Origin of the sequence: Anoxybacteroides tepidamans (assembly GCF_014201465.1) — a bacterium.
GTDB lineage: Bacteria > Bacillota > Bacilli > Bacillales > Anoxybacillaceae > Anoxybacteroides > Anoxybacteroides tepidamans.
The window spans coordinates 1-43,979 of sequence record NZ_JACHEP010000026.1; the positions used below are offsets into that span (position 1 = coordinate 1).

Annotated in this window: 44 protein-coding genes and 3 pseudogenes; 6 read left to right on the forward strand and 41 right to left on the reverse strand. The window is 39.9% G+C overall.

Annotation, left to right across the window (positions count from 1 at the left end; genetic code table 11):
- Positions 1 to 187, forward strand: a 187-nt coding sequence (locus HNQ34_RS17300; protein WP_221277455.1) for a hypothetical protein, incomplete at its 5' end; no start/stop codon positions are given.
- Between the two features lie 685 nt (positions 188 to 872).
- Here the strand turns inward: HNQ34_RS17300 and HNQ34_RS15105 are convergent.
- The 30 genes and pseudogenes from HNQ34_RS15105 to HNQ34_RS17960 all read right to left on the reverse strand — a co-directional run bounded on the left by HNQ34_RS15105 (position 873) and on the right by HNQ34_RS17960 (position 28,052).
- A complete protein-coding gene (locus HNQ34_RS15105) occupies positions 873 to 1,187 on the reverse strand; it encodes a YbjQ family protein (RefSeq protein ID WP_183256021.1) in 315 nt (104 codons plus the stop codon).
- 116 nt (positions 1,188 to 1,303) lie between these two features.
- The gene (locus HNQ34_RS15110; protein ID WP_183256023.1) at positions 1,304 to 2,221 is read right to left on the reverse strand and encodes an aldo/keto reductase; all 918 of its coding nucleotides are present in this window, start codon (positions 2,219 to 2,221) and stop codon (positions 1,304 to 1,306) included.
- Between the two features lie 90 nt (positions 2,222 to 2,311).
- On the reverse strand, positions 2,312 to 2,875 hold the full coding sequence (locus HNQ34_RS15115) for a Uma2 family endonuclease (RefSeq protein WP_183256025.1): 564 nt from the start codon (positions 2,873 to 2,875) through the stop codon (positions 2,312 to 2,314).
- A 358-nt stretch (positions 2,876 to 3,233) separates the two neighbouring features.
- Positions 3,234 to 3,860, reverse strand: a complete 627-nt coding sequence (locus HNQ34_RS15120) for an SdpI family protein (protein WP_183256027.1) — start codon at positions 3,858 to 3,860, stop codon at positions 3,234 to 3,236.
- Positions 3,860 to 4,135: an autorepressor SdpR family transcription factor gene (locus HNQ34_RS15125; RefSeq protein WP_183256029.1), complete on the reverse strand. Its 276-nt coding sequence runs from the start codon at positions 4,133 to 4,135 to the stop codon at positions 3,860 to 3,862. The genes HNQ34_RS15120 and HNQ34_RS15125 overlap by 1 nt, the downstream gene beginning before the upstream one ends.
- Positions 4,136 to 4,505: 370 nt before the next feature.
- Positions 4,506 to 6,035, reverse strand: a complete 1,530-nt coding sequence (gene ahpF, locus HNQ34_RS15130) for an alkyl hydroperoxide reductase subunit F (RefSeq protein WP_183256031.1) — start codon at positions 6,033 to 6,035, stop codon at positions 4,506 to 4,508.
- A gap of 12 nt (positions 6,036 to 6,047) precedes the next feature.
- Positions 6,048 to 6,611 (reverse strand): alkyl hydroperoxide reductase subunit C, encoded by a 564-nt coding sequence (gene ahpC, locus HNQ34_RS15135; protein WP_183256034.1) that lies wholly within the window; start codon positions 6,609 to 6,611, stop codon positions 6,048 to 6,050.
- Between the two features lie 145 nt (positions 6,612 to 6,756).
- Entirely contained in the window at positions 6,757 to 8,181 is a 1,425-nt protein-coding gene (locus HNQ34_RS15140) for a PH domain-containing protein (protein WP_183256036.1), read from the reverse strand.
- A complete protein-coding gene (locus HNQ34_RS15145) occupies positions 8,174 to 8,650 on the reverse strand; it encodes a PH domain-containing protein (protein WP_183256039.1) in 477 nt (158 codons plus the stop codon). The genes HNQ34_RS15140 and HNQ34_RS15145 overlap by 8 nt, the downstream gene beginning before the upstream one ends.
- Before the next feature lie 231 nt (positions 8,651 to 8,881).
- Positions 8,882 to 9,421 (reverse strand): YpiB family protein, encoded by a 540-nt coding sequence (locus tag HNQ34_RS15150; protein ID WP_183256041.1) that lies wholly within the window; start codon positions 9,419 to 9,421, stop codon positions 8,882 to 8,884.
- A 53-nt stretch (positions 9,422 to 9,474) separates the two neighbouring features.
- A pseudogene (locus tag HNQ34_RS17595) lies at positions 9,475 to 9,658 on the reverse strand (DUF4351 domain-containing protein); the annotation flags it as partial.
- 833 nt (positions 9,659 to 10,491) lie between these two features.
- Positions 10,492 to 10,791, reverse strand: a complete 300-nt coding sequence (locus tag HNQ34_RS15155; RefSeq protein WP_409978381.1) for a nucleotidyltransferase domain-containing protein — start codon at positions 10,789 to 10,791, stop codon at positions 10,492 to 10,494.
- Complete coding sequence (locus HNQ34_RS15160) at positions 10,772 to 11,227, reverse strand: HI0074 family nucleotidyltransferase substrate-binding subunit (RefSeq protein WP_183256045.1); 456 nt, start codon at positions 11,225 to 11,227, stop codon at positions 10,772 to 10,774. Before HNQ34_RS15160 ends, HNQ34_RS15155 begins: the two co-directional genes overlap by 20 nt.
- A gap of 246 nt (positions 11,228 to 11,473) precedes the next feature.
- Complete coding sequence (locus HNQ34_RS15165) at positions 11,474 to 11,641, reverse strand: hypothetical protein (protein ID WP_183256047.1); 168 nt, start codon at positions 11,639 to 11,641, stop codon at positions 11,474 to 11,476.
- 27 nt (positions 11,642 to 11,668) lie between these two features.
- Complete coding sequence (locus tag HNQ34_RS15170; RefSeq protein ID WP_183256049.1) at positions 11,669 to 14,023, reverse strand: pPIWI_RE module domain-containing protein; 2,355 nt, start codon at positions 14,021 to 14,023, stop codon at positions 11,669 to 11,671.
- Positions 13,995 to 17,246, reverse strand: coding sequence for a hypothetical protein (locus tag HNQ34_RS15175; RefSeq protein ID WP_183256051.1), 3,252 nt, complete (start codon positions 17,244 to 17,246; stop codon positions 13,995 to 13,997). Before HNQ34_RS15175 ends, HNQ34_RS15170 begins: the two co-directional genes overlap by 29 nt.
- The gene (locus HNQ34_RS15180; protein ID WP_183256053.1) at positions 17,230 to 18,357 is read right to left on the reverse strand and encodes a restriction endonuclease-related protein; all 1,128 of its coding nucleotides are present in this window, start codon (positions 18,355 to 18,357) and stop codon (positions 17,230 to 17,232) included. The genes HNQ34_RS15175 and HNQ34_RS15180 overlap by 17 nt, the downstream gene beginning before the upstream one ends.
- A 651-nt stretch (positions 18,358 to 19,008) precedes the next feature.
- Complete coding sequence (locus HNQ34_RS17605) at positions 19,009 to 19,197, reverse strand: HNH endonuclease family protein (RefSeq protein ID WP_312856138.1); 189 nt, start codon at positions 19,195 to 19,197, stop codon at positions 19,009 to 19,011.
- 126 nt (positions 19,198 to 19,323) lie between these two features.
- The gene (locus HNQ34_RS15190) at positions 19,324 to 19,614 is read right to left on the reverse strand and encodes a helix-turn-helix transcriptional regulator (protein WP_183256054.1); all 291 of its coding nucleotides are present in this window, start codon (positions 19,612 to 19,614) and stop codon (positions 19,324 to 19,326) included.
- The gene (locus tag HNQ34_RS15195; RefSeq protein WP_183256056.1) at positions 19,614 to 19,811 is read right to left on the reverse strand and encodes a hypothetical protein; all 198 of its coding nucleotides are present in this window, start codon (positions 19,809 to 19,811) and stop codon (positions 19,614 to 19,616) included. Before HNQ34_RS15195 ends, HNQ34_RS15190 begins: the two co-directional genes overlap by 1 nt.
- 70 nt (positions 19,812 to 19,881) lie before the next feature.
- On the reverse strand, positions 19,882 to 20,850 hold the full coding sequence (locus HNQ34_RS15200; RefSeq protein WP_183256058.1) for an Rpn family recombination-promoting nuclease/putative transposase: 969 nt from the start codon (positions 20,848 to 20,850) through the stop codon (positions 19,882 to 19,884).
- Between the two features lie 312 nt (positions 20,851 to 21,162).
- Positions 21,163 to 21,246: pseudogene (locus HNQ34_RS17870) on the reverse strand (hypothetical protein); the annotation flags it as partial.
- Between the two features lie 507 nt (positions 21,247 to 21,753).
- Positions 21,754 to 22,497 (reverse strand): HAD family hydrolase, encoded by a 744-nt coding sequence (locus tag HNQ34_RS15210; protein ID WP_183256060.1) that lies wholly within the window; start codon positions 22,495 to 22,497, stop codon positions 21,754 to 21,756.
- Between the two features lie 29 nt (positions 22,498 to 22,526).
- The gene (locus HNQ34_RS15215) at positions 22,527 to 23,438 is read right to left on the reverse strand and encodes a DMT family transporter (RefSeq protein WP_183256062.1); all 912 of its coding nucleotides are present in this window, start codon (positions 23,436 to 23,438) and stop codon (positions 22,527 to 22,529) included.
- Complete coding sequence (locus HNQ34_RS15220; RefSeq protein WP_183256064.1) at positions 23,426 to 23,824, reverse strand: NUDIX domain-containing protein; 399 nt, start codon at positions 23,822 to 23,824, stop codon at positions 23,426 to 23,428. Before HNQ34_RS15220 ends, HNQ34_RS15215 begins: the two co-directional genes overlap by 13 nt.
- A gap of 25 nt (positions 23,825 to 23,849) precedes the next feature.
- A complete protein-coding gene (locus HNQ34_RS15225; RefSeq protein WP_183256098.1) occupies positions 23,850 to 24,545 on the reverse strand; it encodes a Rossmann-fold NAD(P)-binding domain-containing protein in 696 nt (231 codons plus the stop codon).
- 76 nt (positions 24,546 to 24,621) lie between these two features.
- Entirely contained in the window at positions 24,622 to 24,807 is a 186-nt protein-coding gene (locus HNQ34_RS15230; protein ID WP_183256066.1) for a hypothetical protein, read from the reverse strand.
- 351 nt (positions 24,808 to 25,158) lie between these two features.
- On the reverse strand, positions 25,159 to 25,911 hold the full coding sequence (locus HNQ34_RS15235; RefSeq protein ID WP_183256068.1) for an HIRAN domain-containing protein: 753 nt from the start codon (positions 25,909 to 25,911) through the stop codon (positions 25,159 to 25,161).
- A complete protein-coding gene (locus tag HNQ34_RS15240; protein WP_183256070.1) occupies positions 25,908 to 26,765 on the reverse strand; it encodes a HipA domain-containing protein in 858 nt (285 codons plus the stop codon). Before HNQ34_RS15240 ends, HNQ34_RS15235 begins: the two co-directional genes overlap by 4 nt.
- Positions 26,766 to 27,087: 322 nt before the next feature.
- Positions 27,088 to 28,052 (reverse strand): annotated as a pseudogene (locus HNQ34_RS17960) (Rpn family recombination-promoting nuclease/putative transposase).
- 690 nt (positions 28,053 to 28,742) lie between these two features.
- On the opposite strand from HNQ34_RS17960, the gene HNQ34_RS15250 reads away from it, so the two are divergent.
- Both HNQ34_RS15250 and HNQ34_RS15255 read left to right on the forward strand, forming a co-directional pair.
- On the forward strand, positions 28,743 to 29,039 hold the full coding sequence (locus tag HNQ34_RS15250) for a hypothetical protein (protein WP_183256104.1): 297 nt from the start codon (positions 28,743 to 28,745) through the stop codon (positions 29,037 to 29,039).
- 3 nt (positions 29,040 to 29,042) lie between these two features.
- The gene (locus HNQ34_RS15255; protein ID WP_183256072.1) at positions 29,043 to 29,540 is read left to right on the forward strand and encodes a PIN domain-containing protein; all 498 of its coding nucleotides are present in this window, start codon (positions 29,043 to 29,045) and stop codon (positions 29,538 to 29,540) included.
- A 386-nt stretch (positions 29,541 to 29,926) separates the two neighbouring features.
- On the opposite strand, the gene HNQ34_RS15260 is transcribed toward HNQ34_RS15255, so the two are convergent.
- From HNQ34_RS15260 to HNQ34_RS15295, 8 genes are all read right to left on the reverse strand, one after another.
- Positions 29,927 to 30,622 carry a hypothetical protein gene (locus HNQ34_RS15260; RefSeq protein WP_183256074.1) on the reverse strand — a complete coding sequence of 232 codons (696 nt, stop codon included), beginning with the start codon at positions 30,620 to 30,622 and terminating at the stop codon, positions 29,927 to 29,929.
- Positions 30,623 to 30,658: 36 nt separating this feature from the next.
- Positions 30,659 to 31,174, reverse strand: a complete 516-nt coding sequence (locus HNQ34_RS15265; RefSeq protein ID WP_183256076.1) for a hypothetical protein — start codon at positions 31,172 to 31,174, stop codon at positions 30,659 to 30,661.
- Positions 31,175 to 31,448: 274 nt separating this feature from the next.
- Complete coding sequence (locus HNQ34_RS15270; protein WP_183256077.1) at positions 31,449 to 32,372, reverse strand: Rpn family recombination-promoting nuclease/putative transposase; 924 nt, start codon at positions 32,370 to 32,372, stop codon at positions 31,449 to 31,451.
- A 373-nt stretch (positions 32,373 to 32,745) separates the two neighbouring features.
- On the reverse strand, positions 32,746 to 33,372 hold the full coding sequence (locus tag HNQ34_RS15275) for a 4Fe-4S single cluster domain-containing protein (protein ID WP_183256080.1): 627 nt from the start codon (positions 33,370 to 33,372) through the stop codon (positions 32,746 to 32,748).
- A complete protein-coding gene (locus HNQ34_RS17830) occupies positions 33,372 to 34,076 on the reverse strand; it encodes a helix-hairpin-helix domain-containing protein (RefSeq protein WP_183256082.1) in 705 nt (234 codons plus the stop codon). Before HNQ34_RS17830 ends, HNQ34_RS15275 begins: the two co-directional genes overlap by 1 nt.
- Positions 34,077 to 34,080: 4 nt before the next feature.
- Positions 34,081 to 34,293, reverse strand: coding sequence for a DUF2997 domain-containing protein (locus HNQ34_RS15285; protein ID WP_183256084.1), 213 nt, complete (start codon positions 34,291 to 34,293; stop codon positions 34,081 to 34,083).
- Between the two features lie 10 nt (positions 34,294 to 34,303).
- Complete coding sequence (locus tag HNQ34_RS15290) at positions 34,304 to 34,750, reverse strand: DUF1257 domain-containing protein (RefSeq protein WP_183256086.1); 447 nt, start codon at positions 34,748 to 34,750, stop codon at positions 34,304 to 34,306.
- Between the two features lie 23 nt (positions 34,751 to 34,773).
- On the reverse strand, positions 34,774 to 36,417 hold the full coding sequence (locus HNQ34_RS15295; protein ID WP_246364246.1) for an AAA family ATPase: 1,644 nt from the start codon (positions 36,415 to 36,417) through the stop codon (positions 34,774 to 34,776).
- Positions 36,418 to 36,763: 346 nt separating this feature from the next.
- On the opposite strand from HNQ34_RS15295, the gene HNQ34_RS15300 reads away from it, so the two are divergent.
- A complete protein-coding gene (locus HNQ34_RS15300) occupies positions 36,764 to 37,168 on the forward strand; it encodes a hypothetical protein (RefSeq protein ID WP_183256088.1) in 405 nt (134 codons plus the stop codon).
- 708 nt (positions 37,169 to 37,876) lie between these two features.
- Here HNQ34_RS15300 and HNQ34_RS15305 read toward each other — a convergent pair.
- Positions 37,877 to 39,172 carry a hypothetical protein gene (locus tag HNQ34_RS15305; protein WP_183256090.1) on the reverse strand — a complete coding sequence of 432 codons (1,296 nt, stop codon included), beginning with the start codon at positions 39,170 to 39,172 and terminating at the stop codon, positions 37,877 to 37,879.
- A 22-nt stretch (positions 39,173 to 39,194) separates the two neighbouring features.
- The gene (locus tag HNQ34_RS15310; RefSeq protein WP_183256092.1) at positions 39,195 to 40,745 is read right to left on the reverse strand and encodes a hypothetical protein; all 1,551 of its coding nucleotides are present in this window, start codon (positions 40,743 to 40,745) and stop codon (positions 39,195 to 39,197) included.
- Between the two features lie 1,032 nt (positions 40,746 to 41,777).
- Between HNQ34_RS15310 and HNQ34_RS15315 the strand changes: the two genes are divergently transcribed.
- Positions 41,778 to 42,086 (forward strand): transposase, encoded by a 309-nt coding sequence (locus HNQ34_RS15315; RefSeq protein ID WP_246364248.1) that lies wholly within the window; start codon positions 41,778 to 41,780, stop codon positions 42,084 to 42,086.
- Positions 42,087 to 42,112: 26 nt separating this feature from the next.
- The gene (locus HNQ34_RS15320) at positions 42,113 to 42,946 is read left to right on the forward strand and encodes an IS3 family transposase (RefSeq protein WP_312856140.1); all 834 of its coding nucleotides are present in this window, start codon (positions 42,113 to 42,115) and stop codon (positions 42,944 to 42,946) included.
- Between the two features lie 329 nt (positions 42,947 to 43,275).
- Here HNQ34_RS15320 and HNQ34_RS15325 read toward each other — a convergent pair whose 3' ends face one another.
- Positions 43,276 to 43,737, reverse strand: a complete 462-nt coding sequence (locus HNQ34_RS15325; protein WP_183256096.1) for a GNAT family N-acetyltransferase — start codon at positions 43,735 to 43,737, stop codon at positions 43,276 to 43,278.
- Between the last annotated feature and the right edge of the window lie 242 nt (positions 43,738 to 43,979).

Below are 43,979 nucleotides of genomic sequence, written 5' to 3' on the forward strand. Positions count from 1 at the left end.
AATGGGCAAGGGCTGCTTTCCTATGCCCTTTTTTTCTGCCCTTGCCCTTACTGACCCTTTCTTTCCTTTGGCGAGTGTTGGTCAAGGGCGAATCCCTTTCCGCAATCTCCTTCATTTTCCTTCAAAAGGTAGCTCACAGGCATTTTTCATAGATTTTTTGACGCTACCCTCTTTGATTATCATATAACAATATACTTATATAAGCAAGTAAAAATAATTTGCCGATCGGTCCCCTCTTTCCTAAGTCCGATACACTTACTAGGCAAACCAATCATTCCTCAGCTTTATATAAGAAATGACGAGAGTAGTGTTGAGCGAAAAAAGAGAGCCGCTCATAGGATATAGTCGATGAATAAAACCTAATAGTTCCTTATATTTCGGTTTTTATAGGAAAAGGAAACATTTGTTTTTGCTAACATAAAATTGAGCCACTTCGCTCGTAAAAACGTGAGCCACTCCATTTCCAGCGAAAACACTGTCTTGATATGGAGTGAGAGGCATGATAGGCTTGTTGCCTATCGAAACACCTTGATGTGTCGCCTTTCGAGTGAAATCATGCCTCTAGAGGCTCCATGTCAAGACGCCCCAAATTTACCATTTGTCAATTTTTAAGTGGCTCACAAGGATGTAATCGGAGTGGCTCAAAATTCAATTAGCAAATACAACATTTCAAAAATGTATGTCTTGCTTAGGATTTTGTACCTCAAGCAAGTTGTCACTTCGTTTTTTTTCTAAGGATCATCGGAGCGTGACAGGCACTTAATGTAAACGAGAGCAATCATCTACGAGAAATCGGTAAAAATAAAAAAGAGCCGAACACTCCGGCTCTAATTCACGTTTCATTCGAATTCATCAAAAGCAACAAGCGGCTATTATTTTATTTTTACCGCCGTTCCGGTTGCGATGCACATCATCATGCCGTCTCTTAATGTTTCAAAATCAAGATCCACACCAATAACGGCGTTGGCTCCCATGTTTTTTGCTTTACTTACCATCTCTCGTATTGCCATTTCTCTCCCTTCTGCAAGTTTGCTTTCATACGTTCCGCTTCGTCCGCCAATAATATCGGTAATGCTGGCTAAAAAATCACGTACAACATTCGCACCCAATATCACTTCACCCGCAACGATTCCTAAATATTCTTCAATTTCTTTTCCTTCAACGTTATTTGTAGTTGTTACAATCATCTTGTTCGCCCTCCTCATGTCTTAAAAAAGTAACTTTATTACGATATTCTACAAAACATAAGAAAATACCTCTCGTTACTACTAGTTTTTCGCTTGTATCACAATTAGGCCAAATCTTACGGCAAGCGATTTCCTGCCGCACGATAAATCTCATACCATTCTGGCCGTGATAGCTGTACGTTGCTTGCTGCGCAAATCTCCTTTAAGCGAGCAATGTTCGTCGTTCCAATGATGACTTGCATGTTCGCCGGGTGCCGTAAAATCCAAGCGACCGCAATCGCTGACTTACTTACCCCTTTTTCCTCGGCTAGCCGTCCGAGTACCTCATTTACCTCCGGAAATTTCTCGTTGTCGATGAAAACCCCTTCAAAAAAGCCGTATTGAAACGGCGACCACGCCTGTAGCGTAATATTTTTGAGACGACAATACTCTAAAATGCTGCCGTCACGGTCGATCGCGCCATCAAATAACGTGTTGGCTTGAATGCCGCTTGTGACCATATTCGCATGCATCACGCTAAACTGCATTTGGTTAATAATAATCGGCTGTTGCACATAAGATTTCAATAGCTCAATTTGCATGCTGTTAAAATTACTGACACCAAAATGGCGAACTTTTCCGCTTGCTTGTAGCCGTTCAAATGCCTCCGCTACTTCCTCAGGCTCCATTAATGTATCTGGCCGGTGAAGAAGCAAGATGTCTAAATAGTCGGTTTGGAGCCGCCGTAAAATCCCATCTACCGAAGTTAAAATATGCTCTTTCGAAAGATCGTAATAGCCATCACGAATCGAACATTTGCTTTGGATTTGGATGCGTTCACGCAAATCAGGGCGAGAGGCGAGCACTTCACCAAACAACTCTTCGCAACGCCCTTTGCCATAAATATCCGCGTGGTCAAACATCGTAATTCCTGCTTCGAGCGCTTCGTCTACATAACGCGACAGTTCTGAAACCGACATATTCGCAATTCTCATGCACCCTAGCACAATTTCCGAAGCCATGAGCCCAGATTTCCCAATATTGACTTGTTCCATTCCTCCATCCTCCTTGTGAAACTAATCATTCTCCATGAAAGATTAAACATACACAAGATCTTTTCGATAAAACCCTTGTGTATGTCACAACTAACTAAAAATCTTTGTTACATCAAGCGAAAATGCGGGAAAAACAGATGAACATATGTTTCCTTTTTCCTTGATCACATCAATCTGGTCGTATTGACCTCGTTCGTTTAGCGCATAAACTTGTATGCTATTTAGCATCGGATTGACAATCCAATATTCTTTTACTCCATAGCGCATATAAATATTTAGCTTAAAAACTAAATCATGCGCTTGATTGGATGGACTTAAAATTTCTATGATCCATGTAGGCACACCAACATATTTCTGATCTTGCAACCCTTCTTTATCACAAATGACGCATAAATCAGGAATGACAATATGTTTTTCGTCAATCTCATCGCTGTACAACTCAACATCAAATGGGGCATGAAACACTTCACAATCTGTTCCTTCAAAAAAGTGAAAAAGTTTAACGTATATGCGTCCAGATATTCGCTGATGCTTTGTAGACGGTGAAGGAGTCATACATACAACCCCATTCATATATTCCAACCGTTTATCTGTTGCCTCTTTTAATTTATAATACTCCTCCAACGAGATCAAACGTTGCTTAGCGACGTTCACCAAATCACTCCTTTTTTACTCCATTATACTTTCCCTTTGGAATTGCTTCTATATAAATACAGCTGGGAAGTTTAACTTATGGCGGACGAAAAAGTAGACTCCCTATTTTTTCGACTGTCGGAGGTAAGTCTGTGACTGGCCTTCGTCACGCCTTCGCGTGACAGAGGACCGAACAACCAACCGCTTCACCGACAAATGCATTTGTCTGGAAGCGGTGTTGTTCGGTCATACGACAGTCGAAACATACCGATTACTCCATAAAAGGCGAAAACGTCAAATTGCATTTATATATAGCGAACTGTGTCCCGATTCACTCAACGGCACGCAAAATGAAAATAAATAACTAACGATCTCCTCTTCATTTACGCGAAAATACATACGACTGTATCATCATATAAATCGTGCCGACAAATACGATCATTATAAGGAGAACAAAGCGCCATACACTTTCTACAAATATTGTTAGCATAATCAGTACGCCCATGATGACAAATACTTTGCCGCCAAGGCGGTGCGTTTTTTGCCAAACCGTTTCGTTTTCTAACGTCCACGGGGTGCGAATGCCGATGAAATAGTTCGGTTTAATTTTTGGTAGATAGTTTCCAAGGACAATAAATAATACTCCTATTCCAATCGGAATAAATAGGTCAATTTGAACAGGAATCCCGACATTGTATGCAAGCGTACCGAGATGAAGCGTGAAAAAGAAAGTGACGAGCACGTTTAAAAAAAGACGATATACCCCTTGAAACTTCTCGTAATTTTCTTTTCTCGGATCTAATTTCGGGAGGGCGGCCAACAACACAACGATGCCTGTTAAAAAAAGTGGAAATAAAAGTGCTCCCCACCATTTGTTCGCAAAGCCGTCTGCTTCTCCGGCGGCGTTCCAATGAATCGCTACCTCGTTTGGCAAATACGGAATCGCCACGAAGCTCACAACATAACTACATACAATCAAACTGATGACGAACACGTTTTTCTTCATCATTGTTCACCTTCTTTTTGTAATATATCGTAAAACCAGCTCATTAAGTCTTGGAAAACGGTCGTATTTAATGAATAGTAAATATGCTGGCCGACGCGCCGGTCTTCAATTAAGTCCGCTTGCTTTAATATTTTTAAATGATGAGAGACGCTCGGCTTTTGCATCGCAAAATGATCAGCAATTTCCCCTGCTGTTAAGTCCCCTTTTTTTAATAGCGAAAGGATTTTTCTTCTGTTCGGATCGGCAATCGCTTTAAACGCCTCATTAAACGACATCACACGCTCACCAACTTTCCTTTAGATATTTAGACAAATTTCTAAATATCGATCAAAAAAATTAGATATTTAGATAAATTTCTAATTACATGATATTCCATAACGTGTTTGTATGTCAATCATTTTTCCACGACATAAGAAAAGAGCAGCAAACAAGGTGCCCTTTATAGCAGACTAAGCAATGCTTTACATAAGACAAAACGCATGGTAATGAAGGTAAAAGTCCCCCCTCCACTATGCGACTTTAGACAATACAAAGATACATTATCCGCACTTAAAATTCCGACAAATGCGATATGCTCGTCCTTACGCCCATCTTTCCAAAAAAAGAGAGCCATCATTGTGATGTGGCTCTCTGAACAATAAATATTTAATTTCGAATGAGATAGTCAAACGCCCCTAATGCTGCTGTAGCACCTGACCCCATTGAAATAATGATCTGCTTATAGGCACTATCCGTGCAGTCCCCTGCCGCAAAGACGCCTGGAACATTTGTCGCACCATGTTTATCGACAATAATTTCGCCGAAACGATTGCGTTCCACTGTTCCGTCTAACCAATCGGTATTTGGCACAAGACCGATTTGAACAAATACCCCTTGCAATTCAATATGATGCTCTTCTCCTGTTGCTCGGTCGATATACGTGATGCCATTGACTTTATCTGTACCCGTAATTTCTTTCGTTTGCGCATTTTTGATGACCGTCACGTTCGGCAAGCTATACAAGCGGTCTTGTAACACAGCGTCCGCTTTTAATTCTGGCGCAAATTCAAGAACGGTGACATGTTTGGCAATTCCTGCAAGGTCAATCGCTGCTTCGATACCAGAGTTACCGCCGCCAATGACCGCGACATGTTTTCCTTCAAACAACGGACCGTCACAATGCGGGCAGTAGGCGACGCCTTTGTTTTTGAACTCCGCTTCGCCCGGTACACCAAGGTTGCGCCAGCGCGCACCTGTGGCGAGTATGACCGCTTTGCTTTTTAAAACAGCGCCATTTTCAAGCTCCACTTCAATCAAGTCTTTCTTTTCTAACCGTTTCGCACGCTGCAAGTTCATAATGTCGACGTTGTAATGTTTCACATGTTCTTCAAGGCTTGCGGCAAGCTTTGGACCTTCTGTATATTTGACGCTAATGAAGTTTTCAATGCCTAACGTATCTAAAATTTGCCCGCCAAAGCGTTCGGCAACAATGCCTGTACGAATGCCTTTACGGGCCGCATAAATGGCGGCCGTTGCCCCCGCAGGTCCGCCGCCGACAACAAGCACATCAAACGGTTCTTTTTCAGCAAACGCAGAGGCATCTGGCGCACTTCCCAATTTTGCGAGAATTTCCTCAAGCGACATGCGACCGCTAGCGAACGGTTCGCCGTTTAGGAATACGGTCGGAACTGCCATAATGCCTTTGCTTTCTGCTTCGTCCTTAAAGGCAGCACCATCAATCATCGTATGCGAAATGCCAGGGTTTAGGATGCTCATCAAGTTCAACGCTTGAACAACATCAGGACAATTATGGCATGTCAAACTAACGTAAGATTCGAAACGATATGTGCCTTTAATGTTTTTAATTTGGTCAATGACCGCTTGATCGACTTTTGGCGGTCTTCCGCTTACTTGAAGCAACGCGAGCACTAATGAAGTAAATTCGTGCCCTAAAGGGACACCGGCGAATGTTACACCAGTATCTTCGCCGATACGATTAACACTAAAGCTTGGCGTTCTCTGCAGCTGCGTTTTCTCTACTTTAATTTTCGGTGACATTGTCGCTAATTCATCGACTAAAGCGAGCATGTCGCGGGAAACACGATCGTCTCCCGCGCTCACTTTTAGAACAATGTCATTTTCTATCAATTGTAGATATTGGGCTAATTGCGCTTTTATTTCTGCATCCAATATCATGGCGATATCCCCTTAAATTTTCCCTACAAGATCAAGGCTTGGTTTAAGCGTTTCAGCCCCTTCTTGCCATTTCGCTGGGCAAACTTCCCCTGGATGGTTGCGAACGTATTGTGCCGCTTTAATTTTGTTAATAAGCGTGCTTGCGTCACGGCCAATACCGTCAGCATTAATTTCAACAGCTTGGATGACGCCGTCTGGATCGATGATGAACGTACCGCGTTGCGCAAGGCCTGTTTCTTCATCAAGCACATCAAACATGCGAGATAGCTTTTGCGAAGGGTCGCCGATCATCACGTACTCGATTTTGCTGATGGCTGGAGACGTATCGTGCCATGCTTTATGTGTGAAGTGTGTGTCTGTTGAAACAGAATATACTTCAACACCAAGCTCTTTTAATGTCGCATATTGATTTTGTAGGTCTTCTAATTCTGTTGGGCATACGAATGTAAAGTCCGCTGGATAGAAGCAAACAACACTCCATTTTCCTTGGAAGTTTTGTTCCGTAACATCAATAAACTCCCCATTATGATACGCTTTTGCTTGGAATGGTTGTACTTGTTTTCCGATTAAAGACATTGCTCATCTACCTCCTGAAAATAGTGGTTTGTTAAATTATAATAATTTTAATTCGATATTTATTATCATATAGTAGTATCTATTTGTCAATACATATGATTTAATTTCTTTCGATCTTAGTTATGGAATGTGCAAAACTATTGTTTCACTGCATCCACGTATACACCGCTTCCGCTTCTTTTTCGTCAACGTCCGTGACTTTGGAAAACATTTTGGGCATAACAGCGACGGCAAGCGTACTAAGCTGCTTCCGTTTCTGAAGCCACGTTGCGGATGTTGCGACAGATTGGATGCGGTATTTTAGCATATAAATCGTTTGGATACGGAACATACCGCTTCGCAAAGCCAGTTGATTCGCCGAAATCGCCCATCCCGCCATTTGATAGCTTTTATAGCCAAGATAACTAACGATCGGCAATAAAAGCAGCAGTCCCATTCCCCATGGCCGTAAAACATAAGCGACCATACCTATCGGAATCGCAAACACGTACACAGGACGAAGCATATAGCGAACACGTGCCCGTTGAGGTAGCGCCTGAAATTCATGATGAATATGGTACTCTGGAAGGCAAGCAGCAATAACGGAAGCAGCTCGTTCCTTTTTCATAAACGGACAAAAGACGACACTCCCACTCTCTCCGCCGTCTAACGAACCTCCGGCATGAATGATATGCACAGAGACATAACCAAGCAAGCGTTGAACCACGTTTTCTTTTATTATAATCCCCTGTACTCGCTTCCTTGATACGGTGAGAAGTTGTTTTTCAAATAATCCCCGTGAAATAACAATCATGTCTTCTTGTTTTCGAACCGTAAAAAACGCGTAGCGCAGCAGATGACGCCCGACAGAAATAGCATAGGCCACTACGAACAAAACAAAAATTGCCACTACGCCAGACAATGTATTGCGGACAAACCCAAGCGCTTGCACCTTGCGATATAAAGCATCGTACGAAATAAAATCGTCCAACTGAGAAATAAAGGCGGCGATTGCTGCTAGTACGCCAAACACTCCGCCACTTGTGACCGATAATAAAAACACGTCGCGAAAACGAAGAGAGAAAACAATATCGTTTGGCTGTTCCGAACGATTAATTAATTCGATCGTTTCATCATGAACGACACCTTCTTTCACTTTTCGAATTTGTCGCGCGATTTGCTCTGCCTCTTTTTTTGTCACTGCCGTTAAAATCGCTTCTGCTTTCCCTAATTCATTGCCCGCCGTTTCGATGCGTACTTGAACCACTCCGACCAACCGCTGGAAAAAACCTGCCGAAATCGAAATCCCTTGAATGCGCTCAAAAGGAATGGAACGTTTTTTTCGAAGGAATACACCTTGTTCAATACATAACTCTCGTTCGTTTAGCTGGTACGTGAAACGAAGCCAAGTGAAAAATCCAATCAATGTCGTATACAAAAGAACAACGGTCGGAACCGCAATATTCCAGCCAAGCGAAACAGTACGGGCTTTCATCACTACTAGCACGAGCAGCGGAAACAACGTATCGATCAATTGTTTAGCAATATGGGAAATGATCGAAATCGGATGAAGCCTCTTTTTTTCAAACATCTCGATCGTCCACCTTGACAAATGCTGAAATCACATGGCGCAACTTCTCGGCTTCTTGTTCATCAAGCGCCGGAATTTCATGTACCGTTGCAGCTGTAAAAATAGTGATGGAAGCGAGTTTATACTTTTTTAACAACGGTCCTTGTTTTAAATCGACGTGTTGGACACGGCTCATTGGAATGAGCGTACGTTTGATGATCCATACCCCGTGCTCAATTTCAATTTCTTGTTCGCGTACATCGTAACGCCACCGTTGCCAACGCCAGCGCGGCCACAACAGAACAAACAAAAACAAATCGGCGAGAAACAAAACAGCGAGCAAAAAAACAACCCATTTTGGCCCATCGAATTTCATAAGCAAAAAACAAACGATGATATACACAAGTAGAAATATAGTGAACCGAATCAACGCGTATATTCGCCAAACCGATACCGCCCGCTCGGAGATCCTCTTCGAAAGCTGTGCCATACTTTTTACATCCTTTCACCAACTGCAATAATTTTCATCGACAAAAGTTCGTCTCACTCCTATATTTCTTTATTTTACCATAAATGACGGCTAAAACGTTCATGAACAAGCTTTGCTCGCCACCCAAGCATGAAAATATTCACACACGGATCGTTATTTTCACAGAAAACAGAGAGCCACGCTACGACTCTCTGTTTCTACAAATCTCGACAATCCTTGTGGGGCGACAACCTAATCATATTTTTTCAATTCCTCTGTTAACTTTTGAAACAGGGCGACATCTTTTCGATCAAGCGCTTGGTCAATTTGCATCTTCAAAATCGAAACTTCATGGCGCTTTAACGCTTCGTCCAACACTTGCTCGGCGGCTTTAGCCATTTTTTCATTGTATTCGTGCCTCCGGACATTTTCAAACGCCCGATGATCAATGAGCCTAAGATAAGAAAAATTTCTTGTCTTTCCAGGAAAATGGAGCGTCAAATAAAGCGGTTCATTCAGATGCAAAGCAAGGTCTCCTATAATCGTTGCCAAGCTGGTGCTTTTTTGACCGCGGCGATAAAATACGAGCCCTTCTTCCTCCGACATCATGGTCGAAATAATTAGCCACCGCGAGCTTTTTTGGTCTTTTTCAGTAAAATGGACAATTTCGAGCAGATGGTTATGTTGAAGCAAATAGTTCAACACAAATCGTGCATCTGGGTGCTTTAGACGGTAATTTTGCAAAAAGGAAGTTAAAAAATTGCGTTTTTCCAAACACGACACCCACTTCATCGCCACACCTCCTCATATAACTTATCCGTTAACAGCCGCAAAGCTTGCCATCATTGTTTCTCTCCGCCTGACAACTTCACATATGTTTCAAAAAAGCCGATTAACAGCCTCTGTTTAACTTCACCCAGCTCTAAACGAACATGAACAAAAATTGTTTTTCAGTTCGATCCGTTCACTTTCAGTATAACCCATTTTGCTCAGCAGCGCAGCAGCGATTGAGTTGTCGTTGCGAATGTATATAAATACAACTGGGAGGTTTAACTTATGGCTGACGAAAAAGTAGACTCCCTATTTTTTCGACTGACGAAGGCAAGTCACAGACTGGCCTTCGTCACGCCTTCGCGTGACAGAGGACCGAACAACACCGCTTCACAGACAAATGCATTTGTCTGGAAGCGGTGTTGTTCGGTCACCCGACAGTCGAAACATACCGATTACTCCATAAAAGACGAAAACGTTAAAGTTCCAAATTGCATTTATATAGTTGCTCCATTTTGTTTGCGTAGTTCGACGGTGAAAAAGCGAAAATCAAGGATCGCGCCAAACGGCGATTGAAGCGTAAACGTAGAAGGTTTGTCGCAGAGGGTGTCGTAGCTAAAAACAGCGATCGGAACGATTAAACAAACGTTCGTGGTTCACGGCCATCGAATCACCTCACATACGAAATTTCGGATAGTTGATCAAGCTCCATTCGCACAATCATGCGTAAAAATTGCTTTTTTAATTCCACTCGTTCACTTTCAGTATACCCCAAAATGTCCTTGACGCACCCAGTCACTAATATTAAGTCTAGAAATCAGGTCTGCAATATCTACATCTTCTTTGCCAATAATTTTTTTCTAAAATTTCTTTTTTATCAAACGAATCCACAGCATTTATTGTAGGGATCAATTGTAAAAGATCTTTTTTCTCGTTAAATACAGATATTTTTCTCTTCTATATTTCTTCAAGAGTATGCAACTCTCTTGTGTTATTATCCCCCTTTTGACGCTTATCACCATGCCAAAGACCCTGCCATTGGCGATCAAAATAGCGGGCGCTGGATGCTGATCCATCTGCCCGCTGAGCATTTATTCATTTCTCTCATAAATCACCATTCCATCGCGTTCGATTTGCCGCTCGATTTCTTGATTCAACGAATCGCAAAATAGCACATCGCACGAATAAACGCCGACAATGTCGTCGATATCACTGATCACTTTTCCTTTTTGCTTTCCCTTATAATCAATGCATAAATCAATATCGGAATGATGCCGCGCCGTATCTTTTGCGCGCGAGCCAAATAAAATTACTTTTTGAATCTCTTTCTCGCTTTGAAAATACGCGATTAGGCGCTCAAAGACATTTTTGTTAATTCCATGCGTCATGATCGATCACTTCTTCTTTAATTTTTTGCAACAACACTTCGATTTGCTGAACGTATTCATCAACAATTTTTTGCTTGATTTGTTCATAATCCTCTTCATTATATATATGAGCCGTTGCATTGCGCGAGCTTAATATATCGTTCCATATATCGATATTTTCAATCCATCCTTGCTTGAAAGCTTGCCGATAGCACGCTCTTGGGCTATGCAACTCCAATCCAGACGCCTTGAAAATCTTCGACAACAGCTTCCAAAGCTGATCTTCAAGAATCTCGTATTTTTTGACAATCGAATCTCTATACACTTCCCTCATCAATTTATCTTCGGTTGTGGCTTGTTGGGAAGCTGAAATAACGTTTTTTAAATGCAGCAATAGGCGAAACGCATATTGGTATGACAAAACGATCGATTCTTTATATTTGTCGAATAAGTCGCTCATGGATGCATCTCCTTCCAAATTTTTAACTTTCTCCGTCCACTTCTAGTGCCTTTTAAAAATTGCTCCATTAATTCATATATCGTTTCGTCTCTGACGCTTTCGGGGAGAAGTCCGTCTTGAAGAAGCAAGAGAATCGCTTCCATATGTTCATAAACAACATCTTCTTTTTCCTCGGACCTGCCGCCGTACATATTAAATTACTTAATAATACCGATTGCTTCCGCAAATTTCTTCCGATATTCGCGGTCATGTTTTTGTGCCGTTTCTTTGGCAGTCAAGCACCCTTTGCATTCTAAAAAAATCCAGCGCCCGTTCTTGAACACGTTTGTCCGATTGAATCAAGTTCAGCGCAAGCTCCAACAGTTCATCGTGGGAAAGCCGCTGAACCATTTTTTGTATATTTATGCACATCATTCCTTACGATCTTCCTGTTTTTTCGTTCTACAACACCATCTTAGCATATTCTTTCGCCTTTTGTGCAAGGTGTAGTGGCAACGGCATTAACGTGTCCATGTCATCGTATTGCAAGCTCGTTTGATTTCGCAGCTCATACGTGAGTAGAGCGAGTGTTTCCGGTGATTGTCCCTCTGCACAAATCGGGATGGTCAATTCTACGGCGGTCGATCGTGGCAAATTTTTGTTCGGTTGTTGAAGCTTTGTTTTTTTCGGATTGATTCCTTGTCCCACACCCTTTGGCTTTGAGCCGATATTAAAAAAGACGCGGTCATTGAACTGGAATACGCCCGTTGGAAACGAGCTTGCGATTTCCGTCATTTCACTGTATTCGTCGATGCTGTCAAACACCGTCCACTCCGGTGTTTCCCCTCCTTCTTCATCACGCAGGCGGACGATACTCACATTGCGAAATAGAGCAAACGGATGGACAGACGTATGAATGTGTTTATTTTGAAACCATTTCGTTGAGCCGCGGATGTTTTGCGCTTCGGCAAACAGTACGATGTGATCCGCCTGTACTTGCTGCAATGCGCCGCAAAGGAATGTATTCACCTCTTGCTCAGGCAGACGGTCGCTTTCTTTCGCCAGCATAAGCAGCCCTTCATGATACGGCATCCATCCTTTATGGGGAAGCGCCATTTTGATTTCGTTCGCATCGACTTGCACCATGATTGGATAATCGATTTGCTTTTGGCTCGTGCGTTTATTTCGCTGAATATTGTACAAGCCTATAAACGCCGTATTCTCATGCCGTTCCAACACCGCTTGTCCCCTTCGCGAAACAACGCCTGCTTGCCTAAACAAGTCTTCCACCGCTCTTTTAAAACGGTTTTCCGATGTAGTGTCATCTTCTGCCGGATCAATAGGGCGAATAAATTGCGTCCATTTGTTGTGATTGACGAACATATGCCTAATAAAATCTTTTGGGTCGATGCTATGGCGAAATTCGTCTTTATCCTTTAATTCAAAGAAGCAAAACGCTGGAGAAGCGTCGTTGTTCAACATTTTCCCGATGCGTTGGACTAAAAGCTTCTTTCCATTCGCCTCGTTGCTCTCGATATCCAACGACTCCGTAATGGCGCGTTCTTTTACAATAATTTTAGAGGATCCGTATGCATAAACGTTTTGTTCGTTCGGCGCTTCAATATCTAACGATTGAAACAATGTTTCTTTCACTTTCGCAAGCCATTCGGCATCGGAGTACCATATTTCAATCGTCATAGCAGGCGGTAGCTTTAATTGTGTTTTTTTTCTATTTTTTGAAGATGATTGAATTCTTTGGCAAACAGGAAACGGATCAACGTTGGATAACTGTTGGGCGATTGCCTTGGCAATCTCGATCCGCTCCTGAAAACCTGCCCCCGCACCGATTGGATGAGTCCCCCATAGATGAGTACCGTATGGTATAAATGTGTTAAATTCGTGGTTCTTTTCCCCTTCCAAATGGAGGCGTGGATTGTCAAACACCGCTTCAATCTCAGGCAGCAGCCTTCCATATCCCATTTCTTGCAACACATCGTTTGCTTGATGTTTCCACCTCAAATGCCCATTTCGTTTTTTCACCGATGCTTTGACCATCGGGGCCACATCAGCGATTCCGCTAATCCACGGGTACGTTCCTTGTAAATATACAGTAGCGCCTGTCTCTCGCAAAGAAGCTTTATGAGCCATCCAACGCACGGCGCTGACATAAATATAGAGGTAAGGAACCGATTCGAACGGGATGGTTTGCATTTTGAATGTCACTTTATATGAAAAATATTCGCGTTTTTTTCGAATCGTTACTTGTTCCGGTGGCCAGCTGATCCACTCGGCGCCTTGCGATAGAGGAACGCATACGTCAACAAAATGCAAATGCTTGCCCAAAGATGGGATGAACAGATTCTTATTAAGTTTTACAGAAATGATTTTCGGCACATATTGATAAGCAAAACCGTCGCTCAAGTCGGCTGTTCCTTGCTCATTAATGACGATATTCGCCACTCTTTCTTCCTCTTTCATCTCCATGCCACTTAGCACATCAGGAGGAAGGGGTTTGTGAAAATGAACAATATACCATGACTCGATGATATGCTTTAATAAATCAAGATCAACTGGATGACGAGAAAAGAGCCACGGCTCATTTGGATTAAAAAAAGCTCGGTTATTGACAAACAATAAATCCATCAATAACATTTGCATGGTGTCATGCAGCGAAACAACTGGCACTTTGTAATGCTTATGTTGCTCTATGAAATGCTTCCATACATACGGAACATAAACGCTGTATCCTTTAATTACATGGCTTTCTTTCATTGGAACGGCAAGTACTTTAATGAAGTTGCGCTGTTTCTTTCGCATTTTCGTCCACTAAAACTCCTTTCACATTTTTCAACCCTTGAATGATGGGTTCATACAATTTTTGCAAAATAAAAGAATCGTCTTGACAAGCAAATCCTTCTACTTCATCTTTCCAAGTCAAAATCAAGCTCGTTGCACAAGTGTCACGATTGGCGATTACGGTTTCAGGCGCAAAGCTTGCATCACATAACACGATTTTCGCTGGAACATTTCCGCGAATGAGACGGCCTGTAAGCTGCCATACAGGAACGAACAAATCCATCGTTAAATGCCTTCGCTCGGTCATATCCAAATACCGAAATCCTCTCTCGTTTAAAAGCATGCTTTTTTGGATCGCGTAAGCCGTCTTTCGCTGATGCAATATGGCTTCTCTAATGGTGTCATGCTTTTCACCTAGATGTAGAATTTGCTCTATCGTATAAGCGTTGAGTCGACTCACAATCCTTGACATATCAAAAGGTCTTGGATAAGGACGTACAAGAAACATAGCCGTATGAAAAGCGGCGACCTTCTTCGAATCAACCGTGCATAAAATATTGTGCCCGCGCTCTAACGCCAACAGCGGAACGACTAAAACAGATCCGTTCGATTTGACAAACGATGCGACTTTTTGTCTCGGCCATGCGCCTTCATCAAGTGATGCCCCATATTTCTTAGTTAAATAGTAAATGTCCTTTCGTTCAAACATGTTTCTCATCTCTTGACCAACAAGCTCTGCCTCTTCGTACGAACCAACCACCATAAGTAAACGCTTCCTACCGTCGCTTGCGCTTTCAAGTTCCTGATCAACAATTCCTGTTCGTTTGAGAGCTGCTACCGCTTCTTGAAGAGCTTGATTACGTTTATCTCCTTCTTTCCCAGAAACGCTAATTGGTTCGTTGTTTTGATTGTAAAGCGGCGCAAATACGACCTCCACTTTCGGAGGCTCTTCCCCTTCCTTTTCCATGAAGTAATGAACCGGCAATTGAATCTCGTACTTGGCGGAAAGTGGCGCTCTGCTTGTGCCTGATAACAAGATGACGGCCGCTCCCTTTTTTCCGTCTAGTGGCTCAAAAAAGCGATCGAGATGCGTAAGTATATACCGACCAACGCCGATGATTCGGGTGAACTTTAAAATTCCTCCTTTTGCATAAGCCTGTTCCTCGCTTTCATAGCGAAAACCCATTCCAATGCCGGTCGGCGAAATTGGCATAAGCCCTTCATAATCTTTCGGAGGACCTTGAAAGACCGATGCCATTTGTTCGATATCAATATGTTCAAATTCCGCTGAAATCACATCGAAACGCCGCACTAAATAAAACAAACATTTTTCAAGAAGAAGAATCGTTAAGGCAAACCGCAATTTTTTCTCTAACAAATATTTTCGATTTTGAAGTGTTAAGTTAAAACGTTTGCTTGTCAGTTCCAACCATTCCTTAATTAAAGCGGATGACTCTTCATCATCTTGGATCAGCTGGTTTGTAATTGACTTTAGCAATCGTAAAGAAGTGCTTTTTGACAATTTTCCACTTTCTTCGTCGTCTTGATAGAAACGAAGGAAATCATTTAACTCTCCCCAAAGCTTCTGAAACGCTGTGCTCACTTGATGCTGTTCATCATCGTTCTTTATATTCAACAAAGAAAGCGTAAATTGCAGCAACAATTTATAAGCAGTGAAATACTGTTTTCCAACAAAAGTGTAAATACCCCGTTCTTGTTGCAGCTGCGAATAGGCAAGATAAACGGCTGACATCGCATTTTGCAACGTGCGATTCCACTTGTCAATTTGCGGGTTTTTTAAAGCGAGCTTCGATTTATACAGTTCTTCATTCATTTTTCTATGAAGCCGCTCTAACCAGCTTGTCGGTGACCCAGCCACCTCTTCCTCAGGCGCAAAGATTTGATCCAACTGCGACTGCACCCGATCGGCCTCATCGACAAGAATCAAATGAGAACGACGGTACACATACTCCAACATCCTCATGCGAATGCCTGAAAGCGCTGGGGGAAATTCGCTATAAACAAGTCCTTGTATCGTCGCCACGAAAATCGTCGCATCCGATAAATCATGATAAGCATAATGATATGGGCATTCGAAAAAGTATGGGCAAATAACCGAGCGATTGTTTTGTTTGAGATGAAAGCACGGTGGTGGTCCATCCACGTCATGCTCTTGCATTTCTTGTATCATGCAAATGTCACATAAATAGCGCATCGCATGTTTTTGAAAGTTTTGAAGCGACGTGAACGATTCATCGATCGCTTGCATATAGTCATGAATATGCTGTTTTCGTTGGCGATAGCTGATGATTGGCACCGCTTTTATGCCGAGCGATTGAAAGTAATCGACCTTTGTTAAGACAGTGGCTACATCTCCAACAACAAGAGTCGTCACTTTGTTTTGGGTGTGTAAATAAAACGCCAATACATCCATCATCGTTGATTTGCCCGAAGAAAGCGTCCCAGCCCAATGCTGCGTCCCAGCAAGATACAATACATCTGTACGCGAATGTGATTGGATGCATTCGTGAAACACGAGCGGCTCAATTCGTTCTCGAAAGCGATGTTTGGCCTCCCCGAAAATCTCCCTTTCAAGCTCGTCAAGACTTCCTGCTGCTTCCAATAAATCTTTTTTTGTAATGAAAAACTCCTCTTTCGGCGTATAGTTTGTATCAAGCTTCTTTGTTTGTGATGATTGGATGTATGTAGGAATTTGAAATGAAAATTCTCGATGCATGTCTTTAAACTTCGTGTTAACATCGTGTGTTGCTATTTCTTTCGTCGCAGAAACATGTGGGATCACACCTGTAAGCAATTGTTCGTAAATCGCTGTACGGTCCGAATATTGAGTTAAGTTGTTCCATATGAGCTTTCCATCTTTATGAGAGAGATGGAGAAAGGTGTTCGGCACTTGCAAATGAAAATATTGTTCATACAAATGCGTGACGATGCCTTTTGATTTCCATGACGGCAACAGCACTTTCAAGTTGCTCCAAATTCTTTTTTGCCGATCGGAAAAACGTTGAAACAACGGCAAGTAAGTTCCTGAATACAAATAGGAAAGCTGTTCAACCGTCCACATTTTTTCAGGCAATAATTGCAATAAGCCATATGCAGCCGCTTCCCCTTTCACGATAATCCGCGCAACAGCACACGCTTCATCTTGTGGAAGTGACGTTTGTTCAAGACGCGTCTTTACTTCTTCTATTAAAGTGGAAAAATATTTTTCAAATCCTACTCGCACTCTCTGACACCTCCTGTTCCATGATTCTTTTTATATAACGAACAAAATCTTTGTCGGTCATGATCGTATATTCTTGTCGGCATAACACTTTTAATTTTTCGACATATTTTGTTCCACGGTAACTCGGTACGATTAAAAATGCACGATCATATTTCGTTGTTTCGGAAAACGGTTTGACATGGAATGCCAATTGATGCGGCGTCGCCCAATCTTTGACATCGATCGCCCAATTTTCTCCTTGTTGAAATTTGATCGCGATGTCGTACTCATCTTTGTCAGGATATAGCTCAAGCGCAAACGGTCCGCCATTCCTTCTCATTTTGTCAAGCTGATTATACAAATCGATTTCACTCACTCCCGGATCAACGATATAACGTCTAATGCCGCGCTTTACTCGCAATAAGCTGTTGCTATCTTCAAGAAAGCGGATATTTCCTTCCCAATTTCTCGTTAGTTTTTGGCATTTGTCGGTATCACATTGGTAACGACCATATACATCTTGATGTAACGTCCAGCCGCATCGTGGACAAATAGGAACGACAGACGTTAGCGGGATTCGTTCATAAAATAAATTGCACAGTTGCTGAAAAGAACAAGAGGGGAATTGTTTCACTTTCTTTAAAATCTTCGTATCCGCAACGCGAACAACCGGATGTTGAATCAAAAAGGTGCGTAAATGGCGATATTCCTCTTCACTCATTTTCCTTTTCATCTCTATAAACTCCGCCGTATCCTGCTCCAATACCGGATTCACGCCCTCCTGCGCAACCATGATACAAAAATCAGTAACCGAAATATCATATAAAACAGGCTCGGTGAAATCTTCTTCTAATGAAAATAATTCTGTAAATCGAGGATACGGCCAAGTTGTTAAAGGCGTACCTAGCCATTTCATTTGTCGATCCAGTGTAAGCGGAAATAAATCACCCGGAGCGACTCCATACTTTAACCCGATAAGATGCAAACGAGCCGAGGCTTTTTTCCAAGCAGAAGGCAACTCTTCCAATGTCCCTTCTTTATATTGCCGATCAAAATCTTGAATACCGCGCGCCAACAACGCCACCGTTTTTAATACTTGCTGTTGGTAGCTTTCTTCTTCCAACGGATGCAACAAATCCACCTCCACTTGACTATAATGATGCATGTATAAAAACACGAACAAAAAAGGCATCTCAGAAATTTCGTTGTCTGAGATGCCGGAGTGATGTAGTTATTGTTATTATAATTTATTTTTGGTTTTGGACAAGGGGGTTATGTTATAAACACAGGTGCGTTAAAATCTGATAACAAAAGCATCATTTTGTAATAACCTTCCAATCATCAGTTGTTAACTCTATTGTTTCGATCGCTTGTACACAAAAACGCTGTATACTTTGAGCACTTAAGTTCACCTCAATATACGCCCCATTTTTTAACTGACGTATAGCGCGAAACTTTTTGGGATCTCTTCCTAACCAATCTCGGGAACTGAACCATGATTTGTTCAAATTTTTCTGGCTCCAAATCTGCAATCGTATTCCTTGTATTTTTCCAAAACATCTCTCCATGAATGTACTTCAAATTGCTGACCTAATATAGTTCTTTTGGATTTGTTTCTGTCACTCTAACGTCATCATCTGTTCTTTCATTATCCAAAGTACGGCTAAATTTTCAAACATAGTTCAGCTAAATGCTTGGCTCTCTGTTCTATATCTTCTTTTTTCCGAAAATTACCTTTTCAAAGTATTTATTTATTTCAAGATGGCTTGCTTTTAATTTTTCTTTATTTTATGTCAAAATCATCATTTGATAATTCTGGGTTATATCCTGTCAGTGTATGATTTCTGAGCGTGTGCAAATACAAATTATGCACCAATTGCCATTCTTCCCCTAGATATTCCTGCCATGATTGTGTGAGTGTCTGCGGCATTATGTGTTCAATAGTCAAATCGGGGCATAACAGGCATCGCATCAAGTTGAGCGCTAGCGCTCAACTTGCACCACAGGTAATACAAAATACAAACAACAATCTTTTGTTTTAAAACAGTGCATTTTTCTATAGACTTATCCAAATTTATTTCAAATTTATTTAATGGATTTAAACCATAATTGTAGCTGAATGTTCGTCTTTTGTCTTCTTATCAACAATTGTTATTTCTAAATCTAAAGCACGCGCAAGCTTAAGAAGAGTTGATAATTCTGGTACATCTTTTCCATTTTCGATCCTAGATATTGTTTTTTGAGCCACTCCTGTCATTCTTGAAAGATCACGTTGAGACAACTTTTTCCGATCACGTGCAGCTATTAATTTACCTACGATCTCCAATAGGAAGTACTCTTCTGGATCTTGCTGCATTAACTCTTTACGGAGATCGTCAAAAGATTTCATCATAAAATTCTCCTCGTATGATACACGAGTTCGTTTCCTTTCGATTGCAACAACTCGCGAGTGGCATTCTCATCGGGAACTGTACCAACAACAGCTACTTCTTCAACAATCTCTTTGTCTCCATGTAAACGAGATTTCAATATGTGTAGCTTTACAAACTGATTTGGATACAATGTACGCACTTCCTGCCATTTCATTGTTATCACCTCGAAGAAAGAATGATAGCCGATGAACTCTTTAACAAACGGGATCGCAGAAACCCTTTCGTTATTGATTTTTCACTCTTCCTTTCACTTCTTCTTCCGTCAAGTCAAGCATGTTTGCAATCTCGGCAATGCTCATCCCTTTTTCGATCATTTTCCTAATCATTTCCCGCTCTTTTTGCTTCATGCCTTCTTTCAGTCCCTCTGCCCGTCCTTGTTCCAATCCTCTTTTCAAACCTTCTTTCAAACCTTCTTTCAAACCTTCTTCTCGTCCTTCTTCCCGACTTCCGCGAATGTTCGATAATTGATCAAGCAGCCATTTCAGCCGCATTTCGTATGCATAGCGGTTTTCTGGGTCAACGCTTAAACTTTGCCACTCTTCCAATGCTTCTAAAATTTCTTGTTCTGTCATCGCGACTCCCTCCAATTCGCGAACCATTTCTTCATCCACCTTTTTTGTCCGACTATCTACAGCCGATAGCATCGTCAGCCATGGCCATTCGGGCAATTGTTTTACATCCCGACGGTATTTCTTCCATTTTACCATAAATTGTGACAAATCAAGCACATGAAATTCAAGGTGATGGCTCCAAAGGAACTGTTCTTCATCTTCACGAATGTGAAAAACGGTGTGGAAGCGGTCGGTTTCGTGTGGAAAGAGCGGATAGTTGAGGATGGCGATCATAATCGTTGGAGGAAGTGTTTCGTACCGTTCTCCTTTTGATAGCGAAGACGAAAATAGCCGCGCCCAGTAATACAATAGCCGTTCCGGCATGCCGTATTGCGGGATAATTTGAATCTCGACATGAATGCGCTCGCCAAGATTCGTACGGACAATGACATCTAACCGCCCTGTTTTTCCGTCTTCTGTTTCTTTCGTTAGCTCAGTATTTTCAAACTGCACATCGACGATTCGCTCGTCCCCTGTCCGATGCAAAAGCGCGTTTAAAAACGCCATCGTAATCGACTTTCGGCTCGGATGGCCAAACAGCTGCTTAAACATAAAATCCATTTTCAAATCGAGGTATTGCATGAGGATCATCCTTTCGTGGAATGTAGAGGGACAACTTGATTAAAACCTGGAAATATGGGAAATGCAAATGGGGAAAATGGATTTTCTAGCGTTCTTTTTTTGCGATAAAAAGCGAAAAAGTCAGGGAAATTGGCTTTTTTAATGAGGGGAAAATGAATTTTGCGTTTATTTGTTTGGCAAGGGAACAGATTTTGAGGAGCACACATGCAAAACAGAGAGCCACGCTATGACTCTCTGTTTCTACAAATCTCGACAATCCTCGGGGAGTGACATAACTAAGAGCCGAAATATCGGTCCGATTCTACAGGTAAATTAGTAAACACCCTTGGAAAGACAGTTAACACCAATCGTATCAATGAACATACCGGGAAGTGCGATAAACATAGCAGCTTTTAAACGTTCATTTTTTGTTAAACCTTTAAGTTTGTATAGCGGATAGGTTTAGAAAAATGGCGGGAACAACAAACAGATAGGACAGAAGAAGTAAAGCATTTTCTGGGTTGAAGAAAAAATGTCCAAGAAATCGAAAAATGAGCGTGGCTCCTAACCAAACAAGAAAGCCCCAAATTAAAAAATACATGAATGACACCTCTATTTCTGCTTTTTAAATTATTACGGTTATCACCAAAAGATGCACTTGACTTTTGCATCAACATGTGATGGAGGTCTCTAACGCATACGAAAAGTAAGCTTTGGGTATTTTCGGTATCCATCCTCCCACCGTTTGATCAATGTTGTCAATTTCTTTCATTGGGTTTGTTTCTTTCTGCTTGTTATGCGCACTACTTCAATCCATTCATTTATATTAATAAACGTCTGCCTAACTTCTTGGTGTAAACAACATCACAAAAACCAATGATATCTTGAGGATGAATGATGACGCCATAACTAAGGGAACGTGGATCATTCTAGCGATCTACACTCTGCATTTTGCAAGGATACCCATCTGTCTTTCAACGTCATTATATTTTCTGTTACAAAGAGCGGCTTATGCTCACTCGGCTGCTTATTACACTTTGGATTAATCCAAATAGCAGACATCCCCGCATTGATAGCACCGACTACATCGTTGTTCCAAGAATCGCCTACGAATACAGCTTGTGCATGTTCCATTCCATATTGTAAGAGTGGCAGATGAAAAGCTTCTAATTGCGGCTTCTCAAACCCTGTCTCTTCTGAAATAAAAATTTCTTCCTCTGTAAATACCTCATACAGACATAACTTCTCGAGTTTGGATCGTTGTTCACTAGCTTTTCCGTTTGTGATGATACCTATTTTATAGGTTTTCTTTAGCTCCCTCAGAAATACATTAACCTCCTCATCTGGCTTCAGCAAATGAATGAGATAGCTAAAGAACTCACGGAAGTAAATATCCGCCTCCTCCATGCTAATATGTTGGTCAAAATGTTTCAGTGCATAAATGAGACGCTGCTGTCTAACTTCATCCAAGGAAATGTGCCCCTCATGATGCAACTTCCAAAAATAATGGTCATAGTGCTGGTAATAGGTGAAAAATTCATCAAACGGCAGATGCTTCGTGAGACTAAATCGATAAAAAGTTTCCTTGGTTGCTCGTTCCCAATAAAATTCAAACGGAAATAAAGTATTATCCAAGTCAAAAAGTATGATCTTTATATCTTGTAACATGCTCTCCTCCTCTATCTCAATAATAATATTTACGAGCTAACTTTCGTCGCAGAAGGTATGATTGACCGTGACTGTTCAAACTTGAGCCATAAAATAGCAATGACCATAATGATTAACCCTAAAATTCGCACCACATTTGGAAATGGACCCCATATTAACCATGTTAACAGCATTGCCACCGGCAACTCGGACGTTGTTAATGTAGCCATTATAACAGTGCTTACATTTTTTGCTGCATAGGATAGAAGCTCAAAAGCTATAATTTGTCCGAGTATTGCTGTAATAAACCCGAACGACACAGCACTTGTCGTAAAAAGACGTAATTTTTCATACTGTGCTAAACAGAAAACTAAAGCGATAGCCGTCGCAATAAGGAAGATAAATACCCTCGTAAACGGATAGTTCGTTATTTTTTGCAAACTAAATAAATTCGTTGCAAAAGATATTCCTGCTACAAATCCAAAAAATAAACCTAGAACTGTTACGTGGCCTAACGTTCCACCAATCAGCAAGAGAGTCCCTATCCATAGTAGTACAATGGCTACGATATGCTTGACTGCCACCCGCTCTTTGTTAAACAAAACGCCAAACAAAAACAGAATCCAAGGGTATTGGAATAATCCTAATGATGCGATACTTGGATCTGTTATTTGAATAGCGGAATAATAAAACAGTCCCGTTGACACCATAGTAATACCCGCTATCCAATTATACGGGTTTTTGATTAACGGCATATATGATTGTGTATTGCTTTTTTGATTGTTAACGAACAGGAACCTGCCAATAAAATAGATCATCGCAAACACGAATTGATAGGCAAGTAAATCTAACGTTGTTAATCCCATATTGTTTGCTACTTTAACGACATTGGAATTCACTCCAAACACAATACCTGCGATAAGAGCTGCCCACGCCCCGAGAGCAGGATTTACTGTGTGCATACTCGTATCACCTCCCGTAAGGCAGGCAGTGTACACTTAGTAATGCCGGTACCTAAATTTTCCGCCTCCTGTGTTTCAATTGGAATCCACTTATACGCACCAATTTCGTTATTTGGTACCGGTTCTCCTCTTACTTTTACTACATACACCGTTAAAAACATAGATTCCTTTCCAAACATGGAGGTCGTTTCAAAATTCCCCAAAAGTGTACTCGATACGAGTTCCAACTGAAGTTCTTCTTTTAGTTCCCTAGCTAATGCTTCTAAATCTGTTTCTCCCTCTTTTGGCTTGCCTCCGGGTAGGATGTAATGGTCAGGAAATTTCTTCTTACTAACTACTAATAGCTGATGATCTTTTACGATTGCCGCCCCAATTTTTTGAATCATGGTTCCTGCCGCTCCTTAACTCGATCTATGATACAACAGGTTCTTTATATTTAAATCTGTTGACAATATCCTTAGTTTCTGTCATAAATCTTACATGTTCATGGCAAATTGGAAGTTTATCTTTCATATATTCCTCTACCATTTGGTCAGTTGGTTCAGTAAATGCATCCCCAAACACAGACACTCCTTCTAGTGATTTGGAAGACAAGCCAATTGTCAATAATGCATATTTCACATCATCTTGGCTACCGAAATGATAAATAGGACACTCATATATAATGCCATACTCTGCTTCAAATTCTCTCAAAATCTCAATTGCTACACTTTTCTGTTCTGCTAAATCCTTTTGATAGCCCACACATCCATCTACAAGGCGTTTAATCCCGTTTTGTACACAATACACAGTAGCAGCTGCGTGAATAGCTAATTTATCCCCTAATAATACTAGGTTAACTCCCCAGCGTTTAAAATCTTCCTCCAGTCTTGCAATGGCAATACTTCTAAATAATCCGTATGTAGGTAATACTGTACGACCAACAATCTGTTCTGGGAAGAGGCTTTTTAATTCCTGTACCCGAAATTCGGACAACTCACTCTTAATGCCAATGCCACTGTTACATGTTAATAAATGAACTTCTCTTCCTTGTAACGCTTCTAGACATGCTACTAATGATGAATCGCGACCTCCAGTAAATAGCACAGCTACTTTTTCTTTATTCATTAAAATCGCTCCCTTACACTTTTTCATAGAAGAATTGACACTATCTCTTCTATCCCAAATTATACCTATCATTCCTTTATTTTTCAACGCCAACATGGTGTCGGAATCCCGCCATTTTTGGCGGAGTACCGACGTCAAGTGTCGGAATCACCGACACAACATGACGGGCTAAAAGAAAAACGCCTTCATCAATCAATCTAATGAGGACATCGGTAGCAGCATGTGAAACTTTGAAATAAGACCAAGCGTGTTGACTAACCAATTTTTCCGCCTCAGTCGGCAAAGCGTAAACGTCAAATAGATCCCACCTTTTGGAAGATCGGAGCTTGAGGTATTATTTAGTTAGCTGATTAAAAGCAATACATGTAACAGGGAGTGTGGTTGACCAAGGAAGCATTTGATCCAATAGTAGAGAAGTATAGGAGAAAAGGAGCATTAATTAAGTACGAAAAAGAATAAAAATCCACAGCTTCGAAAAGCTGTGGATTCATTCGATTTCGCAAAGCTTTAGGTGGGGTGGCACTCCCACATCTCCAACAAGGGCGATCGCTGCCTGTTCCATCCACTGAAAGCTTTACGTTATTTCTGTCTACTACACCGAAAGCATAAACATCTACGTGATGACCAGCTCCAGATCATGTAACATATCTTGCTGAACCTGCTTCATCTTTGGTGTCAGCGTCCCACATACACAAATGTTTACTTTTAACTGTGGATTTGCCTTCGGGTGAATAAATTGAATGTTAGCTTTATATACCCCACCACCTTCTTCAATAAGCCGAAACATAAATTCGCTATAAAAAGCAGGGATATATCCTAATTTTTCTCCTTGTTTCGTCAATACCACAACCGCTTTTGGATCTTGTTCATTTTTCGGCTCTCGTTGAAATTTCACATCGTCCCCAACCTGCAACTGATCAATCACTCGTTCCCCTTCATAGTATCTCCATCCGGCAATGTAAAAGTCGAAGTCAAACTCATTTCCGTATACATAAATGGGTGCTACAAACTCATATGGGTCAGTCGCAAGCCTTCCACCAGTAGCACGCAATAAATCCATATCTGTATAGTCATTTGATAAGCCGTGTGCCTTTAAAATTTCTTGGAAATCTGGACGGCGGCAATCAGGCAAACGTCGTTCGAAAGGACCAAATAATCGATCGGATACATAAATTTTATCAATATCTGGAAAAGCTAGATGCAGGCGATATCCGTTTTTTAATGCTTCGATGACTCCTCTTCTCTGTGCATGTTTCTCATAATAAAACATATATTTTCCTTCATGATGCACTAAATTGCCCACATGATATCGCTGACGAGTACGTTCGTTTTGCCAAATAAGCCAAAGTACAAAAGGGCGAATCATTTTCCTTCCACCTCCATATACCAGTTGATTAACCATTCTTTCCGATATCGTAATAATTGTGATACCCACTGTTTGTAAGTTTCATTCATACAATCGTCTGGAATCTCATCCAAAACAACAGCAATTTTTCTTTCATCTATGTGGCTAATTCGCTCCATCATCTCTTTTATTTCCTGAGGATATAGCCGATAAATGAAACTTAATAGCTCCTTATACTTCGGTTTCTTTTTATTCGGCAATCCAATTAAAGAATGGCTACGATTTGTAAAGGCATCAAACATTTTTTGATCTTGAAACATTTTTATAATGCGCTCTTCATTTAGTTGATAGCCTAACGATGCCCCGTTATCATACACCGGGGCAAGTTGATAACTTGATTCCTCTACAATAACTCCCCAGTTATCGCAATGGCGATCTTGGTTAGCAATAAATGCGTCAAATATAGGAATTTGAACAAATGCTCTGTCAAGCTCAAATGGAGATAGTACTTTTATTATATTCGAAAAATCGTAATAATTTAAGTTATACCGATCAAAATCGTCAGCAATCGTAAAAAATAGATCACCGCCCTCGTAAAACTCTGCATTAGCAGCAACGAAATTTTCCAGCAAACAACCTGTTAAACCATTATAACTTGCTAAATGCGCCTTCATTGTGTTAATCCCTATGAATTCTCCTATTTTTGAGGCAACAACTTCTGCCCAAGCTTCTCCCGTATTTTCTTTAGGAATTTTGAACAAATATCGTTTCTGGTTATGTGGACTAACTAACCAAAACTTTTGTCTTGTTCCAGATGCTTGCCTTTTATCATCTTTTTCCCAATGACTAACGTCTAGTATATTCACAAACACCATTCCTTATTTGTTAGTTCAGCGGCTAAAGAAATGATAGAATAGCAATATTCTTACCATTTCCCCTGAACTTCTTCTGTCAAATCAAATATATTGGCAATTTCGGCAACGTTTAGAATTTCCTACTTTTTTCCTTCATACCCCTTCTTTCACTCCTTCATCCAATTAAAATAGGGGAATAAGAGAGACGCAAATAGAGAAGAATGAATTTTGCTTTTACTTGTTGGTGAGGGAATGGATTTTGACGAGCGCACATGCGAAAACAGGGAGTCACATCATGGATATATATGTAAATTTCGGATATTTTCAGGGGGAGGTACCTCGACTAGGAAGATTCCACCATTCCCCTAACATCTTCTTCATCTCTGTCTAGGATATGAGCAATTTGTGCAATGCTCATCCCTTTTTCGATCATTTTCCTAATCATTTCCCGCTCTTTTTGCTTTATGCCTTCTTTCAGTCCCTCTGCCCGTCCTTGTTCCAATCCTCTTTTCAAACCTTCTTTCAAACCTTCTTCTCGTCCTTCTTCCCGACTTCCGCGAATGTTCGATAATTGATCAAGCAGCCATTTCAACCGCATTTCGTACGCATAGCGGTTTTCTGGGTCGACGCTTAAACTTTGCCACTCTTCCAATGCTTCTAAAATTTCTTGTTCCGTCATCGCGATTCCCTCCAATTCGCGAACTATCTCTTCATCAATCTTTTTCGTCCGACTGTCCACCGCCGACAACATCGTTAGCCATGGCCATTCGGGTGATTGTTTTACATCCCGGCGGTATTTCTTCCATTTTACCATAAATTGTGACAAATCAAGCACATGAAATTCAAGATGATGGCTCCAAAGAAACTGTTCTTCATCTTCACGAATGTGAAAAACGGTGTGGAAGCGGTCGGTTTCGTGTGGAAAGAGCGGATAGTTGAGGATGGCGATCTAATCGTTGGAGGAAGTGTTTCGTACCGTTCTCCTTTTGATAGCGAAGACGAAAATAGCCGCGCCCAGTAATACAATAGCCGTTCCGGCATGCCGTATTGCGGGATAATTTGAATCTCGACATGAATGCGCTCGCCAAGATTCGTGCGAACAATGACGTCTAGCCGTCCTGTTTTTCCGTCTTCTGTTTCTTTCGTTAGCTCAGTATTTTCAAACTGCACATCGACGATTCGCTCGTCCCCTGTCCGATGCAAAAGCGCGTTTAAAAACGCCATCGTAATCGACTTTCGGCTCGGTTGGCCAAACATCTGCTTGAACATAAAATCTATTTTCAAATCGAGGTATTGCATGAGGATCATCCTTTCGTGGAATATAGAGGGACAATTTGATTAAAACCGGTTCATCACCACAAAATGTACTTGACAAGCGATAGGTTCTCCTGAACAATGATGTGCAAAAATCATTGATTTACTGATTTTTCCTCACAAGCGTAAGTGGGGCATGTTATGAAAAAATCAAGCACAACTTTTGGTGAAGATCCTAAAACCGGAAAATAAGAAATGCAAATGGGGAAAATTCCATTTTCATGCACATTTCCTACAATAAAAAGCAAAGAGAGCCGGGGGAAATTGGCTTTTAATGACGGGAAAATGAATTTTGCGTTTATTTGTTTGGCAAGGGAACAGATTTTGAGGAGCACACATGCAAAACAGAGAGCCACGCTTGACTCTCTGTTAAATAATTCTCGGTGTGGGACAGGTACCACGACCTAACATCCAGCTGATCACTTGCCACGTTATATCATATCAGCTTGTATGGAGAAGAAAACGGAAACAAAACATCCATGAGCAAGTTTTGCTCACCACCCACGCATGAAAATAACCGCTCATGGATCCGTTATTTTCACAGAAAAAATCGGAAATTCTTTATTGCAACCTATGGAGAAGAAACTCGTGAAAAAAGGGAATATATTTTAAAAGGTATAATCGATATGACTTCTTGAAACATGATATAATATGTATAAAACCTCAACCAAGGTGGGGATGCAAATGAGAACTAACAAAAAAAGGAACCGTGGCGCATATCATATAACAACAGGAACAGCAAAACGCCCAATTTTAAAGAGAATAGTGCGTCAAAACCGTCATCATTACCGAATTGGAGCATCTGTTCTAACAGAAGAGCAAATGAAGGAGGTCATTCAAGTGCGACCTGAAAAGAAGAAGCTAACCAAGGAAGAAAAGAAAGCGTTACACAAACGTCTGGCTGGTAGTGCAAAGTTATTTAGCAAAGAAGGCGTGTTGGAATCATTAAGAATTGCAAATAGAGAAGAGTGGGAGGATTAAGCATTGTCAACCAAAGTACTAATCGATACAAATATATACGCAGCACATGAAATGGGTTACCCTGATGCAGTGGAGTTCATTGAACAGCTGATTGAAGATGAGGCAGAGATTATTATGACTACCTTGATTGAGATGGAAATCATGTCTCATTTCGAAATCGAAACAGATCCTGATATAAGAGAAAATAGAAAAGGATATATTCAAATGGCTGATCAAATCTATGACGTCACTAGAGAAGATACGGAGCTAGCAGCTGACATAAGAAGAAAAGCAAGAGCCGATCGTACACGCAAAAAGAGTATTAAAGCACCAGACGCTCTTGTTGCAGCTGCGGCTCTTATACATAATGCCATATTAATTAGTAATAACGATAAAGACTTTCATTGGATTCGAGATAACTATACTTATAAAGATCGAAAGTTAGATTATGTGAATCCTATAATAGATAAGAAAGCTTACGGCGAATTTGTCAAAACCTATACCGAAAGCAGATGGTTTTAGAAGGAACATCAGCATTTTTATTCGAACGCATTGCGTGAAAACCCAATTAACGACATTCTTGACCGCATCACCAAAATATTTTCAAAATACGTCTTCTGCAACAAGATATTTCCCAATCCGATTACTGCAATATGAAAGCGCAAAATACACTTCTTCCTTCGACAGCGAGAACAAAAACATCCGTACCTAATCGTATAGCAGGCGTTCCTAAGGAAACGATTTAAATTTCAAAATGTTGTGAAGCATTTCGCACAATAAAAAGCAAAGAGAGCCGAAGATCGCAGCATACATGCAAAAACAGAGAGCCACGCTATGACTCTCTGTTTCTACAAATCTCGACAATCCTCGGGGAGTGACAGTGGCACCGCATCAGCCTCTTTCCTCCCTTACTGATTTAACTCTGAATAATCGGCGCGTAAATAAATTTTATAATCACTAATCTTTAAGTTGTATTCTTTCAAAAGTTTAATAACTAAGTTTCGGAATCCGTTACTGTTCATCAGCGTTTCAATATACATTTTCCCTTTAATACTCACTGGTTCCCTCATGCCATCCGAACTAACAGAAAAATATTTTCTTTTCTTACCATTCATTTTGTCTAAATGTTCAAAACTCAAAAACTTTTCCTCATCCTTTTCCATCAATATCTCACAAGTTTTAATTAGCATCTCTTTCCATGTGCTCACTTCGATACGTGGATTATCATTCATTTTAAACGCGCATGGTCGGCGATGAGTATAATCTTCATATAAAGTATGTTCCACATTGGAATCCACTAGATAATCGGAATAATTCGGCAACACCCGTCTTTCCATTTCACTTTCTTTCACCGTAACATCCAAGTCTAATTCTTCGATAATTTGCGCAATCCTCTCTTCAATTGGAACAATTTGATCGATTAGACGGTTAAGTTCATTCCATTTTGTCAAGTTTCTTTGCTGGAATGCTGTATGGCTTTTCTTCAATATTTCCGTTAACGTATCAGCGATTGTTTCCTTTAGCAATTCTAAGCTATCCATTAAATCAATTGCTTTATTTGGGACTTCTTCTTTAATGAGCGAAATAAGTTCTTTTACGTTCATTTCTATGCCTCCGTTTGCTAAAAATCGGTACTATCTTTATAGAGTTTTCAACCGATTTCTCTCAATTCTAATCGTATTGTCTTTGCCATCAAGCATATCAGCACGTTTGCTTCCATAAATGCGAAAACGTGGAGAGCCTTTCACTGCTTTCACCGATAAACGTGGTGTTCCACGGGATTGCTTTTTATTTACATCCACGCATGCAACAAATTCATCCCAGTACACAATAGCAATAATTTGATTGTAGTCGATTACTTGCTTCTGACCGCAAATAAAAGCAAAAATTAGCGTTTTATCTGAATTACCTTGATGAACATTTATAATTTCTTGCATTTCGTTGTCACTAAATGTGAAAGACCATGTGAAATCTTCGGAGCCAGATGGGGTAGTATGATACTTCGTGTAAATAATATAACTCGCTTTATTTGTCGTAACCGTATATATTTGCCGACTGTCGTTTTCTTTTTCAAACAACGCTGGTGCTAATCCACCATTTACTAGTGCAGAAAGCAACGCACCATAATAATAATCCGCTTTGCAAATCGTCGTCACTCCAATCCCCTCCCCTAAAATTGAGCACATTCCCCGATTCAATTGTACTGAAAGAAAATGGAGAATACTGTCGAATATTGTAGAAACCAACAGGAAAGTTTGATCATTTTTTGCTAAATAAGAGTCGGTTTTTCCTTCTTACTGACACACACGCATACATGATTAAAGAGAGCCGGATGGCTCCCTTGGTTATATAAGGTCATGTTCATGTTTAAAAAAGGGGGAACAAGCGTGCAAAATCCACGAGTTTCTTTGGATTTTGACAAGCAAGATATCACTTCAGCTTCTCAATCTCTTCCCAAGACAACTCCGTCAGTTCATGAATCGTCTGTACGTCGTACCCTTTTTCCAGCATCTTTTTCGCGATCTGGCGTTTTTCTTGCTGCAGGCCTTGTTGCAATCCTTGTTGTAATCCTTTTTCCAATCCTTCTTTCAACCCTTCTTCCCGACTTCCGCGAATGTTCGATAATTGATCAAGCAGCCATTTGAGCCGCATTTCGTATGCATAGCGGTTTTCTGGGTCGACGCTCAAACTTTGCCACTCTTCTAACGCTTCTAAAATTTCTTGTTCTGTCATCGCGACTCCCTCCAATTCGCGAACCATTTCTTCATCCACCTTTTTTGTCCGACAATCTACAGCCGATAGCATCGTTAGCCATGGCCATTCGGGCAATTGTTTTACATCCCGACGGTATTTCTTCCATTTTACCATAAATTGTGACAAATCAAGCACATGAAATTCAAGGTGATGGCTCCAAAGAAACTGTTCTTCGTCTTCACGAATGTGAAAAACGGTGTGGAAGCGGTCTGTTTCGTGTGGAAAGAGCGGATAGTTGAGGATGGCGATCATAATCGTTGGAGGGAGTGTTTCGTACCGTTCTCCTTTTGATAGCGAAGACGAAAATAGCCGCGCCCAGTAATACAATAGTCGTTCCGGCATGCCGTATTGCGGGATGATTTGAATCTCGACATGAATGCGCTCCCCAAGATTCGTACGGACAATGACATCTAATCGCCCTGTTTTCCCGTCTTCTGTTTCTTTCGTCAGTTCGGTGTTTTCAAACTGCACATCGACGATTCGGTCATCTTCTTTCCGATGCAACAACGCGTTTAAAAACGCCATCGTAATCGACTTGCGACTCGGTTGACCAAACATCTGCTTGAACATAAAATCCATTTTCAAATCGAGGTATTGCATGAGGATCATCCTTTCGTGGAATGTAGGAGAGTACAACTTGATTAAAATAGAGGAATAAGGGAAATGCAAATGGGGAAAATGGATTTTCTAGCGTTCTTTTTTTGCGATAAAAAGCAAAAAAGTCAGGGAAATTGGCTTTTTAATGGGGAAAATGAATTTTGCGTTTATTTGTTTGGCAAGGGAACAGATTTTGAGGAGCACACATGCAAAACAGAGAGCCACGCTTGACTCTCTGTTTCTACAAATCTCGACAATCCTCGGGGCGTGACAGGCACCACGACAATGTTCCTGCTTTGGAAAAGGAAAAAACAGAGAGGAGGGCTCTCTGTTTTTGTGAAACTTGGGTAATATTCGGGGCGTAAACAGGCACACATCATCTTTTCTTTTCGACCTTATATTCTTTCTCTAACAAAATTTCCTTTAATGAGTCAAGCGTGACCATGCCATTCACGGAAACTGACCCGTCTATATTTAACCGAACCTCAATTTTATTTGGAATCTCCAATAATTGTTCCTTTAAGTATTCATACCTTGGTGTTAAGAAATGATATCTTTGATTTGAAGAACCTACCCATGGTCGACTTACATCCAATTTTTCTTTCATAAATGGACCGTCGATAAGTAAATCAGTCATTTGCAAAAGTTCCATATAATGCGGATTGTTTAACGATATAATATCTTCGTATAGATACCCGGTAAAAGTCATCACGGATAAACCGATTTCCCTCACCATCGCAGCTAACCTTGCTAAAGGCAGAGCTTGATCAAACGGTTCTCCCCCGAGAAACGTAACGCCTTCAATGCCATTTTCCCTCTTGCTTTTTTCGATTTCAACAAACAACGCTTGAATCTCTTTTTCCTCCCCATTGTTGTGGTTCCATGTCCAAGGGACCGCACACCCATCACAACGGATTGAACATCCTTGCACCCAGAGGCAAGCCCTTTTCCCTGGGCCTTCTACCATTGTCAATGGTAAAAAGCGATGAATCATGAGCTTCATTAAAAGTCGACTACCCTTCCTTCATGTTTATTTTGTTTCGGTGGCACCTCAGCTTCAGGGAATTTAATAAACGGCTTTATTTTTTCGATTACATGCGGTTTTAGTTGTAAACAATTCGAAAAATGCTCCAAAGATTGAAAACCGCCTTCCTTTTCGCGAACAGCAACTACTTTTTTAGCTAATAGCCCCCCAATAGCAGGAATAGAGGCAATTTCTTCTTCTGTTGCTGTATTGATGTCAACTAATCGATCCGTGACAGGTTCTTCCATGTCCCGGTTTACGTGCTCTGCATTTTTTGCAGTTTCGTTCATCAATGTATCAACTTTATACTCTTCTTTAATCAATGTTTTCAATTGCTCAAGTTCGCTTGCTTTTGATAGAGACCTTGCTTCAAGACGAAGCAAATACTCGGCTCTCATGTTGAAAACATGGATGATTGATACAACCCAAGAAAAGAAAAGGGCTATAAATGACAAATCATTCAACCAATGGTTTTCATCAACTATTTCGTCCACAATCCAAAACAAAATAAACGGAATCGAATAGAGCACCCCGGCAATAAACCATTTTCTTTGTTTTACTCTATAGGAGGCGTAAAAGAAAGAAATATAGTTAAAAAATCCAAACGGGAAAAAAGTCCAAAGCATCCAAAAGGAATTCATCATTTCCCACTTTCTTCCCTTGTTCGTAATCTGTTTTCTCACACTCTCACTCCCCCTTAATGATTTGTTGTTGTGTCCGATTGATTAAAACATTTGTTTCAAAATACTCATGCGTAAATTCGGAATCGACCGTTTCAGCTTCAAGTAACTCTTCTAATACGTGAATATAGTCAAGACATTGCTTGCCTTTAATCCCTACTGTCTCAGCGAAAATCTTTCCATCTTCTGTGATTTTGATAATAACTTTTTTCTCGCCCATATCGATCACCTTATGAATTTACTCTTAAAGTCAGCACAATCGTTCGATCTTGCTGTATTTCTTCTGCTTCTAAAATAAACCCTTTTTCTCTCGCTCTCTCGATAACTTTTTTATATGTTTCTTGTTGAAGGACATATTTGTATTCACTCGTAAGATTTTCAATAAAAACGGTTGCGTCCTCCACTTTTACCTCTTCAGGAAAAATGGCTTCAAAAACTCCATCCTCATTTTTTTCAAAAAAGATTTTCGTTGTTGCTATTTCCGTTTCATAGTTATCGTTTGTCAACACGTTTACATGGCACCCGTATTGCTCTAATGCCTTTTGCAACAACGTTTCATCCTTCATGACCGTTATAAGCTTGAAACTTCGATCTATTCCCATATTCTTTCCAAGCATAGAACTGATAGATTGCGTAACTGCAATTCCGATTGGAATTAACACAAGCTCAATACTCATCTCACTCACCTTTAAAATTTATTTTAGAAATCTATTGTTCTCCCTCCACGCAATCGGCGTATATCATCATGGTTATTTGAATCGTTTGCTACATACTCCTCTAAATCTTCTCGAGGGGTAGCTGTTACAGCTCGAACGTTCGCCCATTCACGAATCTTCTGAATTTGTTCTGCCTGCGTAACAGAGAGAGGAACAATTTTTTTACATGCTTTTTCAAAATCCTCGAATGTCACACTTCGATCTTCGGAAAACGCTTCAAACAATCCATCGATGACGATTTGTTCAATTTCTGCCCCAATAAACCCTTCTGTTAAATTAGCGAGTTTATTTAAAATTTCCTCAGAAACAGTAAAAGTACCTATCGCTTTGGGGTCTTTTAATCTTTTATTTAAATGAACCCGGAAAATCTCAATCCGCTCTCGATAGGTTGGAAGATCAACGAAAAACACTTCGTCAAACCGTCCCTTCCGCAAAAACTCCGGCGGTAAACCAGCAATGTTATTCGCGGTCGCAACAACAAACACTGGCTTCGTTTTTTCCTGCATCCATGTTAAAAAATGTCCAAAAACCCGTGACGTTGTGCCGCTATCACCAGCAGATTGTACCCCGCTAAACCCTTTTTCAATCTCATCAATCCAAAGAATAGAAGGTGCTATCGCTTCAGCTGTTTTGATGGCTTTCCTCATATTTTCCTCGCTACTGCCAACAACTCCACTGAAAATTTTCCCTATATCTAACCGAAGCAATGGAAGTTGCCACATCGCACTAATTGCTTTACTGATTAAGCTTTTTCCGCATCCAGGAACACCGGTAATTAATACTCCTTTTGGAGAAGGAAGACCGTACCGTTGAGCTGATTCGAGCCACGATTTATTTCGCTTCTTCAGCCATCTTTTTAAATTTTCTAACCCACCCACATCATCCATATTGAAGTCGCTATGTATAAACTCTAAAATTCCTGTTTTTTTGATAATTTGTTCTTTTTCTTTTAAAATCACTTCCACATCATTGATATCAAGCCGACCGTCCTCTACCATTGCCCTCGCAAAGGCATTTTCTGCTTCCGAAAGAGTCAGACCTAACGCTGCCTTAGCCAATTTTTCTTTTTCATTATCTTTTAAGTTGATCGTAATCCGCCCGTTTTGCTTATTCACATCAATCATTTCTTCTAAAATGCGCATAATCTCTTCGAAAGTAGGAAGCTCGAAATCGATAATAGTAACATCTTTTTGAAGTTCTAGTGGAAGCAGAAGAATCGGAGAAACAAAAACAACATTTTTCGGATAGGCACTTTGTTTAATATTTATAGCCATATCTCTTAATTTCCTGATAATTTGAAAATCTGGACACCTATTTTGTTCGCCAAAATAAATATGAAAATCGTGAAGCACAAAAATGGCTGGCTCTTCATAATTTTCTATAAACTCCAACGCTTTCATTGGATTTTTTGTGTCATGAAATAATTTCTCATTGGTCGCGAGCCCTGTCGTCAACTTCCATGTAATCACTTCCCTAGACGTTTTGATTAACGAAATATCAGAAGCAATGGAACGAATAAATGAGAGGACTCTTTCTTCCTCCCATGTAGAAATATACAGAAATGGGAAACGAGCCCGGAACAAATTGGCGATCATTTTTTTCATATTTATATTCTGATAGCTTGCCAACGGAATCCCCCCTTCAATTATATAAAAATAGGTTTATTGGTATGCCCTTAACACCTAACAACCCATTACCCTGCATTTTCCTTTATAACCAAAGTGCAAATCGTTGTCCATCAGGTGTAACAGTTGAACGTAACTCAGAAAGAAGTAAAATCGTTTTTATGTCCCATATTCTTCGTTCATGTTTCCATATTACCAATTTTATCATTTAACGACAACAAAATAATGGCTTGTCATGACAAACGTAATCACGCCAGTTTTGTTTGCGTAATTCAACGGTCAGAAATCGGAATTTTTTCAAGCTTTTCTGCAAAAATGGTGACATTCCTGCTGCCGATGGAGTGGTAGTATGAAAGTACAAACAGCAATCGATACTTTAGAAAAAGTGCTGGCGATTTTAAAGCAGTATGAATCGGTCACCGTTGACGAGATGTTGACAGATTTATCCGTAAGACTCTCGAGCGCCCGTACGAACAAACCAGCGCAGCAACCGAAGGTAGACGACATACCAGATTACACAGCTGTTATCCAAAAAATAAAAACGATGAACAAAGAAGAAGCCATTTCATTTTTATCCCGCTTCAAAAAAGACGATATTATCGCCATCGGGCGGCAAATGAATATTAAATTGAAAGGGAAAGACCAGAAGAAAATTTTGATCGAGACGATTATTAACCATTATGGTTTTATCCATTTACATACGCAGAGGGGGAAAAAAGAAACAGCGCATGAAACGCTTCTCAAAACAAAATGAAGGCTGTGTATAAACACGAACGAGGATGTTTTATCAGCATTTTTTCGAATAGCCGCGAGGAAACCTCTCGCAATAAAAAAGCATATCCAAATGGCTGATCAAATTGATGACGTCACTAGGGAAGATACGGAGCTAGCAGCTGACATGAGAAGAAAAGCGAGAGCGGATCATACACGCTAAAGCACTAGGCGCTCTTGTTGCAGCTGCGGCTCTTATACAGCGACACAACCCGATTAACGACATTCGTGACTCCATCACCAAAATGTGTTCAAAATATGCTTCTTCCTTCAACAGCGAGAACAAAAACAGCCAAACCTAATCGTATAGCAGGCGTTCCTAAGGGAACAATTTGAATTTCAAAATGTGAAGGCACATTTCCTACAATAAAAAGCAAAGAGAGTCAAAGATCGCGGAGAAGTACACGCGCTATGACTCTCTATTTCTGCAAATCTCGCCAATCCTCGAGGAGTGACAGTGCACCGTATCCAGCTAGGCATCCATCCTAGCACCTAGATACACGCCTGAAGTATGCCCAAATGCCTCTGAGCCCTTTGGTATCAAGGGATTAGAGGCATTTTGTTTGCCTAGCCACTGTCGAACTCGGGTTACGGTTGCGAATACAAAAAGAAGCGACACGATGTCGCCTCTTTTTTGACTTGCCATAACACACCACAAAAATACGCCGTCTTTAGGCTGAGTAGTTACATTTCATAACATCTTTTCTCTCAGTTTTATAAATCTATCATTTGTAAACTCTAACTCAGATTGATAATTGCGAGGATGAACACCTATTTTCGGTATCGTTTTTATTATCTCCTTATACCCGTCTAATATATATATCCGACCAGTTTGGATATCGCGTAGTATTTTCTCCAACTCTTTTCTTTTATATGTAATATACTGTATGTCTTCGTGCTGCATTGTGGCTAGATTTTGAAACAATATTTCATTTGCACAACTTTTCCCTAACACTTCTTTAAGTCTACAAAGCTTATGATGTCTAATTTCGATTTTTTCATCCACTTTTTTCAATATCGGTTCTGATAGATAGAAGACTGAGTCTTTTAGTTCTTTTTCTTCCTTTCTTGACAGCGCTTTTTTAATAAAATTTGATGCATAACGGCTTTGAGAACCAAAAAGTATGGCACCTATGCCTGCTGACAAAATTCCATACTGTGGACCAAATAATGCAACACCAAGGGTTGTTCCTATCATTTTTCCTAAACCTGCAAATGCAATCTTTGCGGTAGAATCAACTAAAATATTTATAACAGCTTGCTCAATTGTAAGATCATTTCTCCATACTCTCTTTACATTTGAAGCAGTATAAATAATAAACGTAATATAAGGAATCTCAAAATCAGTTAAATCGGCTGCGTGAGAAAGCGTCTGCTTTGTTGCATTGATAACCTCTTCATGTGAAACGGAAGTAACATATACCTGAGGATTCCCTCCAAAATATTTACCTAGTTCCTCATTAACATAAACAGGAATATTAGGATATCTCTCTAAATGCTCTCGTACTCCTTGTGGATTAATTAAATTTTTTACTTGAAATGGTTCCCCATCCACAAGAAGATCATAACCAGCTTGATTAGAAGTAGCAGGAAATTCGACATCATGCCCCCGTGCTTGAAGTTCGCTTCCTATCATTCGCTCTGCTACATACCCTTGTAGTTGTGCCATATCTCCAGTTAGTGAAGTAGTATCAACTGTTTTGGCGAATTCACTTAAGGAAAAAAGATGGGATAAGTCTTCTTCCCTAGCAAAATCAATCCCTTCTACTGCCATGTGATCCAGCATGATGAAATCATAGAAAAACTCACCGACACTAATGGTAGAAATAGCTACTGTCTCTTGAATTTGTTTTTTTCCTCCAAATAATAGATTACGTACACGCTGTTCTTTGGATGCCACTGTTGGAACAACCGAACACGATAATGCCTCTTCATAGTTTTTTTGTCTCCATAAATTCCAAAATTGCTCGTTTTTTATACCCTTCATAATCGTTCATCTCTTCTTTCTGCTAGTTTAATACGATATGTTCTAATCCATATGTTTCGATTTCCTTGTTTTTTATTTTTTTTTGAATTTCACGTTCCTTTATTTGTAAATCAGATAATTCTTTATTTTTTTCAGACAACTGAATTTGCAAAGTGGAAATTTGCTGGAGTAATTCTTGTATCTCCAATTGCAAGGAATTGACTTGACCACATTGGTCGTTTGCATACTCCAACTTTCCCTGCAAAATAATCTCCACCATTTGCTCAAAGGTTTGATCAATTCTTCTTTTTAAACTAGCAATCTCTAATCGATAGTTACTCGTTTTTAATGCTGTTTTTATGAATCTCCCAAAACCGGTTGATGAACGTTTTTCAATTTTAATTTGTTCTTCTAAGTCGACGATTTGATTCTGCATTGAATGAAGTTGGTTCGTTAGTCCTTCTATATAAGGGCGGCCCTCATCATTTTTTAGCTTTTCTTTTAATTTTTCTTTTATTGCAGAAACTTTGCTCTCTTTTTCTTTTTTATCTGCTTCTGCTGCTTGCAATTTTGTATTCAATGCAGAAATCTCTCTATTTAGTTTCCTTTGTTTTTCTTGATTAAGCTTTAATTTACGGTATAACTGTTTATATTTATTAAATTTTGGAATCCATTCATTCGAGATAACAGATAAGTCATAATAGGATATTTCAGGATTTGTTAAATATGGCAAGGAGATCTGCATTAAAACGATTGGAACTAACCGTTTTTGTAATGATTTATTTTGATGATTAACTAGCAATACTCCCCCGCCTAAGATCAAAGGCAGAATAAATAACGGGTTTGCTAGAAACGCGATTGTTGAAGTAAGTGTGGTATATACACCGAAAGGCAACGAGATTCCAAATAAACCTATAAATGCTGCCAACATCGATGTCGCAGTTGTATAAAAAGCAAAACCACTTACCTCAACAATTGTTGCAAAAAGAATGCTTGCACCACTTTGAACCACTATATTCTTGACTACTTTATTCGATATTTCCTGAACACCTAATTTTTCCTTAATTTTTTCTTGTTGATCTGAAGGAAGTGAGTTCACAAACTCCAATACTTTTTCAGCCAATTGATCCTGTTCGTACTCAGATAAATCTGTTAACTTCAGGTCCAATTCCTTAAACACTTGGTTCATTTGCCAATGTATCATTGCTTCTAACTTGTCTATATTTTTTTCTTTATAGTATTGTTGGAATTCTTTATTCTTTTTCTGAAACTCATTGAAAGCCCAATCCACAATCTCTTGACACTTATCCTCTATTTCTTTTTTTAAATCGTATCTCCCACCTTTTAACTGTGCAATTTTTGTTAATTCTAGAAATAATGACAAACGAATTTCTTCATTTGTTTTAGATAGCAACTTTTTCGCTTCTTCTTCGAGATGTTTTGAAAAATGATTTGATTCGTCAGATGATAATAAGTCCTTAGTCTTTGTGGAAATAAGATTGAAAATATTTGTTTTACAAAGTAAAGCATAAACTAATCGCAAATCATGTCCTGAAAGTTTTGCTAATGCCTGACTTAATATTTGTCCACTCATATTTACCTCCGAAATGATTATGGATTATCCGACCTCTGTATAGAAAAAGCCTACAAAACAGTTCGGACTTTTTCATTCCTTCCTTATTCATACTAATACTATCAACAAACATGGTAACAAAAAGATAACATCAAGTGCAAAAATCGGAAAACTTAGATCGAGCCAAGACTTTGCGGGAGATTTTTTTGTTATATATGGTTTTTAAAAACCTATTTTAGACACTTTTATTTCTTCTCATCCTTCAAGTATGTGCTTCCCCCTGTTTTTCAAAAACCTTTTAGCGCTTGTAATACCTTATAAATCGGTGTTCCAGCCGGTTGTTGTAGATACGGGATATTCCCATGAACCAATACTGTGTTGCCAACTCTATGGTTTGATTAGTTGACAAGCATCTAAACGAATGTTTACAACTCTCTCAATCGATTTCTTTCGATTCTAATTGTATTATCTTTCAAGTATATCCGCTCGTTTGCTTCCGTAAATACGTGGCGTAGTCACTTAATTGCTTCTGACCGCAAATCAACGCAAAAATTAACATCTCATCTTGTGGATTTTAGATTTATCAATCTGCCATAATCTGCTTTGCAAACGGTCGTCACTTCAATTTCCTTCCTGTAAACTGGATATACTATCCAATTTTATTGTACTGAAAAGAAAGAGAAAATGGTGTCGAATATTGTATATAAATACAATTTGGAACTTTAACGTTTTCGTCTTTTATGGAGTAATCGGGATGTTTCGACTGTCGGATGACCGAACAACACCGCTTCCAGACAAATGCATTTGTCTGTGAAGCGGTTGGTTGTTCGGTCATCTGTCACGCGAAGGCGTGACGAAGGCAAGTCACAGACTTGCCTCCGACAGTCGAAAAAATAGGGAGTCTACTTTTTCGTCAGCCATAAGTTAAACCTCCCAGTTGTATTTATTATAGAAGGAGATTCGGGGCGTGACAGTGGAGTGAGCCTTTGAAAGTAGACATGTATAAATCGGGAAAAAGATGTCCATACAGAAGACAGGAAGGAGCCGATGAACATGTCAAAAAAACAAAGAACTTATAAAAGCTATTCTCCAGAATTGAAGATGGAAGCCGTTCAAAGAGCCTTGGCGGGAGAGAGTGTAAAAGTCATTGCACATCATCTTGAGATTACAGATCCTGACTATATTTATAAATGGATAGATCAGTATGAAATGTATGGGGAAGTAGGACTAAAACGAAAAGTTAGAAATCATCCTGAAATGGACAAGGATTTCATCATACGAGAACTAGAGATGGAGAATGAAATTTTAAAAAAGTATCTGCAAATTCTGAAAAGGGAGGGAAGACAGCGAAGTTCAAAGTAGTAGACGAACTGAAAACGAAATACCCGATTGCTAAAATATGTGAAAAACTAAATATTTCAAGAGCTGGTTACTATAAATACTTGAAAACAAAGGGGAAGAAGAGAAGAAAAGAGTCTAAGAAAGACCAACAATTAAAAGAATATATCTCTTTGATTTTCCATGAACACAAAGGGAGATATGGATATCGAAAAATTCACGCAGTATTAAACAATCAATATCAACTACCTGTAAGTGAAAAAGTTGTACGTCGACTAATGAGAGAATTAGGATTAAAATGTCAATCTCGTATGAAACGAAAACAACCCGCCAAAGTGAAAAAAGCAACTTCCGCTGGATATATTTATGAAAATCTATTAAAAAGAAACTTTTCCACGACACGTTTGAATGAAAAATGGGTCACAGATGTCACGGAAATTGCCGTGGAAGATAAAAAGCTATTTGTTTCTGCCGTTATGGATTTACACAACAATGAAATTATCGGGCATCAGATTTCATCAACACACGATGTTCAACTTGTGGAAGATTCCCTATTATATGCATTAGAAATCAGACACATCAAGGATTCCTTAATTCTTCATTCAGATCAAGGAATGCCATATCGATCAACAAGATGGAAAACGCTGATGGATACATTTTCGATCACACCAAGTATGTCGAGAAAAGCGAATGCGCTTGATAACGCATGCATAGAAAGCTTTTTCTCCTACCTTAAAACAGGGATGGAGCAGGACTTGCGACGTACGAAAAGTGTGGAAGAGGTAACACAGCTTATCCATGATTACATTCGCTATTACAACCACCAACGTATACAAGGTGTTCTTCATTATCAGACACCGACTCAATATGCAAAGGCTAGTTAACAACGAGCACAAGTGGGCTATATTTCCTCCTTCTCGTCTTACCGACCTCTCCTCAGAACTCCGTGGGGCTGTCAAGTGCTCTCCTTAACAGTTTCACGGGGTTCTGAGACACTAGGAAAAAGACGAGAAAAGGAAAGGAACCAGAGCTTTATCACTCTGATTCCTTCACGTTAACTGAATTTATACTGTCTACTTTTCGGATCGCAGTGCACAGGCACCACGAAAAATAAGTTCATCCACCAACTATTTGGAATGGTTGCTTAAAGTCAGATTCCATGGGAATCTATATGATGTCTCTTTCAAACGAATACATTTTTTGCACCAGAACCTTATTGTTGATAAGGGGATTTACGAAGTTTTATCATGAATAGTTCTGGATTATCAATCGGCTCAAATCCATATTTGCTATATAATGAATGTGCGTCTTTAGTAGCTAACATGAACCTACGAATGCCTTGTAGTTCGTGATGATTGGTAATAATTTCCATTAACCATTTTGATAATCCTAATTTACGATAGTCTGGTAATATAAACACATCGCAAAGATACGCATATGTCGCTAAATCTGTTATCACCCTTGCAAATCCAACTTGTTCACCAACTTCATTACTTATTTCACCTTTATAAACCCCAAAACATAAGGGTGTATTTTCAATTGACTTTATTACTATTTCTTTCGGTATCCCCTTTGACCAGTAAGCTTCTTGGCTCAAAAAATTATGTATTAAATCTACATCTAAGTATTTTTTATTAGTAGAAATCGAAAATCCTTTATTTATCCATATATCCATTGCAAGCCCCCCTAAACCTTTTTGGTACTGTCAAAAGTTTTAAAGACATACCCTTGATTTTTGTTGATTTTACGCAATCAATGATAAAAAAAGCTTGCCACCCCTGTTGTTTGCGGTATGATTGAGGTAACGACACCTACCAACCAAAAACAAAGGAGTGACAAGCTTGTTACCTCAATTATTAGCGTATTTGTTTGAAATAATCAAGACCCAATATCAAATTATTATTTATTTGATGGGTG

Coding starts and splice junctions, on each gene's coding strand:
- HNQ34_RS15260 (WP_183256074.1), bottom strand. CDS start 30,622: ATGAACGTAAAAGAACTTATTTCGCTCATTAAAGAAGAAGTCCCAAAT.
- HNQ34_RS15240 (WP_183256070.1), bottom strand. CDS start 26,765: ATGGTGTTTGTGAATATACTAGACGTTAGTCATTGGGAAAAAGATGAT.
- HNQ34_RS15145 (WP_183256039.1), bottom strand. CDS start 8,650: ATGGCACAGCTTTCGAAGAGGATCTCCGAGCGGGCGGTATCGGTTTGG.
- HNQ34_RS15160 (WP_183256045.1), bottom strand. CDS start 11,227: ATGAGCGACTTATTCGACAAATATAAAGAATCGATCGTTTTGTCATAC.
- HNQ34_RS15285 (WP_183256084.1), bottom strand. CDS start 34,293: ATGGGCGAGAAAAAAGTTATTATCAAAATCACAGAAGATGGAAAGATT.
- HNQ34_RS15110 (WP_183256023.1), bottom strand. CDS start 2,221: ATGGAACAAGTCAATATTGGGAAATCTGGGCTCATGGCTTCGGAAATT.
- HNQ34_RS15315 (WP_246364248.1), top strand. CDS start 41,778: ATGTCAAAAAAACAAAGAACTTATAAAAGCTATTCTCCAGAATTGAAG.
- HNQ34_RS15225 (WP_183256098.1), bottom strand. CDS start 24,545: ATGAATAAAGAAAAAGTAGCTGTGCTATTTACTGGAGGTCGCGATTCA.
- HNQ34_RS17605 (WP_312856138.1), bottom strand. CDS start 19,197: ATGCGATGCCTGTTATGCCCCGATTTGACTATTGAACACATAATGCCG.
- HNQ34_RS15220 (WP_183256064.1), bottom strand. CDS start 23,824: ATGATTCAAAAAATTGGGGCGGCAATCGTAAAAGATCATCAGCTATTA.
- HNQ34_RS15310 (WP_183256092.1), bottom strand. CDS start 40,745: ATGAGTGGACAAATATTAAGTCAGGCATTAGCAAAACTTTCAGGACAT.
- HNQ34_RS15150 (WP_183256041.1), bottom strand. CDS start 9,421: ATGAAGTGGGTGTCGTGTTTGGAAAAACGCAATTTTTTAACTTCCTTT.
- HNQ34_RS15190 (WP_183256054.1), bottom strand. CDS start 19,614: ATGAAATCTTTTGACGATCTCCGTAAAGAGTTAATGCAGCAAGATCCA.
- HNQ34_RS15125 (WP_183256029.1), bottom strand. CDS start 4,135: ATGTCGTTTAATGAGGCGTTTAAAGCGATTGCCGATCCGAACAGAAGA.
- HNQ34_RS15290 (WP_183256086.1), bottom strand. CDS start 34,750: ATGAGTATTGAGCTTGTGTTAATTCCAATCGGAATTGCAGTTACGCAA.
- HNQ34_RS15210 (WP_183256060.1), bottom strand. CDS start 22,497: ATGTTACAAGATATAAAGATCATACTTTTTGACTTGGATAATACTTTA.
- HNQ34_RS15170 (WP_183256049.1), bottom strand. CDS start 14,023: ATGCGAAAGAAACAGCGCAACTTCATTAAAGTACTTGCCGTTCCAATG.
- ahpC (WP_183256034.1), bottom strand. CDS start 6,611: ATGTCTTTAATCGGAAAACAAGTACAACCATTCCAAGCAAAAGCGTAT.
- HNQ34_RS15250 (WP_183256104.1), top strand. CDS start 28,743: ATGAGAACTAACAAAAAAAGGAACCGTGGCGCATATCATATAACAACA.
- HNQ34_RS15235 (WP_183256068.1), bottom strand. CDS start 25,911: ATGATTCGCCCTTTTGTACTTTGGCTTATTTGGCAAAACGAACGTACT.
- HNQ34_RS15270 (WP_183256077.1), bottom strand. CDS start 32,372: ATGCAATACCTCGATTTGAAAATGGATTTTATGTTCAAGCAGATGTTT.
- HNQ34_RS15105 (WP_183256021.1), bottom strand. CDS start 1,187: ATGATTGTAACAACTACAAATAACGTTGAAGGAAAAGAAATTGAAGAA.
- HNQ34_RS15325 (WP_183256096.1), bottom strand. CDS start 43,737: ATGGATATATGGATAAATAAAGGATTTTCGATTTCTACTAATAAAAAA.
- HNQ34_RS15120 (WP_183256027.1), bottom strand. CDS start 3,860: ATGAAGAAAAACGTGTTCGTCATCAGTTTGATTGTATGTAGTTATGTT.
- HNQ34_RS15200 (WP_183256058.1), bottom strand. CDS start 20,850: ATGCAATACCTCGATTTGAAAATGGATTTTATGTTTAAGCAGCTGTTT.
- HNQ34_RS15215 (WP_183256062.1), bottom strand. CDS start 23,438: ATGCACACAGTAAATCCTGCTCTCGGGGCGTGGGCAGCTCTTATCGCA.
- HNQ34_RS15140 (WP_183256036.1), bottom strand. CDS start 8,181: ATGTTTGAAAAAAAGAGGCTTCATCCGATTTCGATCATTTCCCATATT.
- ahpF (WP_183256031.1), bottom strand. CDS start 6,035: ATGATATTGGATGCAGAAATAAAAGCGCAATTAGCCCAATATCTACAA.
- HNQ34_RS15165 (WP_183256047.1), bottom strand. CDS start 11,641: ATGATGTGCATAAATATACAAAAAATGGTTCAGCGGCTTTCCCACGAT.
- HNQ34_RS15195 (WP_183256056.1), bottom strand. CDS start 19,811: ATGAAATGGCAGGAAGTGCGTACATTGTATCCAAATCAGTTTGTAAAG.
- HNQ34_RS15275 (WP_183256080.1), bottom strand. CDS start 33,372: ATGAAGCTCATGATTCATCGCTTTTTACCATTGACAATGGTAGAAGGC.
- HNQ34_RS15300 (WP_183256088.1), top strand. CDS start 36,764: ATGAAAGTACAAACAGCAATCGATACTTTAGAAAAAGTGCTGGCGATT.
- HNQ34_RS15305 (WP_183256090.1), bottom strand. CDS start 39,172: ATGAAGGGTATAAAAAACGAGCAATTTTGGAATTTATGGAGACAAAAA.